Here is a 57,671-nt window from a genome sequence, read left to right as displayed (position 1 = left end):
TGAACGACGCCTTTAAGCAAGTTCGTCAGCTCATCTTTATTACTAGCAAAATAAAATGCGAGCCGTTCGCTCAGACTTTCATCAATGCCTAATTCAGATTTTTGAATGAAGGGGATCAGGTTATCAGCGATATCGAGCATCTTATCGTAGGCATCGGCCTCCTTTTTCGATGTGAATGTCATCTTTTCAACCCCTTCTCTTACCACGACAAACTGTGTAATAACTGCCATGACTGCCTCGCACTGTTTTTATATACAGTAACCAGAATGACATAGATCGAACTTGTGATGCAAGTGTTCTGATTAATCTGGTATTATCAGGCGGCTTTCATTAGTGAGATAAGCGAGTTTTTCTGACGTTTCAATGTCCAACTGCATATCATTGATGGGTGGACACTTAATTTCTTAGTCATTTTGGGGCTAATTAAATATTTTTATATGCATGAAAACACAGTAGAAAACTCTGTAATCCTCTGTCGTTCCTGCGACTTGGCTATCCGCAAACGCGCCTTACCCTCAGGTGTTAGAGCCCTATGTCCGCGTTGCAGCACTGCACTCTATGATACGCCATATTGCTCAGTAAATGGCATGTTAGCCTTGTGTATTACTGCGCTAGTATTTTATTTTCCAGCTAATTTTTTGCCTGTGCTTGAGATCCATTTCCTCGGCAGCGTGCGTACTACTACCGTGTTTCAAGGTGCATTTGCCGTATTTGAGCAAGGCTACTGGGTGGTAGGTTTAGCGGTATTAGCGGCTGCGGTAATAGGTCCAGGATTATTGATTTTATCCATTCTTACACAGATATTAATTGTCAAATGGGGGCTTTCTATCCCCTTTTGGCGTAACAGTTTAAAACAGTTATTGAAACTTCAAGGCGTGCTTTCTCAACTGACCATGTTAGAAATTTACGTGATTAGCTTTTTAGTTTCATCATTTCAATTATCTGATTTTTCAGATATTTATTTTGGAATGGGTACATTTTGCTTCACAATGTTGTTTCTCGTGACCTTATTTTTACAACGGGAATACGATCTAGAGCATATGTGGACCCTATTGGATGGGCATCGCTAGTATGAAACAGCAAGGTAAGGATATTGGCCTTTGTCTATGCCGTGTGTGCCAACAACTCAACACCACAGGTAGCACTCACTGCCTGCGCTGTGAGGCAGAGTTAAAGGTTCGAGATTACAGTAGCTTGCAAAAAAGTTGGGCGCTACTCATCACGGCGGCAATTTTATTGGTGCCCGCCAATCTATACCCAATCACTATACTGACTAATCAGGGACAAGTGCGCCACGATACGATTTTTTCAGGGATCATCCATTTAGTGCACTCAGATATGATCCCTATCGCCATTATTGTGTTTATCGCGAGTATCTTAGTGCCTTGGATTAAAATCATAGGACTGTCCATTTACCTATGCGCGATCAGTTTTGAGCTTCCGATTTCAAAAAAGAAGTTAATGGTGGGATTTCATGTTATCGAGTGGATTGGCCGTTGGTCTATGCTTGATTTATTCGTAATTTCGCTCACTGTTGCGCTCGTTAATATGGGGCAACTGCTAGACGCTAAGCCCGCACCTGCAGCCACTGCATTTGCATTGGTTATTTTGTTAACTCAGCTCGCTGCAAAAGTTTTAGACACTCGTTTACTCTGGGATCGATTGGACACTCAAGATGACACAAATTGAATCGCCAAAAGTTGTGAAGAAAAAACTCTTTTCGCCCATTTGGCTGCTGCCGATTGTCGCACTCGCGCTCGGTGCTTGGCTTGGCATAAAAAGCATTAAAGAATCGGGGATTGAAATTCAAATTCACTTTCCCAGCGCCACAGGGATTGATGTGGGTAAAACCTTAGTGAAATATCAAGGCCTGACCGTCGGTAAAGTCAAAGACATTGGTATAGATGACGATCTCAAAGGTGTGAATGTCAAAGTGGTAATGGATTATCGCGCTAAGCCATTCTTAAATAAAGAAACCTTATTTTGGTTAGTGACACCTAAAGCCAGTATTACTGGTGTTGAAGGTTTAGATGCGCTGTTTTCTGGCAATTATATTGCGATTCAGCCAGGAAAAGGTAATGCGTCTACGTTCTTTGAGGCAGAACGACAAGCGCCGCCGATGCAAATAGGCTCTGAAGGCGTAATGATTGAATTAACTTCGGATAAACTCGGCTCTCTGGATGTGGGCTCACCTATTTTCTTTCGTCAAATCCCCGTCGGTAGTGTAGTTAGCTATCGATTAGCAGGTAATACTAATGTTGTTATCAGCGCCTTTATTCAAGAGCAATATGCGAGATTAGTGAAGAAAAACTCCTTATTTTGGAATGTATCAGGCGTTAAAGTTGATGCCTCACTCTCGGGCATTAAGGTCAGCTCAGAAAGCTTAGCGTCAATCCTTGCAGGTGGGGTTACTTTTAGTTCAGATGATACTGCGCCAGTCGCACAAAACGGCGACAGTTTTTCACTCTATGATTCAGAGGCTAACGCTATTGGTGGTGTCGATATCAATCTCACCATGGATGATGGTAATGGTGTAGAGAAAGGCACACACATTGTTTATCGGGGAATTCATGTTGGTACGATTGTAAGCAAGCAATTAACCACAAACGGCGTGACTGCAATTGCAAAGTTTGAAAATCAATACACCCATTTATTAACTAATGATGGCGTATTTTGGTTAGAAGGGGCTGAAATCTCACTTTCTGGCATAAAAAACCCTGGACGCTTACTCACTGGTAGCGTGATCAACTTCTTACCCGGTACTGGGTACCAAAACGTCCTACCGAGTAATTTCGTCCTGCAATCTAAAGCGCCCGATATGTTGAAGTCGAAAAAACGTTTTTTAACGATAACTTCTACCGAAAATATGGGTATTGCCGCAGGTGCAGAGGTTCGTTACAAGCAGCTCCCTATCGGCACTGTATTGAGTGTTAAATTGACCCAAGATTTATCTGCTGTCGAATATCAACTCGAATTACAGCCCGAGTTTGCCAGCCTAGTGCGGAGTGATAGCTACTTTGTGCCAGAATCGGCTCTCGCAATTGAAGCATCACTTGACGGTGTATCCGTCAAATCGAGGGATTTTACCACGCTCACTAAAGGAGCTGTCAGCCTTATCCTAGGTAAGAGTGAAACGCCTCTTGCGGCCAATACCAGTCTTCCCTTATTCAGCTCAATCGATGCGGCAACCGCCTTTTTTGATCGTCAACATAAAGTTCATTTGACCTTAATCAGTCAAGATGGTGCAGATGTTAGCCAAGGTTCACCGGTTTATTATAAAAAAATGCAGATTGGTATAGTCAAATCCATTAATTGGCAAAGCAAAACAGAAGATTTTGTCATTAAACTCGCCATCGACAAAGAGTTTCAACCGCTGTTGCAAAAACCTAAGGTCTTTTGGCGTAATAGTGCAATAGAAGTAAACGCCAGTCTTGCAGGTATCGATGTCGCGGTTGCGCCGCTGCAAGGCGCATTAAAAGGCAGTATCAGTTTAGGCTTACTCGATAGTGATAATGTTAAGCCCACTAAAACATCTACAAGTTTAAAACTCTATGAGAATAAGCAACTTGCGTTAACACAGGCACAACCTATCAGGCTCACGTTACCCGCTTCAGCCAAACTTGATGCAAAAGCCGCCATTCGTTACCAAGGCCATCAAGTAGGCGAAGTGTCACAAGTGAAACTCAATGCTGACCTAAATACATTAACGGCTACAGCTTACCTTTATGGGGAATATGCCGATCATTTCAGCCGCAGTGATTGTGAATATCATTTAGTGGATGCACAAATTTCACTCGCGGGGATCAAAGCGCCAGAAACCCTCATAACAGGTCCATATATTGGTGTACTACCGGGTAAAAGTAGTCAAACAGCGACTCAGTTTATTGCAAATGTGGTCGCTAGCAGTTACGCCAATGTACCCGAAGATGCGCTAAAGTTCACCTTAGAAGATGCGAGCTTAGGGTCAATGAAAGTAGGTACGCCGCTCTTCTTCCGTGGGATTAAAATCGGCCAGATCGACGGTTATGGCTTATCAAAACAGGGCAACAGTGTGCTGATGCAAGCTCATATTGAACCTCAGTATAGCCATCTTGTTAATCAAACTAGCCAGTTCTGGGATGCTTCAGGCATCAAAGTGGATGTGGGAATATTCTCAGGCGCTAAGATTGAAGCGGGTTCACTGGAGACCTTGCTTGCCGGTGGGATTAATGTGGCCACAAAAGCAACAACCCAAGACAATAATCGACTCGCCAATGGCTCAATTATCAAATTGCAACATAAAGTTCAAAATGAATGGCAGGAATGGGCTCCAATTCAATAGCATGATTGCCCGTTTATTTTCACAGCTTGAAGCTTACTAACACAAAATCAGGCGCAGATGCGCCTGATTATTTATCCCTTTATATCCCCGATAACACTAACCGTAAAACCAATAGCACACAGCAATAGCTGCGCTAATACCTGCAAAATCAGCACTTAAACCACAGGCTAAGGCATGGCGGCCATGACGAATACCCACTGAGCCAAAATACACGGCTAGAACATAAAATGTCGTTTCGGTACTACCTTGAAAAATTGCCGATAATCGGCCTGCAAAGGAATCAACCCCGTGGTGATCCATTGTCTCAAGCATCATCGCTCTGGCGCCTGAACCACTAAAAGGTTTCATCAATGCCGTCGGCATCGCATCCACAAAGCGAGTATCAAAACCTAATATCCGTACACAACTTGCAATCAAGTGTAGTAAATAGTCCAAAGCCCCTGATGCGCGTAATAGACCTATCGCTAACAACATGGCTAGTAGATAGGGAATAAGCTGGATAGATTGGGTAAATCCAGCCTTGGCACCTTCGATAAACTCATCATAAACAGCCACTTTACGGATCCCTGCGACAATCACAAAGGTAAAAACGAGTAACAGCAGTACACCATTACCCATTGCGGTCGATACTGAACCTATCGCTTCAGCACTTAAGGTCATCAGATAAAAACCACTCGCCACTAAACCCGAAAGTAGTAATGCCCCATAACCAAGTACCACAGCGTTAAACAAGGAAATCCGCTGCACTAATGCCACGATAAGTAATCCTGCGAGTGTCGATGCCGATGTTGCCAATAAAATCGGCAAGAAAATATCCGCAGGTGCCGTCGCCCCCTGTTGGGCACGATAGAGAAATACCGTCACAGGCACTAAGGTCACAGAGGAAGTATTGAGCACTAAAAATAAAATTTGCGCATTGGTCGCCACGCTTTTTTGCGGATTTAAACTTTGCAAATCATGCATCGCTTTTAACCCAAGTGGTGTGGCGGCATTATCTAATCCAAAAACATTCGCTGTTAAATTCATCGTGATACTGCCAAAGGCAGGATGCCCCTTAGGCACTTCTGGCATCAAACGGCGCAACAATGGCTCAAATACAAAGGCGATCGCGCCTACCACTCCCGCTTTTTCGCCAACTCGCATCAATCCCATCCATAAAGAAAGCACTCCAATCAAACCGAGGGATATTTCTGCGGCAAGTTTCGCACTCGCAAATAATGCTTCGACCGATGTAGAAAGCACATCGATATGACCATTGAATATCTGCACAGCAATCGCTAACAGTGCCGTGATAAAGAAAGCTAACCACACCCTATTAAGCACACTAATTCCCTCATTTTTATTGTTTTTATTCTATTAGTTTACAGCCATTGAGTGCTAACCCTACGCAACTCAATGCAATATCAATGAAATACTCAGAGTATAAACATCAAACCATAATAGCGGCTTAGGCACTTGGGAGAAAATCTCAGACCCAATAAGGGATTATGATATACTCACGCCAATTGATACACAGTCTATTTCCCTATGGTTCAATGAAATCAATGGCTCAATTAAATCAAAATTTTATCGATACAATCACCCAAGAACTGCCCGCCCATTTGTCTATGGATGATTTTATTGCCGCCTGCGACAGGCCGCTTAGACGTTCAATTCGGGTCAATACCTTAAAAATCAGCGCAGACGACTTTAAGACCTTGATGCAACCTAAGGGCTGGACATTTGATCCTATACCTTGGTGTAAAGATGGATTTTGGATCAGTTACGACGAAGAAGAACAACTCGGCAACGCCTTAGAACACATTCAGGGCTTATTCTACATCCAAGAAGCCAGTTCTATGTTGCCGCCGACCGCACTTTTTACACCTAGTGCATTTACGCCTAGTGCAAAGTGGCAATGCGTATTGGATCTCGCCTCCGCACCCGGTTCAAAAACCACCCAAATAGCCGCACTCATGCACAATTCAGGGTTACTGATCGCCAATGAGTATTCAGCGAGCCGCGTGAAAGTGCTACACGCGAATGTACTGCGCATGGGTGCGAGTCACTGTGCGCTCACCCACTTCGATGGCCGTGTGTTTGGTGAATACTTGTATGAAAGTTTTGATGCCGTGCTTATTGACGCCCCCTGTGGCGGTGAAGGCACTGTGCGTAAAGATGCCGATGCCCTAAAACACTGGAGCCTAAACGATGTACTGGCGATAAGTGAAACCCAAAAAGCCCTAATCGAATCGGCATTTTTAGCCCTAAAACCCGGTGGTAGCTTAGTCTATTCCACTTGCACCTTAAATCGCCTTGAAAACCAAGGCGTGTGCGAATATTTGAAGCAAACCTACGGTGATGCGGTGCAATTTGAATCCTTAAGCGATTTATTTGAGGGCGCTGAACGCGCTACCACTCCCGAAGGCTTCTTACATGTCTGGCCACAGATTTACGATAGTGAAGGTTTTTTTGTCGCTAAATTGACAAAAACTGCCTCTGTGCCGCGTTTACAACCCGAGCCTACACTGCAAAAAAACTTCCCCTTTACTCCAGCAACAACTAAGCAAGCCCAAGGAATAAAAGACTATTTTCAACAAGACTTAGGGATAAGCTTGCCAGATGACCTTATTATGGTGCGTGATGATGAATTCTGGTTATTTCCGCATGAATTTAGGGATTTTATCGGCCGTATGCGGTTTCAGCGTATTGGTATTAAACTCGCCGATAGCACTAAGCATGGTTTTAAAGTCCGCCATGAGGCAATTATTGCATTAGCGGGAAAACAGCTCAGCCCAACCGCAAAAACGGTTGATCTGAGCGATGTCGAAGCGAAAGAGTACCTAATGGGAAGAGATATCAGCCTAAACACCGCAGTAAAAGCCCAAGGTGAAGTCATCGTCTGTTATGGCGGAGCCCCCTTAGGTATGGCAAAGCACTTAGGTAATAGATTAAAAAACAATCTCCCTCGGGATTTAGTGAAAGATAAAGTATTACTGCTATCAGAACAGATAAAATCGTTATAGTTTTACTATTTTTTAGCAAAAAATAACCTAAAAAAGGGGAATAAGCACACTACTCTAAGACCAAAGCTCTACTACACTGAGTCTAATGTAAAGTGCTTTGTATCGCTCTTTCACCTGTAGCGCACGGCTCTTTAACGAGCCATTCCCCTAGGCCCAAACAGCTATAATCGTTTTGGGCCTTTTTTTATACTTTCACACCGAAAATTCCGCGATACCATTGAACCGAATAGCAACGCTTATACCCATCATCACAGTAGCTAACTAAGTTCACTGACGGTCTATACTGATCACCCAATACGATTGAGGCTAGATTTCACGGCCAACTAAACGTGCCGCATCTTTGAATAAATTAAAGAAGTTATTGCTAGTGTACTCAGCTAGATCTTCGTAACGCTCGCCTCTAAGCTCTGCTACAAATTCAGCCACATCGCGCACATAGGCGGGCTGATTCTCTTGCCCACGATGTGGGATCGGCGCTAAATAAGGCGAATCTGTTTCAACTAGCAGACGATCCTTGGGCACCTTACGGATTACCGTTCGCAGATCTCCCGCATTTTTAAAAGTCACTATGCCTGAGACCGAAATATAAAACCCAAGATCAATGGCCGCCTTCGCCATCTCCCAGTTTTCGGTAAAGCAATGTAAAACGCCGCCAACTTTATCGGCACCGCCCTGCTTAAGCATATTAATCGTGTCTTCACGTGCATCACGGGTATGCACAATCAAAGGTTTATCCACTTCCACCGCAAGGGCTATCTGCTGCTCAAAACATTGCTGTTGAAGCCGTTTTGTTTCATCGGCATAAAAATAATCTAAACCCGTTTCACCAATGGCAACCACTTTAGGATCGGTTGCAAAACGGCGTATTTGCTCAACATCTAATCCTTCTTTTACATCCAAGGGATGCACCCCCGAGGATAAAAATACCTGATTAAAGGCTGCCATCTTGTCACGCATCGATTCAAATCCTTGCTGACGTACATTCACGCACAACATATAGTCAACACCACGGGCTTTAGCACCAGCAAGGATATGTTCTAGGGATAATTGATCTGGTGCCGCTTTTAGGCGATCAAGATGACAATGTGAATCGATAAGCACAGGGATTTCCAAGCAGATAAATAAAGGACGACAAGGATACCCATCCAAGGGATCGAGGTCAAATACCTATCTCGCCCCAAAGCAATCGAGTGATTACATGGTGCAGGTTAAATCGCCGGAAGCAAGTTCACGGGAAAGTAATTTTTCAATATGGTGTTTATGACTGTCAGGTTCTGAGAGGATCTTTATACCAATACCCGCTGGGCGACCACCGGAGGCGCCTAAAGGATTGATCCATACAACCACCCCACGAAACTCGTTGGTTGTCGTTGCACCGGGCAAACGATAGGCAATAGTTAAAGGCTGGCCTAGATAATGGCTTTCACTGGTGGTAACAAACAATCCCGCAGGCTTGATAAAAGGCATATAAGCCCGATAGAGCTGATGTAAGGTGTCAAAATTAACAATAAGATCGACCATGGCATGTTACTTTTTTGTTATTTCTCTATATTCTAAGACATAACTTTGACATAAGCCCAAATAATTGACAGTCGGCATTGTGCTTAAGCTATGACACATTCCCATGATCTTTGCCGCCAAGTTCCCTACTTGCGCCTGAATAAACGCATCTTGGTGACTGTTCTTCAATAAAATTTGTCGCAGTAGTAGATATAAAACCTTAAGTGCATCAATTATTTGCTGTTCGTTCACTGTTAATAAACTAGCACACAGATGACCAGACGACAAACTTTGCGCCCAATCTTTGCGAAACTGAAGCAGGGATTGATAGCGGCTCGATTGTGTACCATCTGTTAGCAAACTCTCGGCCAATTTTAATGGTCCACCCACCACACTTAGGCACCAAGTCACATCCTCTTGAATATGACAATGCTGAGCTAACCAGGTTTTGATCATCGCCTTATTCGGCGCCACAAAAGGAATGCGCTGACAGCGACTACTGATGGTAGCCATTAAACGTGCCGGTGTATCCGACTGTAATATTAACAGCGTGTCCTTACCCGGCTCTTCAAGGGTTTTAAGCAGAGCATTAGCCGATGCAGAATTAAGGCGCTCACTGTGATGAATAATCGCTACACGGCGACCACTTTGCTGCGCGGTTGCCGTAAGGCGCACGCAAAGTTCACGAATTTGATCGACCTTAATTTGATTACCATCGGCTTCTATTTGGTAAAAATCGGGATGATTGCCCGCAGCGAATAACTGGCACGACTTACAAAAACCACATGCGCCTGCCGAATTAGGCGCTAAACACAGGGCAGCACGCGCCATAAACACACTAAACAGCTCACCACCGAACGCAGCATCGATACCAACGAGTTGGGCATGGGGGATTTTCTGGCATTGTAATTGTGCTAAAAATGCTTGCCTTGGCCCTTCGAGCCAAGGCAATTGCTCAGCCGTAAATCCGGACTCGGCTACCATGCCATCGCCTGTAGCACGGCTAAAATATCTTTATGAACTTCAGCCATGGTTTGACTCGCATCGATAACCACAATACTGTCATCTTCGCTGGCAAGCTTTAGATAAGTTGCGCGGGCGCGCTCAAAGAAATCAATGGTCTGCTGCTCGATTCTATCGAGTTCACCACGTTTAGCCGCGCGGGTGAGTCCAAGCTTAGGATCTAAATCTAAATATAAGGTGAGATCGGGTTTAAATCCCTTTAGTGTTGCAGCACTCACCGCCTCCACTAAGGGCATTAACCCTCGTCCACCACCTTGATATGCCAGTGATGATAGATTGTGTCTGTCTCCAAGTACCCATTGCCCTTGCGCAAGTGCAGGTTTAATTACATTAGCAACCAACTGCGCTCTAGCGGCATATATAAGCAAACATTCAGACTCGTCGCAGAGGGGATCGCTCGGATCGGCAATTTTGACTAAATCACGGATCCGTTCAGCGAGCGGTGTACCTCCGGGCTCTCGGGTACAAATAGGTGCTCGCCCAGTGTGCTTCTCAATAAAATCCCGAATAAGGGTAATTGCACTCGACTTACCAGCGCCTTCTAAACCTTCAATAACGATAAATTTTGCAAGAACTGACATTAGATTTTCTTTCTCTGCATTTTTACTTTGGTGATTTTTCTGGGGGCGCCGGTTTTATCTTACGCTGATATATGTCTACAGCATGGTTGTGTTCTTCTAGTGTGGTTGAGAACACATGGGTGCCATCGTTGCGCGATACAAAATAAAGGTAACTCACACTCGCAGGCTTTGACACTGCCATCAAGGATGCTTTACTCGGTGCAGCTATCGGTGTTGGCGGTAAGCCAAAGATACGATAGGTATTAAAAGGTGTCTCTTCGACTAAATCCTTGCGGGTAATATTGCCCTTATAGCGATCGCCCATACCGTAAATCACCGTCGGATCGGTTTGCAGACGCATACCTAGATTCAGACGATTAACAAATACACCGGCGATTTGCTCACGCTCATGGGCTTGGCCTGTTTCCTTTTCGACTATCGATGCCAAAATCAGCATTTCATAGGGCGATTTTAACGGCAAATTCGGCGCCCGTTCCGCCCACGCTTTAGCAAGCTCCTGCTCCATCATTTTATAACTTTGAGTCAGCATGACTTTAGCATCCGCCTCGGCAGTATAATGGTAGGTATCGGGGAAGAATTTACCTTCTGGCAAAGTGGAATCGTCCCCCTGCTCTGTTAATACTGCAGTAAATACTTTTGGAGTCACTTGTAAATGTGGTGCGCTTGCTAGCTGTTGTTCCCACTCAGCAATGGTTTTACCTTCAACTAAAGTAATGCTGAAGATTTTGACTTTACCTGCCACTAAGTCGTTGAGTAAGTCCATCACGGTTTGTGAGGACGACATTTCATAAAGGCCTGTACGAATCTTGGCAAGCTCTGGGCGAAACTTAAGTAACCATTTAAGTTTCCATGTGTCTTGAATAACGCCGTCATCGGCTAACTGCTGAGCAAGTTGGTTAACACTGGTGCCTCGTGCAATGGTGAGCTCTTTAGGCTCAACAAGGTTCAGTGGTGTATTACTATAATCAACAATAGTTTGATAACCCCAGTAACCCACTAAACAAACTAATGTCAGTAAGGTAAGTAGAGTTGAACTGGCAATCAGGATCAGTTTTTTCATAGTGTGAGTGAAAGTGTCTGTCTAAGGTTGGCGGTTATAGGGGATCGAGTGAACTTAAGCGAATCTATCGCCAGTACATCCACAACACCTAAAACACTGTTAGTGATAAATGCCGAGTCAAACTCCCCTAAACGCTCGGCGCCAAATGGCAAACATTGAATATTGAACTGTTGTTCGAGCAAGGCATTAATCACCTGCTCACGCATCACGCCAGACACACCACATTGGGCTAAAGATGGCGTAATAACCTCATTGTCTTTGATAAAAAAGATATTTGCCATCGAAGATTCAATCACCTTCGCCTCAGTATCTAAGACTAACCAATCATCGACGTTACTCGGTAAAAGCTGAGCTTTAATCAGTACTTGTTCAAGACGATTAAGGTGTTTAATCCCTGCCAATAATGGCTGTATACCTAGGCGAACAGGGGATGTTTTAAGGTTGATACCGTTTTTTTGCCAATGTGCATAATGGCTAGGAATCGGATGCACAGAGACGACTTCAGTAACATTAACAGCTTGTGGTGGTGTATAACCTCTCCCACCAACACCTCTTGAAACCAAAAGTTTAATACAATGATGGGGATACTGTCTGGCCAAATCCTCAAGTTGCTGATAAAGCGCACTGCCCATGCGCCATTCAAAACCGAGTCTTGCGGCACCATCGGTTAAGCGTGATTGATGTGCATTTAAAAACAAAATACCGTCATGGCTCGTTCGCATGGTTGCAAACAGACCATCACCGTAAGTAAGTCCCCGATCGGAAGGATCAATACTCCCCTGCAACACACCATTCACCCAAATCACGGATGTTAGTCCTGACTTATGCGGCTAGCGACCGCTTCTTGTTGATCTTTATACTTGGCATTTTTACGGGTGTTATAGGGACGTGCCACTGGGCCACTTAAACGCTCAAAATTTAACGCACCTATGGTCATCCGGGGGCGCAAAGCCAAGGGTAATTTACCGCTATTGTAAAACTCGAGCACAATTTTACCCTGCCAGCCCGGATCGATACGGTGCGCAGTCACATGTACCATCAGGCCTAAACGCGCCAGTGATGAACGACCATCAAGCCAACCGACAATGTCCGCAGGCAGCGTTACACTCTCGTAAGTCACCGCGAGGGCTAATTCACCAGGATGAAGAAAAAAGGCTTCGCCATCAGGGATTTCGATAATCTCACTCATCACCCGGTCAAGCGCTGCCTGCATTTCTCCACTCGGACCACTTAAGTCGATAAAAGGTGCGGTATGATCTTTAAAGACGCGAAATTGTCCACCTAAACGTACATCCACACTCACACCAGAAATGGCATCAATACTAGGACGAGGTTCTATTACGATTGTGCCGTTATCAAGAGCCTGTTCAATTTCGATATCAGTTAAGCGCATCTTACCTATTACTCCCTAAGTTTTTATGTCGTTATTTTGCCAATAAGTGCTGAATACGAGTTTTTAAAATATCGGTCGCAATACGATTCTTACCGCCACGAGGCACGATAATATCGGCGTATTGTTTCGAAGGTTCAATAAACTGTAAGAACATCGGACGCACGGTTTTTTTGTACTGCGAAATAACAGATTCCATCGTACGACCACGTTCTGCCACATCACGAGTTAAGCGACGTAAAAAACAAATATCCAGCGGCGTGTCCATAAACACGCTGGCATCCATCAGTTCACGTAATTTAGGATCGGTTAATAGCAGAATGCCTTCTAAAATAATCACCTTTTTAGGTGTCATTGTTACCGTATCAGCCGTGCGAGTATGCTCTGTATAGCTATAACAAGGGATATCTACAGCTTCACCAGACTTTAACAACTGTAAATGCGTGCATAGCAGTTGATGGTCTAGTGCTTTTGGATGGTCGTAGTTGGTTAATACCCGTTCATCCATGGATAAATGACTCTGATCGCGGTAATACGCATCTTCATTAATTACCCCTATTTGATCTGTGCCTAAATCACGACGCAACTCGTCAAAAATCGTTTTGGCAATCAAACTTTTGCCCGATGCTGACGCGCCAGCAATTGCAATAATGACACACTGCTGAGAATTCATACCCTTAAACCTTACTCATCATCTGATACGCTAATAGAAACTGTTTTTTGACTCTGTTTAAGGGCCAACTCTGCACCCACTTTACGGGCAATTTCCCGATAAAGACCTGCCACTTCACTGTCGGGAGCGGCTACAACCGTTGGTGCTCCCACATCCATTGCTTCACGGATATTAATATGCAGTGGCAAAGCGCCTAATAAAGGAACCTGATAACGCTCGGCCATTTTACTGCCGCCGTGCGTACCAAAAGGATGTTCTTTGTGACCGCACTCGGGGCATAAATGGAAACTCATATTCTCCACAATGCCTAACACTGGAATATTCACTTTCTGGAACATTGTGATGCCTTTCTTGGCATCGGCCAGCGCGATATCTTGAGGTGTAGTCACAATAACGGCACCACTGACTGGCACTTTTTGCGATAGCGTGAGTTGAATATCCCCTGTACCTGGCGGCATATCGATCACTAAGTAATCTAATTCAGGCCATTGGGTTTCATTGAGTAGTTGTGCTAACGCGCCCGCGGCCATTGGGCCTCGCCACACGGCAGCTTCATCACCACTTAACATAAAACCAATTGATTGCGCGGCAATCCCATGGGCACTGGCCGCAGTCATATGCTTGCCATCCGGTGAAACGGGTCTGAAATTCGGAATGCCTAGCATTAACGGTACTGACGGGCCATAAATATCGGCATCGAGGATACCGACCTGCGCGCCTTCTGCCGCAAGTGCTAAAGCCAAGTTCACCGCCGTGGTTGATTTACCCACACCGCCTTTGCCTGAAGCGACAGCAATCACTTGCTTCACATTTGCGATAGGCGCAATAGACGATAACGCAGAATAGACCTTAGGTTGAAAATCGATTTCACATTCGACTTCATCAATGGCATCAAGCACAGCAAGTTTGTTGGTCAGTGCCATCACAGTATCGCGGTACTGCGTCATACAAGGATATGGATAGACTAAGCCAAGCTGCAAACGCTTACCTTCTATCGCCAATTTATTCACGCATCCAGCGCTCACTAACCCTTTAGCTAAATACGGGTCGATATATGCATCGAGAATGGCCAGAACAGGCCCGAGAAGATCGTCATTTAAACGATAATCAGTCTGAGTTGAAGACAAAAGCATTACCCCCACCAATAAATTTGCCCAAGTGTACCAGATAATGACAAAAACATTAGTGCAGATTTAGCTCAATTGGCTCACGTTTTGATGAAAATCATCCTGTAATCGGTTAGTATCTCTACCATTATTTTTGGCCCACCACGATATTTGAGACAAGATGGCAACTTCACAACGTAAAATTCTCGTGACCAGCGCACTTCCCTACGCGAACGGACCGATTCATTTAGGTCATATGCTGGAATACATCCAGACGGATATCTGGTCACGTTACCAAAAGCTTCGTGGACATGAGTGCCACTATATTTGCGCCGATGACGCCCACGGCACGCCAATTATGCTCAAAGCGCAACAATTAGGCCTAGCGCCTGAAGAGATGATTGCTCAAGTGAACAAAGAGCATCAGCAGGATTTCGCCGATTTTAATATCGCCTTCGATAATTATCACAGCACCCACAGTGACGAAAACCGCGTACTGGCGAGTGATATTTACTTAAAACTGCGTACTAATGGCTATATCAAGAGCAAGAGCATTTCTCAGTTGTTCGATCCTGAAAAATCGATGTTCCTGCCAGACCGCTTCGTTAAAGGCACCTGCCCTAAGTGTAAATCACCCGATCAATACGGCGATAACTGTGATGCCTGCGGTGCAACATATAGCCCAACTGAGCTGATTAACCCGAAATCGGCCGTCTCTGGCGCTACGCCTGTGATGAAAGACACTGAGCACTTCTTCTTCGACTTACCCGCCTTTGAAGGCATGCTAAAAGAGTGGACTCGCTCTGGCGCTCTGCAAACAGAAATGGCCAACAAACTCGACGAATGGTTCGAGCAAGGCTTACAACAATGGGATATCACCCGTGATGCCCCCTATTTTGGTTTTGAAATTCCCGATGCACCTGGCAAATATTTCTACGTTTGGCTAGATGCACCTATCGGTTACATGGGCTCATTCAAAAACCTCTGTGACAAACGTCCTGAACTCAGCTTCGATGAATTTTGGGCGAAGGATTCTAAGGCCGAGGTTTACCACTTTATCGGTAAAGACATCGTTTACTTCCACAGTCTGTTTTGGCCTGCCATGTTACACGGCTCAGGTTACCGCCAACCTAACAGCGTCTATGCCCACGGCTATGTGACAGTCAATGGCGCAAAAATGTCGAAATCCAAAGGCACTTTCATCAAGGCGCGTACTTATTTAGATCATTTAGATCCTGAATATCTACGTTACTACTACGCCGCAAAACTCAGCAGCCGTATCGACGATTTAGACCTCAATCTAGAAGACTTCGCCCAGCGCGTAAACTCAGATCTGGTTGGTAAGTTAGTCAACCTCGCATCTCGCACTGCGGGTTTTATCACTAAGCGTTTCGATGGCAAGCTCGCGAAAATTGCTGATACTACACTGACCGAGGCGTTTTTAGCCAAGCAAGAACAAATCGCCGAGTTTTATGAGACCCGTGAATACGGTAAAGCGATGCGTGAAATCATGGCATTAGCGGACATCGCCAACGGTTTTGTGGCCGATGCGGCGCCTTGGCAAATGGTGAAACAGGACGATCAACAGGAAGCGGCGCACCAAGTGTGTTCAAACGCCTTGAATCTGTTCCGTATTCTCGTGACGTATCTCAAACCTGTATTGCCACGTTTAGCCCAAGACGTTGAAGCCTTCTTCCAACAGACCTTAACATGGGATGGCTTAGCCCAAGATATGGCGGGTCATGAAATCTCGCCATTCAAAGCCATGATGCAACGTGTTGAGTTAGACAAAGTCAACGCTATGGTGGCCGACTCTAAGGAAAACCTGCAAGTCACGGCCGATGTACCAAAGACGGCGAAACCTGAAAAAACCGTTGAATCATCTAATGTCAGCAGTGAGCCGCTGGTTGACGATCCTATCAGTGAAACCATCAACTTTGATGATTTTGCTAAAATCGACCTACGTATCGCTCGCATCGTCAAAGCCGAGCATGTGGCCGAAGCCGACAAACTGCTAAAATTACAGCTCGATATCGGCGGCGAAACGCGCCAAGTGTTTGCAGGGATCAAATCGGCCTATTCGCCAGAAGATCTTGAAGGCAAGCTGACGGTAATGGTTGCAAACCTTGCACCGCGTAAGATGCGTTTTGGCATGTCAGAAGGTATGGTTTTGGCCGCAGGCCCAGGTGGTAGTGACCTGTGGATTTTAGAGCCCCATGAAGGCGCACAGCCGGGTATGCGAGTTAAATAATCCGCACAAGATGACGCCCAAAAAGTAAGGCCGCATTCAGTGCGGCCTTATTTATTGAGACTACGAGTGAAATTATTCGGGGAGAAGTTATGGGCAATATCATTGAGCAGTTGTTGTTTTCTGCCTCAATAACGGGTCCGATCTGTTTGATGTTAGCCCTCGGGGTGATCCTAAAACGCACCCAAGTCATCAATGAAAACTTTATCGATGTCGCATCAAAACTCGTCTTTAATGTCACGCTGCCCGCGCTATTGTTTTTAAGCATTATTAGCTCACATCACGATCTTGCCGCCAGTGCCCCCTTAATTGGCTACGGCCTATTGGCCAATCTGTTGTTTTTTATCCTTTCGACCTACGCGACGAAACGATTTTTCCCTGAGCCAAAGGATCAAGGCGTTATTATTCAAGGAGGATTTAGGGCCAATACTGCGATTATCGGCTTAGCCTATGTCTCTAACGCCTATGGAGAGTCTGGGGTTGCCTTAGCCGCAGTTTACGTGGCGTCGATGACGCTACTCTATAATATTCAAGCCGTGATTTGCTTAAGCCCGAGGGGTGAGGAATCCAGCCGCCGCGCTTTTGCGGTGATCATAAAAACCATCACCAAAAATCCACTAATTATCGCCATTATCCTTGGCATGTTGTTTTACCTGCTCGCGATTCCTGTACCGAAAATGGTCCTCGATGCGGGACAATACTTTGCCGATATGACCCTGCCATTAGCGCTACTTTGCACTGGTGGTTCGCTGGATATTGGCTCACTCAGACATGAAAAGTATTCCACTTGGTTCTCGACCGCCTTAAAACTTATCTTTGCCCCACTGTTTATCACCCTAGGGGCCTTGATACTTGGCTATCGCGGAGTGGAACTTGCCTTAGTGTTTTTGATGAGCGCAGCGCCCACGGCGGCCGCAAGTTATGTGATGGCGCGGGCCATGGGCGGAAATGCCACGCTTGCGGCTAATATAATCGCACTCACCACCGTTTGCTCGCTGCTTACCTGCACCTTAGGCATTTTTATCCTGTCTACTTTAGGGCTGATTTAATAATACAAAGGCGAGCTATGCTCGCCTTTAAACTTAATGAATTCTAATGGCTGCGATGCCGTTAAACAGGGTTAGTGATATCCACAAAATGGTGCACTAAATTAAACTCACGGGCGAGATGACGCCCTAGGGCTTCAATGCCGAAACGCTCAGTCGCATGGTGACCCGCCGCATAATAATGTATGCCCTGCTCTACTGCGCTATGGAAAGTACGTTCGGATACTTCACCACTGATAAACGCATCCACGCCCAGACTTGCCGCCACATCGATATAATCCTGCGCACCGCCCGTGCACCAAGCTAAATATTGGATCTTGGCATCGCTATCACCGATATGCAGTGGCGCTCGACCTAAGGCATTCTCAAGGGTATTTGCAAATTCGCTAGCACTGACAGGTAAATCGAGTTTGCCACGCCACAGGAGGCCCTGAGCCACCTCTTCGATGGCTTCGGCGTCGACTATCCCAAGTTGTCTACCCAAAGTGGCATTATTGCCGAGCATTGGGTGAGCATCTAAAGGTAGATGATAACCAAACAAGCTAATATCGTGCTGGAGCAGTGCCTTAATACGACGCTGTTTCATCCCCGTAATAACCTCGGGTTCATTCTTCCAAAAAAAACCGTGATGAACCAAAATCGCATCGGCCTTTAATCGAATAGCTTCATCGATCAAGGCTTGGCAAGCCGTCACACCCGTCACTATGGTGTGGATCTCGTTCTTACCTTCTACTTGTAATCCGTTAGGTGCGTAATCCTTAAATGCGGCTACCCGTAAAAAGTCTGCTAAATATTGACCCAATTCTGTCCGTGTCATGTCATCACCACATGCATTAATTGTTAAAGATGATTGTCTCAACCTACATGGCTAAGTCAATGCGAACACCACCTTGAAGGTATACGACTCGCACTCGGTCACCCGCATTAAATACCATTCCGGGATCATAATCTTGGATAACCATAACTTGGGTGCCATCTTCTTGATTGATCATCAATTCCACCAGCTTAAACGATTGCACACTCGTACCACTGCCATAACGATTACCAATACCGCCGCCGATAAGAGCGCCTAAAATTGTTGCTACATCGCGGCCTGAACCGCCACCAAACTGATGGCCAATCACCCCACCAACTAATGCACCACCAAAGGTTTTCCAACCTTGGTTTCTGTCTTCGATAAGCTGAGTTTCTGTGATATTGCGCACAGAGGTGACATCACCATAGAGGACTTTCTCTACAGGGACGGCTTGATTGCGGTCGTAGGCTGCATTGGCAGGAGTTAATAGAAAGGCAAAAATAAACATAAAGCTTGCTAGAGTAGGTTTCCACATATCCGAATTTCCGCTAACTTAGTAGAAGGGTTTATTACTGAATCATACGCAATTGTGAAGTCACTGTCTTTTCTGAATCACGAATTTGAAGCTTTTCCTTCACCCGAACTCGCCTTAACGGATCCCAATGGATTACTGGCGATTGGCGGTGACTTACGTCCAGAACGCTTACTGACCGCTTATTATAACGGAATTTTCCCTTGGTTTAATGCCGATGATCCTATTCTTTGGTGGTCACCCGATCCCCGCGCAATATTTATGCTCGGTAAAATCCGTATCAGTACAAGTTTATGCAAGTATCTAAAAAAACAGCCATGGCATTTCACCATCAATCATGCCTTTACTTCTGTGATGGCAGGATGTGCCGAGCCACGTCCAAAGCAAAATGGCACTTGGATAACCGATGAGATTCAAATGGCTTACCGTGAATTACATCAAAATGGCCATGCACATTCTATTGAGGTATGGGAAGGTGAGCAATTAATTGGCGGCCTTTATGGTTTAGCCATAGGGCAAGTGTTTTGTGGTGAATCGATGTTTCACCGCCAAACCAATGCCTCAAAAGCGGCAATAGTGGTATTACAACAACATTTAATCAAAAGGGGATTTAAACTGATTGATGCTCAGGTAATGAACCCACATCTAGAAAGCTTGGGAGCAAAGGCGATTAAACGAACTCATTTTATTGAATTACTGACCCAATTTAGGGACAAAAAAGTGCATCCAGATGCTTGGATACCCAGTGAGGTGTTCCTTGAACTCTAACGCCAATAAAACACCGATAGCTATCGGTATCAGCCAAATTTTCCCCTGTAGCTACCTCGAGGATCAGCAGGAGCAATTGCTCGTTATCCAAGAGGAGACTCTCGATCCCATTTTATTTGAGCGTTTATTAGCTATTGGTTTTCGCCGCAGTGGTAGCGCTATCTATAAACCCCGCTGTCCTCGATGTAGCGCATGTCAACCAATCCGATTACCCGTTCGGGAGTTTATACCGTCCAAACGACAAAAGCGTACATTGGCTAATAATCGCGATTTAACGTGGCGCATCACATCTAGCCAGACCGATGAGCAATACACACTTTATGAGCGCTATATCCGTCAACGGCACTTTGACGGCCCGATGTTTCCTCCGAGTAAGGAACAATATGAGCAGTTCTTATTTTGCCATTGGTTACCCCCTACTTTCATCGAAGTCTATGCCAATAATAAACTGATCGCGGTTGCTGTGACTGATACGTTACCGAACAGCCTCTCAGCCATTTACAGCTATTTTGATCCTGATGAAGCCCATCGTTCACTCGGCGTGCTGCTGATTTTAATTCAATGCCGACTTGCAAAATTACAAAGAAAAGAATTCCTTTATCTCGGATATCAAATAGATGCAAACCGCAAAATGTCCTATAAGCGTTTATATCGCCCTTATCAAATTCTAACCCCCCAAGGGTGGGAGTATTCCTAAGTTTGCTAAGTACTTCCCCTTTACAGCAAGGTGAATTTGGGGCATGATACGCCCGTTTTTTATATTCGAAGGCTAATGGGATAATTAATTAATGGCGAAAGAAGACAACATTGAAATGCAAGGCACTATCCTTGAAACCTTGCCAAACACAATGTTTCGTGTAGAGCTTGAAAATGGTCATGTGGTGATAGCCCACATTTCAGGCAAAATGCGCAAAAACTACATCCGGATCCTCACTGGCGATAAAGTTACCGTCCAGTTGACTCCTTATGATCTGACCAAAGGTCGTATTGTCTTCCGCGCACGCTGATATAGCCTCATAAATTTAAAAACCCGGCAAGGCCGGGTTTTTTTGTTGGCGAAAGATAAGAAAAATGGCTGCAATTGCAGCCATTTTTATGGACAAAACTCACCTTTAGGCCGAGTTAAGCCTTAGAAGCCACTTTTTCATGACGCTCTGTGCGAATAGCAATTTCACCCTCTTTGACATCCACGTAAGCCACACCACCCGACTCTAAGGCACCAAATAAAATCTCATCCGCTAATGGACGTTTGATCAATTCGGTCACGACCCGAGCCATTGGACGCGCGCCCATGTTCTTATCGTAGCCTTTCTCGGCGAGTAAGGTTCTGGCTTCGTCGCTGACGTCCAAGATGACGTGTTTTGCATCCAACTGAGCCTGTAATTCCACCAAGAATTTATCGACCACTTTGGCAATAATCGTCATATCCAAATGGTTGAACCAAATGATGGAATCGAGACGATTTCGAAATTCTGGCGAAAATACTCGATTAATTTCAGATAACGCATCTTGGGTATGATCTTGCTGGGTAAAGCCAATCGACTTACGAATAGTCTCCTGTACCCCCGCGTTAGTGGTCATCACCAAAGTCACGTGTCTGAAGTCAGCCTTACGACCATTATTATCGGTCAAAGTGCCGTGGTCCATCACCTGCAACAGCAAGTTATAGACATCACGGTGGGCCTTCTCAATTTCATCCAATAGCACGACACAGTGCGGATTTTTAATCACAGCATCTGTCAGCAATCCACCTTGGTCATAACCCACATAACCTGGAGGTGCCCCAATTAAGCGTGACACTGTGTGGCTTTCCATGTACTCCGACATATCAAAGCGCACCAGTTTCATCCCTAAACAGGTAGCCAGTTGATTGGTAACCTCGGTTTTACCCACACCAGTGGGACCGGCGAATAAGAAACTGCCGACAGGTTTTTTATCTGTGCCCAAACCACTTCGCGATAAACGAATGGCTGAGCTTAAGGTCTCAATGGCTTTATCTTGACCAAAGACCACCATCTTAAGGTTACGCTCAAGATTACGCAGTAAGTCCTTATCTGTGGCAGATACTGACTTCTCAGGGATGCGCGCCATTTTAGCTACAATGGACTCAATTTCGGCTTGGCCTATGGTCTTTTTACGCTTGCTCATAGGCAACATCACCATACGAGCCCCCGCTTCATCGATCACATCGATAGCTTTATCGGGTAAATGCCTGTCATTAATGTGCTTGGCCGATAATACTGCAGCGCTGCTAATCGCGGCCTGAGTATAACGAACGCCATGATATTCTTCGTATTTAGACTTAAGCCCCATCAAAATCTTCGTGGTTTCTTCCACTGAAGGCTCATTAATATCCACCTTTTGGAAACGACGTGCCAGCGCACGGTCTTTCTCAAAAATACTTTGATATTCTTGGAAAGTCGTCGAGCCCATGCAGCGCAAATTACCGCTAGATAGCAAAGGTTTCAGCAGATTAGAGGCATCCATTACGCCGCCAGAGGCCGCGCCCGCACCGATAATGGTATGGATCTCATCGATGAATAGGATGGCATGCTTATCCGCCGCAAGTTCTTTTAACAAGTTCTTAAAGCGTTTTTCAAAGTCGCCGCGATACTTAGTGCCTGCAAGCAATGAACCTAAATCCAAGGAATACACCGTGGCTTCAAGCATTACATCGGGCACTTGTTTATTCACAATCCGATACGCCAGCCCTTCGGCAATCGCCGTTTTCCCCACACCCGCCTCACCCACTAACAGTGGATTATTTTTACGGCGACGGCACAGGGTTTGAATCGCGCGCTCAATTTCCTGATCGCGGCCAATCAGTGGATCAATAATCCCTTGCTTTGCAAGTTGGTTTAAGTTGGCCGCAAATTGCGACAACATGCTGCGTTCTTCACTGCCTTCACTTTGATCTTCTATGCGTTCTTGATCTTGATGTGACTCAGTATCATCATTTTTGGCGAAACCATGGGAAATAAAATTCACTACGTCTAGGCGACTAATATCGCAACGGCGCAGCAAGTACACGGCTTGGGATTCTTGTTCGCTGAAAATAGCGACTAAAACGTTAGCGCCGTTCACTTCATTGCGGCCCGATGACTGCACATGGAATACTGCCCGTTGCAGCACTCGCTGGAACCCAAGCGTCGGCTGAGTTTCTTTGTCATCATCAATATCGGCAATGATTGGGGTTGTTTGTTGGATAAAGCTTGCCACTTCATCTCTGAGTTTATCTAGATTCGCTCCACAGGCGATTAACGCTTCTTGAGCCGCTGGATTGTCGATGAGAGCTAATAACAGATGTTCCACTGTCATATACTCGTGACGCGCGTCTCTGGCTTGCTGAAACGCCAGATTTAAGGTGACTTCCAGATCTTTGTTCAGCATAAGCACCCCCAAAATTAACAACAGACTACAGAGTAAAGCGGTTTTATGCTTTCTCTAACGAACACAGTAACGGATGTTGGTTTTGTCTTGCAAATTGATTTACTTGTATCACCTTAGTTTCTGCAATCCCAAACGGGAAAATACCGCAAATTCCTTTTCCTTGGTGATGGATCGTCAACATGATATCGGTCGCTTCCTGCTCGTTCTTGCGAAAGAAAACCTGCAAAACTTCAATCACAAAATCCATTGGAGTGTAGTCATCATTATTGAGGATCACCTTATACATTGATGGTGGCATCAACTCTGACTCTACACGTTCTTCAACGTGTTCAATATTTCCTGTCTTACCCATTTTTTAATACTAGCCTCTCGTGTTGGCCTCTTCCAATTGATATGTTCAAATTAATCAGTTGTTGCCCCTTTGTTAATTTTAGCTTGACTTCCGCATTTACTCCTTACATTCTGTAGTTCAGACGGTGAGCGAAACCCGTCTATACAGGTTTTACTATCTTACTGGTAAGTAGACAACAGAAGGAAGTGGAAGTATGGCAAGCGGAACTGTTAAATGGTTCAACAACGCCAAAGGATTCGGGTTTATTTGCCCTGATCAAGGTGGTGAGGACGTTTTTGCACACTATTCTACCATTGAAATGGAAGGCTATAGAACTCTAAAAGCAGGCCAACCCGTTCAATTTGAAGTAGAGCAAGGTCCAAAAGGGATGCACGCTTCAGCCATTTCACCAACAAAATAACGTTTGGTGAGGCCAATGATCTAAAAGGCAGGGACTTGTCCCTGCCTTTTTATTGCTGTGTGTTTCATAAATTCTCACCACTTAATGCTGTATCGCTCATCATCATTTCGCATGAATTTAATTCAAGTTCAATCACCGCACATCACCCATTGCATCCCAGCAAAAAGATTTTATCATCGGTCTCGGCAGCAAATTTAGGGTATAAAAAAGGATCTGCAATGCAGATCCTTTTTTAAATCAGTCTAATGACTTACAAATTCACATCAGCTTAGATGGCCCACACTGACGCGCACACCATCTAAAAGTGATAACTAGCGAAATTAAGCAATCAACAGTTTGTTTAACGTCTCGCTTGGGCGCATGGCTTTTTCAGCCTTAGCCGCATCTAAACGGTAATAACCGCCTAAATCGACAGACGCACCTTGTGCATTTGCTAATTCAGCCACAATGACTTGCTCATTCGCAGCCAGCGCATGCGCCAAAGGAATAAAGTGTGCTTGTAGTTGCTCATCGCCCGTTTGCGCAGCTAAGGCTTGGGCCCAGTACATGGCTAAGTAGAAATGACTGCCACGGTTATCCAGCTCACCGACTCTTCTTGATGGCGATTTGTTGCTATCTAAGAATTGGCCAATGGCTTGATCTAAGGTATCTGCCAATACTTGGGCTTTTGGATTGCCTACGGTTTGACTTAAATGCTCAAGAGACGCCGCCAGAGCCAAGAATTCACCGAGCGAATCCCAACGTAAGTGACCTTCTTTCTCAAGCTGTTGCACGTGTTTAGGTGCACTACCGCCCGCACCTGTTTCAAATAGACCGCCGCCGTTCATTAATGGAACAATTGACAGCATTTTGGCACTGGTGCCTAGCTCGAGGATGGGGAACAAGTCAGTCAGGTAGTCACGTAAAACGTTACCCGTAACTGAAATCGTATCTTTACCTTCTTTGATACGAGCCAAAGAGAAACGCGTTGCCTCTTCAGGAGACATAATGCTGATCTCTAAGCCATCAGTATCATGCTCTGGCAGATACTGCTGCACTTTAGCAATGATTTGTGCATCGTGGGCACGTTTGCTATCTAACCAAAATACCGCTGGAGTATTGCTTAAACGGGCACGGCGCACGGCCAGTTTGACCCAATCACGGATAGGTGCGTCTTTAACTTGACACATTCTCCAGATATCGCCCGCTTCCACGTTATGGCTCATCAATACCTTACCGCTGGCATCAACAACGTTGACCACACCGTCAGCAGGAATTTCAAAGGTCTTATCGTGGCTGCCGTACTCTTCCGCTTTTTGCGCCATCAAGCCGACGTTGGGTACACTGCCCATGGTTTTAGGATCGAAAGCGCCGTGCTCTTTACAGAAAGCAATCGTTTCTTGGTAAATACCCGCATAGCAACGATCGGGGATCATGGCTTTAGTGTCATGCAGTTGACCGTCTGGTCCCCACATTTGGCCAGATGAACGAATCGCAGCGGGCATAGACGCATCGATAATGATGTCGCTTGGCACGTGTAAGTTGGTGATACCTTTGTCAGAATCAACCATGGCCAATGCGGGACGCGCAGCGTAAACGGCGGCGATATCGGCTTCGACTTCGGCGCGGCTGTCGGCAGGTAATGTCGCGATCTTGGCATAAACATCACCAAAACCGTTGTTAACATCTACGCCTAATTCAGCGAAAAGCGCCGCATGTTTGTCAAATACTGGCTTAAAGAATACCTTCACTGCGTGACCAAACATAATAGGATCAGACACTTTCATCATAGTGGCTTTGAGATGCAGCGATAACAGCACATCTTCAGCTTTGGCGTTTTCGATTTCACGCTCATAGAAGCTCACTAAGGCTTTTTTACTCAATACCGCAGCATCGATAATTTCGCCAGCCAGCAGCTTAAGACCCGACTTGAGCACCACTTCTTGACCATCTTTTTGCGTCAGCACGATATTCACACTGCCCGCATCAGATAAAGTGACAGACTGCTCGCTGCCGTAGAAATCACCGTCAGTCATGTGGGCAACGTGTGACTTAGAATCCTTAGCCCATTTCCCCATGGAATGCGGGTTTTTCTTGGCAAAGTTTTTCACCGATAATGGCGCGCGGCGATCTGAATTACCTTCACGCAGTACTGGGTTTACCGCACTGCCTTTGATCTTGTCGTAACGGGCTTTAATTGACTTTTCAGCGTCGGTTTTTGGCTCATCCGGATAATTAGGAATGTCGTAACCTTTTTGCTGCAGTTCAAGGATACAGGCTTTTAATTGTGGGATCGAAGCACTGATATTCGGTAACTTGATGATGTTCGCTTCTGGCTGATTAGCTAACTCGCCAAGCTCTGTCAGATGGTCGCCAATCTTTTGTGCTTCGGTCAGTTGCTCAGGGAAACTGGCAATAATACGGCCCGATAACGAGATATCACGGGTTTCAACCGCAACGCCCGCGGCGTCGGTAAACGTTCTGATAATAGGTAAGAGTGAGAGGGTGGCCAGTGCTGGCGCTTCGTCTGTTTCAGTGTAAATAATTGTTGATGAGTTATCTTTCATGTTACATCCTACATTATTGTAAAATTTAATATTTTTTATAATAATTTTATAGCATGGCGAACAAATCTGAGCACAGGGAAAATATCAATCAAGGCAATCGACCACGCCCTCATCTTTCAAATTCTCAATGCCCTTGTGTCTTTGCGCGCAAGCTAAAATTTGTTACAACGACTCATTAAAACCTAATAAACATTTAGGCACAGATCACATTTTCTGGCCGACATCATAGAGCATTCGCAATAATATTCAAATTCCACTAACGGCGAATGCCAAGTACACTATGACCACATTAACGACTCAATCAAGTCAGGTAAGCGTGTCTCAACCTCCTGTTAGCAAAAGTATGAACAAAAACAAGTTTCCACCTAAAGGTGCCAATTCCAGTACTAGTTCCCCAGCCAAGAGCACGATTAAACCCGCGAAGCACGCCAGCAGAGGCCCAGTCAACCGCGCTACCGCCGTAGATAGCAAAGTGGCGCCAGCACGTAATGCCAATGGCAGTTTAAAGAAAGAACCCTTTAAAAATCCTAATCGACGCGCAATTGCGGCAGCAAAACCGGTGCAGAGCCAAACGCTCGCACCGATTATTGTACTGTTTAATAAGCCTTTTGATGTACTTTGCCAGTTTACCGATGAACAAGGTCGCAAAACCCTAAAAGACTATATCCCGATTGCTGATGTGTATGCCGCTGGCCGCTTAGACAGAGACAGTGAGGGCTTATTGCTGCTAACTAATGACGGTCAATTACAGGCAAGGCTGACAGAGCCGAAAAAGAAAACCTTTAAAACCTATTGGGTGCAAGTAGAAGGCGTTCCGACAGAAGATGCCCTGACAAAACTGCGCCAAGGTGTTGAATTAAATGATGGTATAACGCTACCAGCTAAAGTCAAAATTATGGATTCACCCGATATTTGGCCACGTAATCCACCAGTAAGAGAGCGCAAAAATATCCCAACAACTTGGCTAGAAATCCAAATTCATGAAGGCCGTAACCGCCAAGTCAGACGCATGACAGCGCATATCGGTTTTCCGACCTTAAGATTAATCCGTTATAAAATAGGCCAATGGAGTCTAGATAATTTGCCATCGGGTGAGCACAAATGCATTCGTCTCGGTGATGAAGTCTAAATTTCAGCCAAGTTTCTGCGTTCAACGCCACTAAAAAGTGGCACCATGTCCACTCAAAGGAGGTACCATGAGTCAACGATATAAACCCAATGTGACCGTCGCTTGTATTATCCATGCGACTTCACAGGACAAATATCTGATGGTAGAAGAGTGGATTGAAGGCGAGCAACGCTTTAATCAACCCGCGGGTCACTTAGAAGCGAATGAAAGCTTGATCCAAGCCTGTGAGCGCGAAGTGTTTGAAGAAACGGGGTTATCACTCAAAGCCCAAGGGCTCGTCGGCATCTATCAATTTAGCGCCAGTGAAGACTTAGCCTTTGTGCGCTTTACTTTTTTCGTGCAGTTAGATGATATGCCCTCACCTGCGCCGCAGGATAAAGCGATCCACAGTGCGCACTGGCTGAGTTTTGCACAGATAGAAGCCAAGCTATCTTTACTGCGCAGTCCCTTAGTGCTCGATTGCCTCAAAGACTATCGACGCCACCTGCAGCAGGGCTCAGTTTATCCCCTAGACTTACTCAATAGCGTTCGTCTCACGATAGCCCCAAAGAGCAAGGCGTGATAGAATACGCCGCCGCGTAAATCCGCAATGAGTTAGCTTAGGATGTTCAGGAAATTAGGCTGCCATTCGAGCCATTTACACGCTCTCCTTGCGGGGAAAATCGTTTACGCAATATACAAATTTTAAGCTAGGTCATATTACTACTTGGGTGATGCGCAATTCCCTACCTCAAGTGCCTAGCCAACACACATACTCAATGGTTTTTAGGATTTATGACATCAATCGAACCCACTCATACAGGAAAAAAAGTCATTGTCGGCATGTCCGGCGGTGTAGATTCATCTGTTTCAGCCTATTTGCTTATGCAGCAAGGCTATCAGGTTGAAGGCCTTTTCATGAAGAACTGGGAAGAAGATGACAACAACGAGTACTGCGCGGCCGCAGAAGATTTAAAAGATGCCCAAGCCGTGTGCGACAAGCTCGGGATCAAGCTACATACAGTCAACTTTGCTGCCGAATATTGGGACAATGTATTTGAGTATTTCCTCGCCGAATACAAAGCGGGCCGCACGCCAAATCCCGATATCATGTGCAACAAAGAAATCAAATTTAAGGCATTTTTAGAATTTGCCGATGAAATCCTCGATGCCGATTACATCGCCATGGGCCACTATGTTCGCCGTCGCGACAATAGCGACGGCAGCACACAAATGCTCCGTGGCGTTGATGGCAATAAAGACCAAAGTTATTTCCTCTACACCTTAAGCCACGAGCAAGTTGCCCGAAGCCTGTTCCCTGTCGGTGAGCTCGAAAAACATCAAGTTCGTGAAATTGCGAAAGAAATGGGCTTAATCACCCATGATAAAAAAGACAGCACTGGTATCTGCTTTATCGGTGAGCGCAAATTTACTGAATTTCTAGGGACTTATTTACCGGCGCAGCCTGGCAATATCGAAACACCAGAAGGTGAAGTCATAGGCACGCACCAAGGACTCATGTACCACACCTTAGGCCAACGTAAAGGCTTAGGCATTGGCGGCATGAAAAACAGCAATGACGATCCTTGGTATGTGGTCGATAAAGATCTTGAGCGTAACGTATTGATCGTGGGGCAAGGCGGACACCATCCCCGTTTGATGTCGAATGGCATGACAGTTAACCAACTGCATTGGGTGGATAGAACTGGGCCTGTCGATGGTTGTCATATCACCGTCAAAACCCGTTATCGCCAACAAGATGTGCCTTGCACATTAACCTACACAGATGAACACACCTTGCGTGTGGTCTTCGATGAACCTGTAGCGGCAGTGACGCCTGGACAGTCTGTGGTATTTTATGATGGTGAAGTCTGCCTAGGTGGTGGCATCATAGATCAATTAATCCGAGGGTAAAGCGTGAACGAGCAACTCATTAATCGGACTATGGCGTTTGCAGGCATACTGCAAGCCATTGCCCAAGTTCAACATTTAGCGCGCCATGGCGAATTGGATAATGCCGAACTCGCGGCAAGCTTAAACACCATTCTCGTCACCAATCCTGACAATACGGCCGATGTTTACCCGGACAAAATCGTATTGCAAAAAGGCTATAAGCTGATCCTGAATCAGCTCGGTGACAGCAGCCAAAAAGATGTTGAAATTACCCGTTATTTAGTAGGCGTGCTTGCGCTTGAGCGTAAACTCGTGCGCTCTAACAGTGGCTTAGGCATGTTGGCTGAACGTATTAATCAAGTGAATCGCCAGCTACATCATTTTGCCATCACAGATGAGCAAGTCGTTGCCAATCTTGCCAGCATTTACAGTGACATCATCAGTAATTTAGGGCCCAAAATCCAAATATCGGGTAATCCCGTGTGTTTGCAGCGCCCTATCGTACAACATAAAATTCGTGCTCTGTTGCTTGCCGCTATACGCAGCGCAGTACTGTGGCGTCAGTTGGGCGGTAAACGTCGACACTTAGTCTTCGCCCGCAAAGCCATAGTCGATACAGCCAAGAAAAGTCTTACCCTATAATAAAATTAGCGTTCATCAAGGAGCTACACATGGATCTTTCCGCACTAACTGCTATCTCTCCGGTAGACGGCCGTTATGGTAGTAAAACCGCGTCATTGAGAGGGATTTTCAGCGAGTTCGGTCTTACCAAGTACCGTGTTCAGGTTGAAATCAATTGGTTAAAACTGTTAGCCGATTGCCCAGAAATCATCGAAGTACCACCGCTAAGCGAGTCAGCTATCGCCGTGCTCGATGGCATTAAAGACAATTTCAACGAACAAGATGCGCTGCGTGTTAAGGCTATCGAAAGCACCACTAACCACGATGTGAAAGCGGTTGAATACTTCATCAAAGAAAAAATCGCGGGCAATGCCGAATTAGCCGCTGTGGGTGAGTTTGTTCACTTTGCTTGTACTTCCGAAGATATCAACAACTTAAGCCATGGTTTAATGTTGACAGAAGCCCGTGAGCAAGTCTTACTGCCCTACTGCAACGAGTTGCTGACGGCAATTAAAAAGCTGGCGATTGAATATCGCTCTGTGCCATTAATGTCACGTACCCATGGCCAACCCGCGTCACCTTCGACGCTCGGTAAAGAAATGGCGAACGTCGCAGTGCGCCTTGAACGTCAAATCAAACAAATCGCCAATGTTGAAATCATGGGCAAACTGAACGGTGCCGTAGGTAACTACAATGCTCACCTGTCAGCCTATCCAGAAGTTAATTGGCATGAACTGTCTGAGCGTTTTGTAACAAGCCTTGGCCTTAACTGGAATGCCTACACGACGCAAATCGAGCCACACGATTACATTGCCGAATTGTTTGATGCGGTTGCCCGTTTCAACACTGTGCTGATTGACTTTGACCGTGATATTTGGGGTTACATCGCCCTAGGTCACTTCAAACAACGCACTATCGCCGGTGAAATCGGTTCATCGACTATGCCGCACAAAGTTAACCCCATCGATTTTGAAAATTCTGAAGGTAACTTAGGTATCGCTAACGCACTGATGCAACACTTAGCCTCTAAGCTACCAGTTTCAAGATGGCAACGTGACTTAACTGACTCGACTGTACTGCGTAACTTAGGTGTAGGTATTGCCCATGCATTGATCGCGTATCAAGCGACCTTAAAAGGCATCAGCAAGTTAGAAGTTAACGAAGCACATCTGCGTGATGAGTTAGATCACAACTGGGAAGTGTTAGCAGAACCCGTACAAACGGTAATGCGTCGTTATGGCATTGAAAAGCCATACGAAAAATTAAAAGAACTGACGCGCGGTAAACGTATCGACGCGCAGCAACTGTCAGTGTTTATTGACGGACTTGAATTACCAGACTCAGTGAAAGCTGAACTGAAGAAAATGACGCCAGCCAATTACATTGGTCGCGCCGAAACGTTTGTCGACGAACTGAAGTAAGTTATTAATTAAAATTGGCGATTAACTAATAGTAAGCTATTGACTGAAATTAGTTATTAACTGAAGTTGGCGACGGACAATACTCTTTCTTAAACAGAAATAAGGATTAAGGCGACCCACATCACCGCGATGTGGTCGCCTTTTTTAACACTATGTATACACTCAATCTCGATATAGCCCAGTTTCTTAATGAATACTGGCAAAAGAAACCCCTGTTGATCAAAAAAGCATTTCCGCAGTTTGAAGATCCAATCAGCGCCGACGAACTAGCAGGCCTTGCCTGTGAAGAAGAAATATCTTCACGCATCGTCGTCACCAAAGACAATGATTGGGAAGTAGTGCAAGGTCCGTTTGAAGATTACGACTGCTATGGCGAAACCCATTGGCAGTTATTAGTGCAAGCCGTCAACCATTGGTATCCTGATTCGCAGCCATTAGTTGAAGCGCTGCGCTTTTTACCTGACTGGCGCTTCGATGACTTGATGGCTTCATTTGCCACCCCAAGTGGCGGTGTCGGCCCGCACGTCGATAACTACGATGTGTTTATCATTCAAGGCGAAGGTGAACGCCGCTGGACTGTGGGTGACAATACCCCGCAACAGCGCCGCGGTGGCAATCCTAACTCGCCACTGGTTGAAGACTTCACACCCATTATCGATGTAGTGTTAGAAAAAGGCGACATGCTTTATATTCCACCTGGTTTCCCACATTGCGGCGAAACCCTAACTGTGGCAATGAGTTACTCGATTGGTTTCCGCGCTCCTAGCCAGCAAGAATTGGTCAGTGAAGTCGCCGATTATTTGCTCGACAATAACTTAGGTCAGCAGCGTTTCACCTCGCAAACTGAGCCGAGTTCAGCCGGTATCGTCAGCCAAGATCATCAAGTGGGCATAATGTCACTATTGAGTCAGTTGAGCCAAGATCCCAATAGCTACCAAATCGTGTTAGGTAAGTTGCTCAGTCAAAACCGTTTCGAGCTTGATTTGTGTGAAGGCGAAGAAGCTTACAACATAGAAGATTTGCAAGATGCCTTCGCCCAAGGTGCTGGCGTCAGCCGTATCGGCGGTTTGAAAGTATTGCGCCTTGAAAATGACGCCACGCCGCGATTATTCATCAATGGTGATGTACACGAACTGCCCCAAACACCAGCGGATGTTATCGCACAGTTGAGCGATAACGTCAGCTTAAACGCCGATGAAGCGACTGAAATATGTCAGCATGAAGAAGTCCAAGCCTTACTGTTGAAACTCATCAATCAAGGTTTCTATTACTTGAGCGACAGCGAAGAATAGGCCCTATCGACTTTGTTCGATAACCTTGTTCTTAATATAAAGCCTAAATAAAACATCAACATAAAAAAGGCACTCAATTGAGTGCCTTTTTATTATTTATACCGTTATTTTGAGCAATCAACATAATTGACTGTATTAACTCAATACTATCTGAATACAATCCTCAGCTCATTTGAGTTTAAGCATTCCACAGTTTATCGTCGTTGTGCATACGATATAAACTCTCGGCACGCGATACTAATAGTTGAGCAAATTTAGCCTGAGTGGCATCACGGGTTGCCCCCGAACGCACTAAGTTTTCCGCCTGCATTTGCCACATCATAGAGAAATGACGCACGGCATCACGGGCCGTCGCCGCCACTTTGACATCGACAAAATCCGACGGTAAATCCCCTGACATCACCCAATAGGTTTTGTTGCTTGGACGCTTTGATTCCATCTTCCAAATCGCCATATAAGGCGCAAGATAACGGCTTTCATCGGCGAGGACTTTGCTTGGTATCACGCCTTTTTCAGCGAGAAAACGATTGGCTTTTTGAAATTGAGTTCTGACCCACTCTTGACGTAGCTTTTCTATTTCTTCAGCTGATAAATTTTGTTGAGTCTGGTCGACAGCTTGTTCAGTCATACTTCCATCCTATCTTATTGTTATAACGCGAGCCTGATTCTTGGGATCAGTGCGCGATTCATTCTATTCGTTACGTTAAATTCAGTACAATCCATTTTTAATCGCAAAGCTTACGTTTACGTAAAGTGGAAAGCTAAATTGCCACAAATATTGTATTTATTCGGCCATTATCCATGGTTGAGAGTATCGCTAAATGCTATGGTTCTGCAATAAATATAACAAGCAGTCGATAGAGGCTCACCTCATCGGCTTTTTCATTGTGTATAGCGGAGAAATTCACGTGGCTGTATTTAATCATGTATCCTTTGACGAACATGAACAGGTTGTATTCTGTCATGATAAAGAAAGTGGCTTAAAGGCCATTGTCGCCATCCATAACACCAATCTAGGCCCTGCCGTAGGTGGATGTCGGATGTGGAACTACCAATCGGATGATGAAGCCCTGACGGACGTATTACGCCTTTCTCGTGGCATGACTTACAAAAACGCCCTCGCTGGTTTAACCATGGGCGGTGGGAAATCAGTGATCATTGCCGATCCTAAAAGACAGGATCGCGAAGCGCTGTTCCGCGCTTTTGGCCGTTTTATCAATAGTCTAGGTGGCCGCTACTATTCAGCAGAAGATGTTGGTACTACTACGGCTGATATTATGATCGCCCATGAAGAAACCCCTTATATGGCGGGCCTTGAAGGCAAAAGTGGCGATCCATCGCCCTTCACAGCCCTTGGCACTTATTTAGGCATTAAAGCCGCAGTAAAACATAAATTCGGTTTAGACAGCCTGAAAGGCCTTAAAATCGCCGTTCAAGGCGTAGGTCACGTAGGCTACTATCTATGTAAACATTTACATGGCGAAGGCGCAGAGCTGATTGTTACTGACATTCATCAAGCCTCGTTAGACAGAGTTGCCACCGATTTTGGCGCAATAGTTGTGGCGCCTCAAGAAATCTACTCACAAGATGTGGATGTGTACTCCCCTTGTGCCCTTGGCGCAACCTTAAACGATGCGACCTTACCGCAACTGAAGGCGAAAATTGTCGCAGGTTGTGCCAACAACCAATTAGCCGAAGTACGCCACGGTGAACAACTCAAAGAAATGGGCATACTGTACGCGCCAGACTATGTGATCAACGCAGGCGGTATTATTAACGTGTCATTCGAAAAAGATTACGACGCAGCAAAATCGACCGCTAAAGTAGAAGAAATTTACAACACGCTGCTGAAAATATTCAGCCAAGCCGATGCGCAGAACCGTACAACTGGCGCTGTAGCTGATGAAATGGCTAAAGCCATTATCGAAGCCGCTAAGCAGTAATTGTTCTGCACGTCTAACACTGAAAAAGCGACCATTGGTCGCTTTTTTGTTACCTAAAATTTAATCTACCCCTAAGCTCATGGTTTAGCCGCGCTTTTAATTTCGACACAGAATATTCATTAAATCATGCTGGAAAACGTCATATTTGTTTGCTTGAATTAGTCTATCAGGTCCCAGCACAGGATAGCGCTATGATCCGTTTCAAGTATGATCTCAACCAAGATGTGGTAGAACTGCAAGCCAGCAATTGGAGTGGTTTAGAGCGGGTCTTCGTTAATGGCCAAATGGTGTCGCACAAGCTTAACTTTAAGCCTCAAAGTGAGCATACCATTCAGCTTAAAGACGGCGCACCTTGCAAGTTTGAACTGCTTATCGATCCCCAAACCGACGAACTCATGTGCCGAATTTATAAGCAACATAGACTCGTCGCTAGCCTAAAACAAGGCAAAGAAAATTTATTAGCCAGCCGCCGTTATTTACAGCACTCAGTGATAGCCGTCAGCCTGCTTTGCGTCTTTGCACTTTACTTGAATTAATCAAACCAGTTTCATCCCGCAAAGTGAGGCATAGTGGGTGGGATTAAACTGGGAAAATGATTTAGATAACCACATACAGATAGAAGTAAAAACAGCTAAACCACAGTTTTCCTCCATACCCATTAGATTCAAAGCTTCAAGCCAAGCGGTTGATTTTATTCAATAGTAAAATGAATAGCTGTTGTTCATCTTCACTTAAATTTGACAGGAATTTTTCATTAACCCGCTCAGCTTCGCAGATAAGATCTTGCTCTAATGCTTTGGCTTCATCGGTCAAAAAGATTTGAAAAGCACGCCGATTATCGACTTCTTGATGGCGAGTAATAAGACCTTGCACCTGCAACTGATCGAGTAAGCGCGTCATAGTGTAATTTGCCACATCGCAACGCTTAGACAATTCAGTTTGGCTTATACCCTCTTCTTGCCATAAAGCAAACAGCACAGGCCACAGTTTTATATCGAGTTGATATCGCTTAAGATGCAGATCAAGCTCATTTTGCAGCTCGATATTTAAGTGGGATACAAGATAGCCTAAGCTTTCATGACGATTCAAACAGCACCTCCTACCACAAAGGTTTAACGCGTTTTCACTTTCTCTATGCGCCATCATAGGAACCCAGAGTTAGTTTTAATACTACCACTTAACCCATAATAAACTAGCTAAGACCACAGCAAATGATGCGATTAATCTACGAGTTCATTCCTCATCTAGATCAGATAAATTGAATTCATTCACAAAATTATAGTAACAGGCCCGACCTAATTTGCCCCATAAACCGCGCTCAAGCGGCAAATAAACACTGTCATCGGTGAGCTTCATCTGTTTTATATCGACTTTGTGATGCTGTGTTTCAATACTGGTTTTCACATTGAGCAGCGAATGGGGTTGCGCTCGCTCGAAATCGACAATCAGTAAGGGGGCATCTTCAACCCGCACTCGCACCTTCTCCACTGGGGTAATTAAGAAATACTCATCATCGATGCAATGCAAAATACTGGCGAACAACTTAGCAAACTTTGCTGGTAGCGATGTGCCTAGATAGGTCCAATCACCCAAGGCGTTAATGTCAAACAATGGGACTTCACTGCACAATGGCGCAACCGAGGTTAGCCTACTATCGGCGGCGAATTGTTTGAGCGTGTGTTGAATACTGTCAGTCATCTTGTCCATCTAAGCCTCCGTCATCCATAAAAAACCAGCCTTGCGGCCTGTCTCTTGATCACAAGTCCTGTTCAAGAGACAGAGCAAGTTCGTAACCCTCAAGGATTGCTTGCAATTTGAGCCATCCTTCCCAGAGCGTCTTTACTGATGCTCTTCCATTTCTTTTACTGTCTTTCCAACCACCAAGCCTTGCCAGGTGCTCATATGCCCATTTTGCAGTGGGTACTTCCTCTGGAGGTGGCGTCTTTATTCTTTTAAGCCAAAGTAACTTCCACGCTCTTGGTGACAAGATTTTCTCACTGCTAATGTCTTTGATTTGCTCATTGGCAAATTTCAATTGGAAGATCCTTACCGCTAAAAAGGCATAAATAGTCGCTAATCTATCTAAGTTATCTTTGCTCTGTACTCGAAGGTCTTCAACTCCGGTCCCTTCACTTTTCCAGACCTTATGATACTCCTCAATCAGCCAGCGCTTCTCGTAATAACCGATAATTTTTAAAGCATCTTCGGCACTGTTTACTGGCTCATTGGTCAGAATATGCCAATTGAGCGTCTTCTCTTCATCACCGACTTCGGAGCAACCCACATAGTTCAGAGAAATGGGGGAGCCTTTTTTGTTAGCCGGGGTTTTTAACGTTACTGCCGCATATTTAACATCCAGCGTGACTTCTCGAGCTTTACGACCGCCCCTTTGAGCTATCTGGATTTGGCGTTGTTTCACACTGTTAAGCTCTGATGCAAAATGATAAAGCTTATCTGAACCTTCTTCTATATGACGACTCATCATTGACCGCACAACAAAACGTTGTTGGTTCGCTATCTTGTAAAGGAGATAATCGTAGATGTCGGCTTCACGATCACAAACCGATATCACGTTAGCCATCGCGGTTCCTAGACGTGCAGCCATATTACGTGATGCACTTTCCCATTTATAACCTTCTTTTTCTTCGTAAGGTCGTTTTAAATTCTCACGGCGGATACCTCGAGTCTTGATGTCTCTGGTCCATCTGTGTTGTTCAATCAATCCAACAACGTCAAGAGTTTCAGGAGCAAACAACAAAATACTATGGGCAAGCAGACCTCGATAACGATTACCTTGGTTGACATGTCCTAAGTCCGCTCGAATAGAGCGATGCTTGTAGCTTAAGGTGGTTGTATCTTCAATAGCGAGAAGGAGGGGGTAACGGTGGGCTTGATTGACTGTCGCACGAAAACCGGCTTCAGCAATATCGTCTGCTGATACATTATCGTTTCGAATAAACCGGTAAGCGCCCTCCATACTTGCTGGTGAAGGTGACGATTTTACTACCGACTTACCGGGATGCTGAGCTAAGTCTGACGCCATTTTTACGAGCCTAGCCGTTCTTCTTGGGTCACCAAGTTTAGCATGACCAAATTGTTCTTCAGCCCAATCATTATTGCCTTTTATCATCTCAGGGAGCCTCAATTAAAGCCGTTAAAGATCTGATCGTGAGCCAAGAATTTAGTTCAAAAAAAATCCCTCATATCATATGAGGGACTTCTGTATAAAAGACAGGCCTTGCGGCTGGCTTTAGTGTGACATTCAACACTTGGATATACCAGTGAGGATAATTACGGCCTTGCTGGTCAATTTAAGTAATAAGGACCATTACGCGTTTACTAACTCAAGTAAGGCCTCAAGTGGATGCTTTGGCTTGTAACCGGCAAAACGTTTTACCTGGCTACGGCACGAATAGCCAGACACTAACACTTGCGGCTGTGCTATCTTAGCGAGGGTTTGCTGCCAAGACATATCGAACAAGGCCTTAGAGCGCTCGAGGTTTTCCGCCTCATGGCCATAGGTTCCCGCCATACCACAACAACCTAAATTGACTGTATTTAATTTCGCACCGAAATGGGCAAAGATTTTAGTCCACTCATTAGCGGTATTTGGCTTGGCCGTCGATTCGGTACAATGACTAAACCAAGTATATTGCTTATCTTGCACAGCTTTTGCAGGTAAATCTTTGATGACATTCAGTAGCCATTCGTTGGCTAACTTGACCTCAAAATTACCGCGATTAGCCCCTAAGACTTCACGGTATTCATCGCGATAACATAAGACTAAAGCAGGATCGATGCCTACCATGGGCATGCCAAGCTTATGGACTTGGTTCAGAAAGTCCGCACTCGACTGCGCCGTTTTAGCAAACTTATCTAAAAATCCCTTGATATGCGTTGGCTTACCATTGGGTTTAAAGGGTAATAACACAGGTTTTAAACCCAGTTTTTCAATTAACTGAATAAAGCGATAAACAAGACCGGAATCATAGAAACTGTTGAAGGGATCTTGCACCACTAACACAAACTGCGAACGCTTCTCTTCTGGAATCGCTTGCAACGCAGCTAAGTCGTAACCGCGGCTTAGATGCCCATCGAGCCTTTGCTTCAAGGTCGGCACAGATAACGCAGGCGCATCCACATAACCAATCGCCTTTTTAATCACCCATTGGCTCAATGGATTTTGCGCAGCAAAGTTAGTCAGACGCGGCGCAGAAGCCATTAATGGCAAGCTATCTTCAATCCCTGCGACAAGATAGTCTTTTACAGGCCTTAAATAGCGTTGATAGTAAATATTGAAGAACTGCGCCCTAAACTTGGGCACATCCACTTTGACCGGACATTGCCCTGAGCAGGCTTTACAGGCCAAACAGCCCTTGAGCGATTCCATCACCTCATGGGAATAATCATAATCACGTTTGGCATTAATGGTATTTTGTATGCGCTGCAATATACCAAAGGGTTTCGCTTTAGCGAGTGCATTCACATCCACTCCTTCAGCCTCTAATAATCTTAACCATTCACGCATAAGACCTGCGCGCCCCTTGGGCGACTGCACTCTGTCACCTGTGACCTTAAATGAGGGGCACATGGGTGAATAGCTACTGTAATTAAAACACAGGCCATTACCGTTACAGTTCATTACATCAGGAAATGCATCACGCACTTCAACGGGAATTTGTCGATCAAACTTACCGCGCTTAACACTGTCGACATCATAATAGAGGGCACCAGTATCTTTAGGTGCCACCAGCTTACCGGGGTTTAATCGGTTGTCAGGGTCGAACAAGCCTTTGATATCTTGCAGCACACCCAAAAGTTCATCGCCAAAGACTGCTGGACCGTATTCACCGCGCACGCCTTTACCGTGTTCACCCCACATTAGGCCGCCGTATTTAAGCGTCAGTGCCGCGACTTGATCAGAAATGACTCGCAGTAACTTTTCATCTTCAACATCACACATATCAAGTGCAGGTCGCACATGGAGCACACCCGCGTCCACATGGCCAAACATACCGTATTGCAAATTATGCCCGTCGAGTAACGCGCGAAACTCCATAATATAATCGGCAAGTTTTTCGGGCGGTACCGCGGTATCTTCTGCAAAGGCGATGGGCTTACGGCGTCCTTTAGTGGCGCCGAGTAAGCCAACGGCTTTTTTACGCATGCCGTAAATTTTTTCAATACTCGGCTTATCTTGCGTCACTTGGTAACCCAATACACCGCATTCGCCTTTGCTGATCTGCTCAGAGAGTACCGCTTCAAGACTGGCGAGCTTTTGCTCAACTTCGACCGTGTCACCTGCAAACTCGACCATATTGAGACCATCAATCACTTTACCTGGCACTTCTTGGATAAGATCAGCCACCGAATGCCAGACAATATCTTCACGGGCTAAGTTAAGCACTTTTGAATCGACAGTTTCAACCACAGTCGCGCGCGCAGCGACTAAGGACGGCGCATGACGCAGCGCCGATTGGAAAGAATCGTACTTAATATTTACCATAGCGCGCTCGGTCGGCAATGGCGTGATATTGAGTTTGGCTTCGGTTATCACCGCAAGTGTGCCCTCTGAGCCCGTCAGAATTCGTGATAAATCGAATTGCGTTAGGCCATCGTTCCACACATGTTTTAAGTCATAACCCGTGAGAAAACGGTTGAGCTTAGGAAATTGGTTTTCGATAAGTGTTCGCTTTTCTCGACAAACCTTTGCAATGGCCGAAATCAGCTTTTGCCCCAGCGGATTATCACTGACGTTATCGGGATTACACAAAAGCCCTGCATCCAATGGCTGGGTATCCAACACACTGCCATCAATCAACACACTTCGTAATGCCAGTACGTGATCTGATGTCTTACCATAGACGAGTGAACCAGCACCCGAGGCATCAGTGTTGATCATACCGCCAATCGTGGCACGATTTGAGGTGGATAAATCGGGACTAAAAAAATAACCGTGTGGGCGCAATGCATCATTAAGTGCATCTTTAATCACGCCAGCCTCAACTCGAACCCAACCTTGCTCAGCATTTACTTCGAGCACACGATTCATATAACGCGACACATCCAAAATCAGACCATGGGTCAATGACTGACCATTCGTACCTGTACCACCACCTCGAGCGCTAAAACTGACACCTCGGAATGCTTCTTTAGCCGCCAGCGTTAACGCAATTTGGATATCCTGCTGATTTTTAGGATAAAGAACTGCCTGGGGTAAAAATTGATAGACGGAGTTATCCGTAGCTTGCACTAAGCGCGCACTGTAGCGCTTATCGATATCACCGGCATAGGCACTTTGTTCTAAAGCATCAAGATATGCCAGATAGACAGGTTCTAAGGTTTGTTGATGTGATAGCAGGGGTAGCATGAGCGGCTCAGTCAATTATTGTTATGCCGTCATTATAAACAAAAAAAAGCCGCTAAAAAGCGGCTTTTTTTATATGTTTACAAAATTATAACGAAGATCACCCGTGAGCTTCAGCTAAATATAGCCATGTATCAATTACGGTGTCAGGATTAAGTGACACAGTATCAATGCCCTGCTCCACTAACCAACCAGCAAAATCAGCATGATCTGATGGGCCTTGACCGCATATACCAATATAAGCACCTTTCGCTTTAGCTGCTTTAATCGCCATCGATAATAATATCTTAACAGCTTGATCACGCTCATCGAACAGGTGGCTAATAATGCCTGAGTCACGATCTAAACCGAGCGTTAGCTGAGTTAAATCGTTTGAGCCGATAGAGAAGCCATCGAAGTGTTCAAGGAATTGATCTGCTAACAAGGCGTTTGAAGGTACTTCACACATCATAATGACGCGTAAACCGTCTTTACCACGCTCTAAACCTTGCTCAGCCAATAGACCTACAACTTGCTCAGCTTCTTTCACAGTGCGAACGAATGGGATCATAACTTCAACGTTTTTCAGTCCCATGTCATTACGGACACGTTTGATCGCTTCACACTCTAGGGCAAAACAATCACGGAAAGATTCAGAGATATAACGGCTTGCACCGCGGAAGCCCAACATTGGGTTTTCTTCTTCTGGCTCGTATCTGTCACCGCCAACTAAGTTTGCGTACTCGTTAGACTTAAAGTCTGACATACGCACGATCACCTTCTTCGGATAGAAAGCTGAACCGATAGAGGCGATACCTTCAACCAAACGAGCAATGTAGAATTCAACAGGTGATTCATAACCTGCGATCATCTCGTTGATTTCTTCCTGAAGCGCTGCATCTTGTTGGTTAAACTCAAGCAGTGCTTTGGGGTGAATACCAATCATACGGTTGATAATGAACTCTAAACGCGCTAGACCCACACCTTCGTTTGGCAAACGGGCAAAATCAAATGCACGATCAGGATTACCCACGTTCATCATAATCTTCATTGGTAAGGCTGGCAGTGAGTCAACGCGGTTTGAAATCACTTCAAACTCTTGTTTACCTTCGTAAATAAAGCCAGTATCACCTTCTGCGCAAGACACTGTCACTAACTGGCCATTTTTGATACGGTCAGTCACGTCACCACAACCTACTACCGCTGGTACACCTAGTTCACGGGCAATAATCGCCGCATGACAGGTACGACCGCCACGGTTAGTGACGATGGCGCTGGCGCGCTTCATGATAGGTTCCCAATCAGGGTCGGTCATGTCAGTCACTAACACATCGCCAGGTTGGATTTGATCCATATCGGCGATAGAGGTTAATACCTTAGCCACACCTGAACCCACTTTATGACCAATAGCACGACCTTCAGAGATCACCGCGCCACGGCTCTTTAAGTGATAACGCTCAATCAGTTGCACATCTTCACGGCTACGAACCGTTTCAGGACGCGCTTGCACGATATACAGTTTGCCATCGTTACCGTCTTTCGCCCACTCGATGTCCATTGGACGACCGTAGTGTTTTTCGATAACCATGGCTTGTTTAGCCAGTTCCATCACTTCAGCATCATTGATGGAGAATTGACGACGTTTATCGGCAGCAACGTCCTCAATTTTGACTTGTTTGCCGTGAGCAGCATCATCGGAATACACCATCTGGATGAGCTTGCTACCGATATTACGGCGAACAACGGCTTTATGGCCTTGGGATAAAATCGGCTTGTGAACATAGAATTCGTCAGGGTTCACCGCACCTTGAACGACCATTTCACCCAGACCGAAAGAGGAAGTGATAAAGACGACATCGTTGTTGCCAGATTCAGTGTCCATAGTGAACATCACGCCTGACGCCGCTTTGTCTGAACGAACCATGCGTTGTACGCCGGCAGACAGAGCAACACCGTGGTGTTCGTAACCTTGGTGAACACGGTAAGAAATCGCACGGTCGTTAAAGAGTGACGCGAACACGTGCTTGATAGCCACGAGAACGGAGTCAAATCCTTTCACGTTTAAGAAGGTTTCTTGCTGACCAGCAAAAGAGGCATCTGGCATGTCTTCTGCGGTGGCAGAAGAACGTACTGCAAATGACGCATCGCTAGTTTCAGCGGCAAGTTTATCGTAAGCTTCACGAATGGCTTGCTCTAAAGCTGGTTGGAATGGGGTGTCAATCACCCATTGTCTGATCTGTGCACCTACTTTTGCCAGTGCATTGACATCATCTACATCCAATGTGGCTAGGATGTCATAAATCTTCTGGTTTACTCCACTTTGTTCAAGGAACTCATTGAACGCATAAGAAGTAGTCGCAAATCCGCCAGGTACTTGAACACCGGCATTAGCTAGATTGCTGATCATCTCGCCAAGAGAAGCATTTTTACCGCCAACTAAGTTGACGTCACCCATGCCTAATTCCTGATACCAGAGTACGTATTGCTGCACAGTTCTATCTCCGCAAGTTTATTTCAGTGGCCCCTTCACACGAGGGCAACGGCATTTTACACTCCTGCCGAAGAAGCGTAAATCTATAATTTTATTTGTAATTTTATTACTACAAGAGGTCAGTATGGCACCAAAAGTATTCTACATCTCCGACGGGACAGCGATCACAGCTGAAGTTTTTGGACATGCAGTTCTCTCGCAATTTCCATTAGAATTTGAGTCACTTACAATTCCATTCGTAGAAACTTTGGCAAAGGCAGAACAAGTTAAGCGACAAATAAATGATTGTTTTATTACAACAGGTGAACGGCCATTAGTCTTCCATTCCATCGTAAAAGCTGAAATTCGCGACATTATTTATTCGAGCGAGGGCGTTGATTATGATTTTTTAAATACCTTTGTGGCCCCACTCGAACAACATTTAGGTGTTTCAGCTTCACCTGTTGTACACAGAACCCATGGCAAAGCAAATCACGGCTATGAAGCACGTATCGATGCGATCAATTTCGCCATGGATAATGACGATGGCCAAACCATGAAACATATGGATCAAGCGGATTTAATTTTGCTGGGGGTTTCTCGCTGCGGTAAAACCCCGTCTAGCTTATATTTATCGATGCAATTTGGTATTAAAGCGGCAAACTACCCTTTCACTGAAGATGATATGGATAATCTCAAATTACCTGAAGCCCTTAAACGTAATAAGAAAAAACTCTTTGGTTTAACCATTGATCCTGTACGTTTGCATGAAATTCGCCAGAGTCGAATGGAAAATAGCCGTTATTCATCACTCAAGCAGTGCCGCTTAGAAGTTAAAGAAGTGGAAATGATGTTTAAACGCGAACGTATTCCTTATATAGACACGACTAATCATTCTGTGGAAGAAATAGCCACAAAAATATTAGATGTCACAGGCCTTGAACGGCATATGTTCTAGGGCTGTAAAGCCAAATACCGTGAGATAAACCGAGTGAATTTAGTTTAAATGAATCTAGCTTAAATCAAATTCATTGCACAGTTGCCGAGAATTAACGCAATTGCCACTGTGCAACTCGGTTCGATTCGTTATAATCCGAGGCAATCTGGCGAAAAGCGCCGCCTGCAAGCTCGGTATTTTGAATGACCATTAAAACTGACGAATTACGTACAACCTTATTAGCTAAAGTCATCTCACCTGCACAACTGGCATCTGAGTATCCCTTAACTCAAGATGCAGCCGATTACCTTATCCAACAACGTCGTGAAGTTGAAGCGATTATCACAGGCGAGGATCAACGTCTGCTCGTGATCATTGGCCCATGTTCAATCCATGATACAAAAGCAGCGCTTGAATACGCCCACCGTTTAGCCGCTTTGCATCAAGAGTTGAAAGACGATTTGTGTATTCTAATGCGCGTGTATTTTGAAAAACCCCGCACAATTGTAGGCTGGAAAGGACTCATTTCAGATCCTGATCTTGATGGCACTTTTGAGCCCAACAAAGGGTTGCGTATTGCACGCCAATTATTACAACAAATCACAGAACTGAAATTACCCATAGCCACCGAGTTTTTAGATATGGTGAACGGCCAATATATAGCCGATTTAATCACTTGGGGCGCCATTGGCGCACGCACCACCGAAAGCCAAGTCCACCGTGAAATGGCTTCTGCCCTATCTTGCCCAGTAGGATTTAAAAATGGTACCGACGGCAATATCAATATTGCCGTTGATGCTGTGCGCGCTGCTAAAGTGCCCCATATCTTCTATTCACCAGACAAAGATGGCGCCATGTCTGTATACCGTACCCACGGTAATCCGTTTGGACATATCATTCTTCGCGGCGGTAAAAAACCTAATTATCACGCTCAAGATATTGAAGAAGCACGTTTAAAGCTAGAGTCAGTAGATGTCACTCCGCGTATGGTCGTGGATTTTAGCCACGGAAACAGTGAAAAAAATCATCTCAAGCAGTTAATTGTAGCGGAGTCGATCATGGCACAAATGCGCGCGGGCAGTACCGCTATCGCGGGTATCATGGCCGAAAGTTTCTTACAAGAAGGCAATCAAAAAGTGGTTGACGGCCAAGCCCTATGTTACGGCAAAAGTATCACTGACGCCTGCTTACACTGGGATGACTCTGAAAAGCTATTACGGGATCTCGCCAATGCTTCTCGGGAAAGACGTGAATTGCTAATGCGAGATGGACAATAAATCACTAAACAGTTTCAACACAAAGCTTCCTTCGGGGAGCTTTTTTATTAAATAGCAGAATCTCTATTATTATAACCTCAGTGGTTTCTATGATTCAGGGATAAAACTCTCTATAATTTTGCCTCTTTAAAAACGCATAACCTCAGGTTGCCGTATGCCCAATTCTCCCGATGCTGCTAGTCCAAGTTTCCCCGATGATATCGCACACAGAATTAATCAATCCGAAGCCCGTGTCATTAAGGCCGTTTTTCCTTCCATCACCAACCATCACAATACCTTATTTGGTGGTGAAGCATTAGCATGGATGGATGAAACTGCCTTTATTGCGGCCACCCGCTTCTGCCGAAAAGCACTCGTCACAGTAAGCTCAGACAGAATTGATTTTAAAAAGCCGATCCCCGCTGGCACGCTAGCGGAACTTATCGCCCGAGTGATCCATGTGGGGAATACCTCGTTAAAAGTCGAGGTAAACATCTTCGTTGAAGATATGTACCATGATCATCGAGAGCATGCTATTCGAGGAGTATTCACCTTTGTTGCGGTAGACGAACAACGAAATCCCACACAAGTTTGGACCAAAGAATAATATTTAAGCAGTAACCTAGCGTACTTGAGCCGCGAAAATAAGCACTGTTTCACACTCAAGTACGCGACATTTTTCGCGCCAGAATCTCTAGACTCCATTATAACAACCAGAAACATATAAAAATTTTGTCGCAGTTCTTGCATAAAGCAATAGGATCCCTGATTACTTTTCTGTTACATTGGATTTAATCTTCACGCGCCACATAGATAATCAAAAAAGCCATGAAGCAAGAAAACTTAAATATTATTATCGCAGACGATCATCCATTGTTCAGAAATGCACTACGTCAAGCATTGACCAGTGCCTTTGAGCAAGCCAAATGGTATGAAGCCGACAGTGCCGAAGCCTTACAAACGGTTTTGGATACACATGATGTAAGCTACGACTTGGTTTTACTCGACTTACAAATGCCCGGCTCACACGGCTATTCGACATTGATCCATTTACGTTCTCACTATCCTGAGCTTCCCGTTGTGGTGATTTCTGCCCATGAGGATATCAATACAATTAGCCGAGCAATCCATTACGGCAGCAGTGGGTTTATTCCTAAATCTGCATCGATGGAAACGCTAAAAGAAGCGCTGAGTGCCGTATTGTTTGGGGATATTTGGTTACCTGCTGGTGCTGAAATCATTCCCATTGAAGATGATGATATCGATAAAATGGCAAGTAAACTGTCGGATCTGACTCCACAGCAATATAAAGTGCTGCAAATGTTTGCCGAAGGTTTACTCAATAAACAAATCGCCTATGACTTAGGTGTATCTGAAGCGACCATTAAGGCCCATGCCACCGCTATCTTCAGAAAATTAGGCGTTCGTAACCGCACTCAAGCGGTTATTGCTCTAGCCCAGTTAGAAATGGATAAAGTCGATTTATCTTAATGTTTAAATCCATTTAAGAATCGTATCCATAAAAATGCCGCTGATATCAGCGGCATTTTTTACATCTCCAAAAGAGAAAATATCAACGCATTGGTAGATTTTTATCAGCAAACATTTCATCGATAAGCTGCTGATCGCGCAGAGCAACCGCTTTCTCAACCACATCGCGAGTCAAATGTGGCGCAAAGTGCTGAATAAAGTCATACATATAACTACGTAAGAAGCTCCCCTTTCTAAAACCTATTTTCGTTGTACTATGAGCAAATAAATGGCCCGCATCAATGGCAACTAAGTCTTTATCAATATTAGGATCAATAGCCATAGACGCTATCACTCCAACGCCTAACCCTAATCGCACATAAGTTTTCAGCACATCAGCACTGGTGGCGCTAAAAACCACTCGCGGCTCTAAATTGGCACGGTTAAATGCCTTTTCTATTTCTGAAGCACGGTCAAAACCAAATACATAGGTGACTAAAGGATACCGTGCTAGGTCTTCAATCGTCATTTTTTGAGTACGCGTAGCCAAAGGATGCTCTTTTGGCACGACTACTGAACGATTCCAATGGTAACAAGGCAACATAATCAGATCGGAATACAAGTGCATCGCTTCTGTTGCTATCGCAAAATCCGCATCGCCTCGTGCAGCTTGCTCACTTATTTGTGATGGTGTCCCTTGATGCATATGCAAGTTCACTTTGGGGTAACGATCAATAAACTGGCGAATAATCGTTGGCAATGCATAACGGGCCTGAGTATCTGTCGTCGCAATATTTAACTCACCTTGATCCGGCTTAGTATATTCTTCAGACACTTTTTTAATGCTTTCTACTTTGCCTAAAATGTCGTTAGCGATATTAATTACCTGCTGCCCTGCGGGGGTAACATGGGTTAAATGCTTACCACTACGACCAAAAATTTGGATCCCTAACTCATCCTCCAGCATCCGAACTTGTTTACTGATCCCAGGTTGAGATGTGTACAAATTTTCAGCGGTTGCCGACACGTTGAGATTGTGTTTTACGACCTCAGCAATATACCTGAGCTGTTGCAGTTTCATTTTATATCCTTGTCTCAAATACGCTGAATATTGTTGAACACTGAGCACCTAAATCACACTCAGCTATAATGAATTGTTATAGTATATAGTAAAAATTAAAGCAAATAGGAATATAGAACATAACCCTGAAGATTCATACGACAGAAATGATAACCTAGGCTAAGATAACTATGCTAGTTTATTGATTTATTGTAGCATTAGCTCAATTGGATAAATAATGGAACATCTATGACATTCACCTTTGTTCTGATCCTCATCGGTGCACTTTTACTGCTTGTTATCGGAATTAACGTTATACAACAACAAAAAGAGCGCGCTGAGGCGGAGCGCCGCATTGAATTTGCCCGTCAAAGGGCCATTATTGATGAAACAGAAACGGTACTATCCAATACAGGGATGATACCTTGCAGTACACACATCATTCTGGTGCTGTACCGCCGAGTGCAAGATGCATTAGAGATCGCAACTACCCTAAGCGCAAACCAGCAACAGGGGGATTATCAACGCCGCCTTGCCGATCTCAAAAACCAAATTGCAACATTGCAATCTAACACACCTCAAGTCCCTCCCATTGAGAATTTTAGATTGCCCGATAATGACAAACAAATTTTAGCGCTAGTGCAAACCTTAAAGAAATTAAAAGCCATTTTACGCGCGGAACACAATAAGGGAAGAGTCGATCCGAGTGTATTTGCCCAAGAAGAAAATCGCATTGATAGCTTACAACTTAGGATCAATGTTGACTCTATGTTGTCCCGCGCTCGGGCAGCAAGCTTTATGAAGCAATATGGGTCTTCCAAACAAATGGTCACTAAAGCCTTAGCAACATTACACGCTATTAAAGCTCAAACCCCTAATGATCCATTTATTGGTCGTAAAGTTGATGAAGCAAAGCTCTTGCTAGATGAGATTATGGGCGCACAAAAACAATCAGAGCCAAGCTCACCAAAACCTAAAAACGAAGAAGACGATATTGATATGTTATTTCAGCCGAAAAAGAAGTGGTAACATTGCCTTCAGCGTTTATGTTCAACACATCACTTACGACAAATTAATAAAAACAAAAAGGCCAAGCTTCAATAGCTTGGCCTTTTTTACAACTCGATAAGCTCACGCAACCATTAAATTTTAGCTAATCAAGCATACTCACACGACACAACTTGCAAATATGCTTTATCTAAAAAATTAATCAATTACGCTTTTTTACTTTTTTTAGCCGTTGACTCACTCACCCACTTACCATTGATGTAATGCGCAGACCAGCCTGTCGCTTTACCGTCAACTTCAGTAGCAACGTATTGCTCTTTTGTTTTACGGCTAAATTTCACAGCAGCCTTATTGCCCTCGTCATCACAGATTGGCGCATCTGCAAGGTACTGGTACTTAGGCCACAGCAATTCACGGTATTTCACCAATTCTTCCACTAATGGCGCTCTCGTTTCCCGTGATTTAGGGAAAGTACTGGCCGCTAAGAAGATACCTGCGGCACCATCACGTAAGACAAAATGCGCGTCAGATTTGCTGCATTTGAGCTCTGGTAAGTAAATGGGATCTTCTTTTGGCGGCGCTGCCTCACCATTTTTCAGTAATTTACGAGTATTTTTACATTCTTCGTTAGTACAGCCAAAATATTTACCAAAACGACCATTCTTTAATTCCATATCATGGCCACAGCGATCACACTCAATCAATGGGCCTTCATAACCTTTGATCTTAAATTGGCCTTCTTCAACCTCATAACCTTCACAAATCGGATTGTTACCGCAAACGTGTAACTTACGCTTCTCATCGATCAGGTAACTGTCCATTGCCGTGCCGCAAATACCACAGCGGTGCTTCGCACGCAATGCATCTGTTTCAGCATCTTCACTGTTTTCGCTAATCGCCTCAACACCAGGCGTTAAGTTCATCGTCGTCTTACAGCGTTCTTTGGGGGGCAACTCATAACCAGAGCAACCAAGGAAAACACCAGTTGTACCAGTACGGATCCCCATAGGACGACCACAAGTTGGGCACTTGATATCCGTCATCACCATTTGGTTAAGACGCATGCCACCTTCTTCAGGATCACGCTCCGCTTTTTCTAATTGCTTAGTAAAGTCAGCATAGAAACCATCAAGCACTTTTTTCCAATCTAATTCGCCGCGAGCCACATCATCTAATGTTTGCTCCATGCTGGCGGTAAAGTCATAACTCATTAAATCAGCAAAACTACTGACTAATCGTTCACTGACAATTTCACCCATTTTTTCGGCATAGAAACGACGATTCTCGACTTTTACATAACCACGATCTTGAATCGTTGAAATGATGGTTGCATAGGTTGATGGGCGGCCAATGCCACGTTTTTCTAATTCTTTAACTAAAGAAGCTTCACTGTATCGTGCTGGCGGCTTAGTAAAATGTTGTTTAGGCTGTAACTCTTTCAACGCTAATACATCGCCCTGTGACACAAATGGCAATGTATTATCTTCTTCATTTTTCTTCTTGAGCACGGTTTGTACCCGTGTCCAACCATCAAAACGCAGCGTTCGTCCCGTGGCTTTTAATTCGTAATCGCCCGCTTTCACCGTTAATTTGGTTGCATCATATTGTGCTGGTGTCATCTGACAAGAAACAAACTGACGCCAAATAAGCTCATACAAACGCTGAGCGTCACGCTCCATATCGGTTAGATCTGTGGCCTCTACGTGGACATTTGATGGACGAATCGCCTCATGAGCCTCTTGTGCCCCTTCCTTTGAACCATAACGAATAGGTTCTGCAGGTAGATATTTGGCACCAAATGCTTTACCAATCATATCACGCACACTTTCGAGTGCTTCTTGGCTCAAATTGGTTGAGTCAGTACGCATATAAGTGATATGGCCTGCTTCATAAAGTCGCTGAGCCATCATCATGGTTTTCTTAACACCAAACCCTAAACGGGTACTCGCAGCCTGCTGCAAAGTTGAGGTGATAAAAGGGGCTGAAGGTTTACTTTGTGTCGCTTTATCTTCGCGGGAAATGACTTTAAAGCTCGCTGAAGATAAAGCCTGCACGGCAGCTAATGCTTGTTGCTCATTGATGGGTTCAAAAGCTGAATCTAAATGCTTAACCACTTCCATCCGCAGCGATTCTTCTGCGGGTGTAGTTAACTGGGCATGTACATCCCAAAATTCTTCTGGCACAAAGGCTTTGATTTCACTTTCTCGCTCAACCACTAAGCGAACTGCGACGGATTGGACTCTACCCGCTGACAAGCCTCGCGCCACCTTTTTCCATAAGAGTGGTGACACCATAAAGCCCACCACACGGTCTAAAAAGCGACGGGCTTGTTGGGCATTAACCATGTTAGTGTCGAGTGTCGACGGTTTGCTAAAAGCATCTTGAATCGCAGACTTAGTAATTTCGTTAAAAACAACACGTTGATACCGTGAAGGATCACCACCAATCACCTCTTGCAAATGCCAAGCGATAGCTTCTCCCTCACGGTCTAAGTCGGTTGCGAGATAGATTTGGTCAGCAGAATCGGCAAGTGCCTGTAACTCTTTAACGACCTTTTCTTTACCTGGCAAAATTTGGTACTTAGCCGCCCAGCCCTTTTCAGGGTTAACGCCCATGCGAGACACCAGCGCTTGCTGATCCTTCACCTTTTTATATTGAGCTTTTTCTTCTGGCGACATCTTCTTAACTTCGGCAGCGGATTTAACCTTTTCATTGCCTTCTGAAGTCGATGATGTCGGCAGATCTCGGATGTGACCTACGCTCGATTTAACGATGAATTCTTTGCCAAGATATTTATTAATAGTCTTAGCTTTGGCCGGCGATTCGACAATAACTAGCGATTTACCCATAGTTTAATTTGCGCCAAAAATCTCAAGAAGGTGGAAATTGGCACCATATATAGAGGGTTGTACTCTTAGTTTCAAGTTAATCCCTCTTTTATATGTACCAGCGAGTCACTTTTTAATCAAAGTTGAAAAAATGTAAAAATATAATATGCGTAATTAAAAACTAATATTTCATTATTTGCCAGCAAGCAAGAAATAGTTATGCATTTATCGTCAAAAAGTCGCTTTGAGCACAAAACCGTCCGCTTGTGTGCTCGAAAAGCTTCAGTATACTGGGTTCCCTCAGGGACCAGATGAACAAATAATAACTTCCCTATCACAAGGATAAGCAATGAAGCACTTTGAAGCGAATTTTGATGGACTCGTTGGACCAACACACAATTACGCAGGGTTATCATTTGGCAATGTCGCCTCACTCAGCAACGCTGCTTTAGTTTCTAACCCCAAAGCTGCAGCTAAACAAGGACTTCAAAAAGCCAAAGCACTGGCCGATATGGGCATAGTTCAAGGCATGTTAGCCCCTCAAGAGCGCCCAGACCTTTACACATTGCGCCGAATTGGATTTTCTGGCTCTGATGCTAATGTATTAAAACAAGCAGCAAAAGAAGCACCAATATTGCTTAATGCCTGTTGCAGCGCCTCCAGCATGTGGACGGCGAATGCGGCAACGGTTTCACCCAGTGCAGATACACGTGACGGCAAACTGCATTTCACCCCAGCAAATTTAGTCGATAAACTGCATCGCAGTATAGAGCCTTTGACAACGGGGCGCATATTAACAGCAACTTTCAGTGATCCCCACTATTTTCATCACCATAGTCACTTACCTGAGCATAATAGCTTCGGAGATGAGGGCGCCGCAAACCACACTCGCCTCTGCAAAGAGTATGGTCATGCAGGTGTTGAACTGTTTGTTTATGGACAAGAAGCCACTAATCCCAACGCGCCTAAACCGCAAAAATATCCAGCTAGACAGACTTTAGAAGCATCGATGGCTGTGGCTCGTTTACATCAGCTTGAAGACGATAATTGTGTCTTCATTCAACAAAATCCTGATGTGATTGATCAAGGCGTATTCCATAACGATGTTATCGCTGTCGGTAACCAAAATGTCCTGTTCTACCACGAGCAAGCATTTTTAAATACCCAACAGAAAATTGATGAAATTAAACGCAAGCTCGACACTGAACTGTATTTTATTGAAGTGCCAACAGCAAAAGTGACAATTCAAGATGCGGTGAAAAGTTATTTATTCAATACGCAAATTATCACTCTTGCCTCAGGCGAAATGGCCATTATTGCCCCAACAGATTGCCAAGAAAACCCTGCGGTATTTGCTTATTTAAATGAATTACTGACACTAAACACGCCGATTAAACAAGTGCTTTATTTCGATGTAAAACAAAGCATGCAAAATGGAGGGGGACCAGCATGCCTTCGTTTACGGGTTGCGATGAATGAAAAAGAAATAACGGCAGTCAATCAACATACTCTGCTCAATGATGCCTTATTCAACCGCTTAAACACTTGGATAGAAAAACATTATAGAGACAGATTAACGACCCAAGATTTAGCTGACCCACAGTTAATTATTGAATCACGCACTGCACTAGATGAACTTTCGCAAATCATGAAACTTGGCAGCGTCTACCAATTCCAGAAATAGCGTTGTGCTTTAAAACAATCCAAACAAGGTGCCAATAGCACCTTGTTTTTAGCACATCGAGCTATCTCACAAGAATAGGAATATTTAATACCTCCGTTGTTGTTCCAGCAATATCCCCTCCCTGCGCATCTTTTACACCCGGAGTGGTAACTGTGACAATTAGATTTCCTGAATCAGCTTGATCGCCACCTTTTAAGCTAACCACAAACTGACGGCCACCGTTATAATTTGTACTCGGCCATGTGTAACTCGTTGAACTTGTCACCGTCGCGCCCGTTGCTTTAAAGTTCACCACAGTTCCAGCTGGCATTTGTTGATTATTGATATCAGCGATAGTAAACATCACGGAGGCAGTGCCTTTAATCGCAATATCAATCTGCCCATTATTGGGAATAGCATCGGCAATTAAGGTATTTTCAGCACGAGTGGCAATCGCATCACTTCCTGACATCACTAATACAAGTGAGCGGCGTACGGAGATGGATGCTTGCGGACTGCATTTGACTGATGCCGCTGCGGAATTGTCACATAACACACCACTGTACTCTCCGTCGGCTAAATCAAAGACACCTTGTCCTGTCGGGTTAACTGGGTCAATAAAATCGGTAAAAGTCTCACGATCACCAGAAGTATCCGTTGAACCATTCTTTGGATATTTAGGTGTATAAATACCATCTTCATTATGATCAACAAATGCCTCAGTAAGATCATAACAATCCCCACTATTATCACGACCACAATTCGTAGGAGTTCCCACAAATAAACTAAACTCACTATCAGTATCGAGAATGTTGTTACTGTTTAAATCAGGAAATGACTCCTCACCAATGGCTGTGGCAGTAATAGTCACCCTACCGCCATAGGGCTGACCAAAATAATTTCCCAGATATGTTTTACTGGCAAAATTGGTCTCGGCTCTAAGCATTGCATTAGGATCTTGGTTCTGATTGCCATTTGCATCAAAAAGTGGTCCATTACCATCAACACCCACAGGACGAGGTTGCTGGCTTGTCCAGACCACGGAACAAACCCCTTTTTGTGTTTGGCAAGAACTCTCTATCGAACCACCCTCAGCAGTAAATACTACAGCGGTTCCATCAGGTACAGGGTTATTAAAGGCATCGGCTAGACGGGCTGTAATAGTGACCTTAGCGCCGTCATAATTCCAACCTTCAACATTAAAAACGGAAGCTGAGAGTGAAAAACTGTCTTGATCTGGTTTACCTGTGGAAACAACAAGTACATTGGATTGACTGGAAATTAATGGGTTAGTCCCATCAATACTTGCCGTAACCCTTACCGTTGTCGCAACGGTGCCGGAATTAACCACTGTTTGTACATACCCTTGATTGTTTGATGTTGCGGTGTCGGGGGTTAACGTCAATCCAGCTGAATTATTATTCAATTTAAAACTGACCGCTTTATTTGCGACTGGATTATTGTTGGTATCTAATACCCTAAAACGTAAAGTAGAAGACTCATTGATTCCAGTCCCTTTAATACCAATATGTTCGGGCGTGGCATCAACAAAAACGACACTCCCTGCACTTGCTGACAACACTGTAATGCTACCCGTCGCTGACAAGTTTTTGCCACCCACATTCGCGGTCACCGTAATATTGTCAACATCCACACATCCTTTGGCAAGATATGTACTTGTAGCCTGCCCACCCACCGCGGTCACGGGGCTACTAATTATAGCTTCAGGGCTGGCTTTATTTGAACAGGTTGAAGCAAAACGAACATCCACTGGCTCAGTAAACGCTTTCCCCTGATCATCTTGTAATGAGATTGAAATAGTTGCAGTCCCTCCTGCTGATAAGGTTAATGCACTCACATCAGCCTTACCCGAAACAAAAGGCGAGCCACTTCCCATTAACACATTGGTAGCACCCACAACAAAAACTTGCTCCCCTACCTCACCCGTACTTAATGACGCAGTTGCAGTCCCCGCACCCGGTGTACTACCTGCATATAAATTAACGCTTGCTTTACCATTGAGATCAGTAATGGCCGTCTTGACGGGCAAATCACCAATTGTGGAATCAAAAGTCACTATCGCGGTTTTAGTGAGTCCGGTCACCGTTGCCGACAATATGCCAGACGTTGTCGATGTAATGCTATTAATTGAATTTCCTGCAGCGTCGGTTAGCTTTAATGTTACTTGAGGGCCACCTCCAGCGTCACCACCATCACCTTTAGTGTTGAAAGAAATTGGAACTGAAGTGACAACACTTCCACTGATTGGTGCATATGTAGCCGTAATACTTCCAGAGCCAAGTTTATTACCTGGTAAAACATCAATAGACACTTTACCTTCAGTATTAGTAACACCACTATCAGGTGTTAAGCCTCCCTGTCCTTCTAAGTTAAATACAATTCGAGCACCTACCAGTGGACTCGCATTTTTAGTCACAGTAGTAATAAGCTTGCCAAGAGTTGCATTTGAAATAGTTGATATGGCCTGCCCATCAACATTAACCAGTTCTAATTTAATAACATACTTGTCAGCAGGCGGCGTTGTACCACCATCATCGGAAATACTGCCCCCACCACCACAGGCAACGAAGAAAAGTGAACATAATCCTACAAGAAAAACCTTATACACTGACTTCATTGTCAGGCTCCCTGTTGCTTAGATGATAATACTAACTAGATGCCTATAATCTATAGAGTAAAAACACACAAATTTCACCAAAATTATACATTTTTACATCTATTTATTTTTATAAAAAACATATTTAACATTTGGCATCATTTCATCTTCTGCATTTTCTTGTTAGGCTTGTGAACGCCAAAAAATAGAAAGTACAAAAAACATACAGGAACCCCCATGGCAACCTCGCTTAAAAATAAACTCGGTCTCACAAGCAAAATTCTGTTAGGTATGGCAAGTGGTATTCTCTTTGGACTTTTGCTTCGTAGCGCTTTCCCTGAAAGTGTGTTTGTGAAAGATTATATAACCGAAGGTTTTTTGCATGTTATCGGCACTATTTTTATCTCTAGTTTAAAAATGTTAGTGGTACCTTTAGTGTTTATCTCTCTCGTTTGTGGGACATGCTCACTCAGTGAACCATCAAAACTCGGCCGTTTAGGTGGCAAAACATTAGCCTTTTACTTATTTACAACTGCAATTGCTTTAACTATCGCAATTATCAGTGCAGTGATTGTTCATCCAGGTAACGCATCGTTAGCTACAGAAAAAATGCACTATGTCGCTAAGGATGCACCTGGATTAGCTGATGTATTAATTAGCATAGTGCCAACCAATCCGATGCAAGCAATGAGTGAAGGGAATATGCTGCAAATTATTATATTTGCAGTGATTTTCGGATTTGCTATTGCGCATATTGGTGAGCGAGGTAAGCGAGTTGCCGTATTATTTGAAGATTTAAATGAAGTGATAATGCGCGTCGTTACCTTAATTATGCAGTTAGCACCTTACGGTGTATTTGCGCTGATGGGAAAACTCGCATTAACCTTAGGTCTTGAGACTTTTGGAAGTGTCGTAAAATACTTCTTTGTAGTACTCGTTGTATTATTAGTCCATGCCTTTGTTGTCTACCCAATGTTACTCAAGCTTCTCTCGGGGCTAAA

General features: G+C 44.7%; 50 protein-coding genes (2 of these 50 running past the window's edge). 25 read left to right on the top strand and 25 right to left on the bottom strand.

Annotated elements, in window-relative coordinates:
* Window positions 1-230, bottom strand: the 5' portion of a protein-coding gene (locus tag SPUTW3181_RS09405; RefSeq protein WP_011789136.1) for a YebG family protein. 70 nt of this gene lie to the left of the window's left edge; 230 of the gene's 300 nt are visible here — the first part of the coding sequence; the start codon lies at window positions 228-230; the stop codon falls past the left edge of the window.
* 207 nt (window positions 231-437) lie between these two features.
* Here SPUTW3181_RS09405 and SPUTW3181_RS09400 point away from each other — a divergent pair, with 207 nt between their 5' ends.
* From SPUTW3181_RS09400 to SPUTW3181_RS09390, 3 genes are read left to right on the top strand one after another with little or no spacing between them, the layout of a single operon-like run.
* A complete protein-coding gene (locus tag SPUTW3181_RS09400; RefSeq protein WP_011789135.1) occupies window positions 438-1,070 on the top strand; it encodes a paraquat-inducible protein A in 633 nt (210 codons plus the stop codon).
* Window position 1,071: 1 nt separating this feature from the next.
* The gene (locus SPUTW3181_RS09395; RefSeq protein ID WP_041408168.1) at window positions 1,072-1,689 is read left to right on the top strand and encodes a paraquat-inducible protein A; all 618 of its coding nucleotides are present in this window, start codon (window positions 1,072-1,074) and stop codon (window positions 1,687-1,689) included.
* The gene (locus SPUTW3181_RS09390; protein WP_011789133.1) at window positions 1,676-4,321 is read left to right on the top strand and encodes an MlaD family protein; all 2,646 of its coding nucleotides are present in this window, start codon (window positions 1,676-1,678) and stop codon (window positions 4,319-4,321) included. Before SPUTW3181_RS09395 ends, SPUTW3181_RS09390 begins: the two co-directional genes overlap by 14 nt.
* A gap of 96 nt (window positions 4,322-4,417) precedes the next feature.
* Here SPUTW3181_RS09390 and SPUTW3181_RS09385 read toward each other — a convergent pair whose 3' ends face one another.
* Window positions 4,418-5,644 (bottom strand): nucleoside recognition domain-containing protein, encoded by a 1,227-nt coding sequence (locus tag SPUTW3181_RS09385; RefSeq protein ID WP_011789132.1) that lies wholly within the window; start codon window positions 5,642-5,644, stop codon window positions 4,418-4,420.
* A gap of 221 nt (window positions 5,645-5,865) precedes the next feature.
* On the opposite strand from SPUTW3181_RS09385, the gene rsmF reads away from it, so the two are divergent.
* Window positions 5,866-7,326, top strand: a complete 1,461-nt coding sequence (gene rsmF / locus SPUTW3181_RS09380; protein ID WP_081429794.1) for a 16S rRNA (cytosine(1407)-C(5))-methyltransferase RsmF — start codon at window positions 5,866-5,868, stop codon at window positions 7,324-7,326.
* Between the two features lie 306 nt (window positions 7,327-7,632).
* Here the strand turns inward: rsmF and SPUTW3181_RS09375 are convergent, their stop codons facing one another.
* The 9 genes from SPUTW3181_RS09375 to apbC form a co-directional block, all read right to left on the bottom strand.
* Complete coding sequence (locus SPUTW3181_RS09375; RefSeq protein WP_014610703.1) at window positions 7,633-8,427, bottom strand: TatD family hydrolase; 795 nt, start codon at window positions 8,425-8,427, stop codon at window positions 7,633-7,635.
* 93 nt (window positions 8,428-8,520) lie between these two features.
* A complete protein-coding gene (locus SPUTW3181_RS09370; RefSeq protein ID WP_011789129.1) occupies window positions 8,521-8,847 on the bottom strand; it encodes a PilZ domain-containing protein in 327 nt (108 codons plus the stop codon).
* Between the two features lie 6 nt (window positions 8,848-8,853).
* Window positions 8,854-9,810, bottom strand: coding sequence for a DNA polymerase III subunit delta' (gene holB, locus SPUTW3181_RS09365; RefSeq protein WP_011789128.1), 957 nt, complete (start codon window positions 9,808-9,810; stop codon window positions 8,854-8,856).
* Window positions 9,804-10,430 (bottom strand): dTMP kinase, encoded by a 627-nt coding sequence (gene tmk / locus SPUTW3181_RS09360; protein ID WP_011789127.1) that lies wholly within the window; start codon window positions 10,428-10,430, stop codon window positions 9,804-9,806. Before tmk ends, holB begins: the two co-directional genes overlap by 7 nt.
* A 22-nt stretch (window positions 10,431-10,452) precedes the next feature.
* Window positions 10,453-11,490 carry an endolytic transglycosylase MltG gene (mltG, locus tag SPUTW3181_RS09355; RefSeq protein ID WP_011789126.1) on the bottom strand — a complete coding sequence of 346 codons (1,038 nt, stop codon included), beginning with the start codon at window positions 11,488-11,490 and terminating at the stop codon, window positions 10,453-10,455.
* Window positions 11,487-12,296 carry an aminodeoxychorismate lyase gene (gene pabC / locus SPUTW3181_RS09350; protein ID WP_011789125.1) on the bottom strand — a complete coding sequence of 270 codons (810 nt, stop codon included), beginning with the start codon at window positions 12,294-12,296 and terminating at the stop codon, window positions 11,487-11,489. The genes mltG and pabC overlap by 4 nt, the downstream gene beginning before the upstream one ends.
* Before the next feature lie 5 nt (window positions 12,297-12,301).
* The gene (dcd, locus tag SPUTW3181_RS09345; protein ID WP_011789124.1) at window positions 12,302-12,883 is read right to left on the bottom strand and encodes a dCTP deaminase; all 582 of its coding nucleotides are present in this window, start codon (window positions 12,881-12,883) and stop codon (window positions 12,302-12,304) included.
* A gap of 31 nt (window positions 12,884-12,914) precedes the next feature.
* On the bottom strand, window positions 12,915-13,553 hold the full coding sequence (gene udk, locus SPUTW3181_RS09340) for a uridine kinase (RefSeq protein WP_011789123.1): 639 nt from the start codon (window positions 13,551-13,553) through the stop codon (window positions 12,915-12,917).
* An 11-nt stretch (window positions 13,554-13,564) separates the two neighbouring features.
* Complete coding sequence (gene apbC, locus SPUTW3181_RS09335) at window positions 13,565-14,680, bottom strand: iron-sulfur cluster carrier protein ApbC (RefSeq protein ID WP_041408372.1); 1,116 nt, start codon at window positions 14,678-14,680, stop codon at window positions 13,565-13,567.
* A gap of 160 nt (window positions 14,681-14,840) precedes the next feature.
* Here apbC and metG point away from each other — a divergent pair, with 160 nt between their 5' ends.
* On the top strand, window positions 14,841-16,910 hold the full coding sequence (gene metG / locus SPUTW3181_RS09330; RefSeq protein ID WP_011789121.1) for a methionine--tRNA ligase: 2,070 nt from the start codon (window positions 14,841-14,843) through the stop codon (window positions 16,908-16,910).
* Window positions 16,911-16,999: 89 nt separating this feature from the next.
* Window positions 17,000-17,956 carry an AEC family transporter gene (locus tag SPUTW3181_RS09325; protein ID WP_011789120.1) on the top strand — a complete coding sequence of 319 codons (957 nt, stop codon included), beginning with the start codon at window positions 17,000-17,002 and terminating at the stop codon, window positions 17,954-17,956.
* A gap of 61 nt (window positions 17,957-18,017) precedes the next feature.
* Here the strand turns inward: SPUTW3181_RS09325 and SPUTW3181_RS09320 are convergent, their stop codons facing one another.
* Together SPUTW3181_RS09320 and SPUTW3181_RS09315 are read right to left on the bottom strand one after the other, a co-directional pair.
* On the bottom strand, window positions 18,018-18,770 hold the full coding sequence (locus tag SPUTW3181_RS09320) for a Nif3-like dinuclear metal center hexameric protein (protein WP_011789119.1): 753 nt from the start codon (window positions 18,768-18,770) through the stop codon (window positions 18,018-18,020).
* A 43-nt stretch (window positions 18,771-18,813) separates the two neighbouring features.
* Window positions 18,814-19,284, bottom strand: a complete 471-nt coding sequence (locus SPUTW3181_RS09315; protein ID WP_011789118.1) for a glycine zipper 2TM domain-containing protein — start codon at window positions 19,282-19,284, stop codon at window positions 18,814-18,816.
* 54 nt (window positions 19,285-19,338) lie between these two features.
* Here SPUTW3181_RS09315 and aat point away from each other — a divergent pair, with 54 nt between their 5' ends.
* From aat to infA, 3 genes are all read left to right on the top strand, one after another.
* Window positions 19,339-20,049 (top strand): leucyl/phenylalanyl-tRNA--protein transferase, encoded by a 711-nt coding sequence (gene aat, locus SPUTW3181_RS09310; protein ID WP_011789117.1) that lies wholly within the window; start codon window positions 19,339-19,341, stop codon window positions 20,047-20,049.
* Window positions 20,039-20,746, top strand: coding sequence for an arginyltransferase (locus SPUTW3181_RS09305; RefSeq protein WP_011919430.1), 708 nt, complete (start codon window positions 20,039-20,041; stop codon window positions 20,744-20,746). Before aat ends, SPUTW3181_RS09305 begins: the two co-directional genes overlap by 11 nt.
* Window positions 20,747-20,837: 91 nt before the next feature.
* Window positions 20,838-21,056 (top strand): translation initiation factor IF-1, encoded by a 219-nt coding sequence (gene infA / locus SPUTW3181_RS09300; protein WP_006081934.1) that lies wholly within the window; start codon window positions 20,838-20,840, stop codon window positions 21,054-21,056.
* A 115-nt stretch (window positions 21,057-21,171) separates the two neighbouring features.
* Here infA and clpA read toward each other — a convergent pair whose 3' ends face one another.
* A complete protein-coding gene (gene clpA / locus SPUTW3181_RS09295; RefSeq protein ID WP_011789115.1) occupies window positions 21,172-23,439 on the bottom strand; it encodes an ATP-dependent Clp protease ATP-binding subunit ClpA in 2,268 nt (755 codons plus the stop codon).
* 43 nt (window positions 23,440-23,482) lie between these two features.
* Complete coding sequence (gene clpS / locus SPUTW3181_RS09290; RefSeq protein WP_011789114.1) at window positions 23,483-23,791, bottom strand: ATP-dependent Clp protease adapter ClpS; 309 nt, start codon at window positions 23,789-23,791, stop codon at window positions 23,483-23,485.
* Window positions 23,792-23,984: 193 nt separating this feature from the next.
* Here clpS and cspD point away from each other — a divergent pair, with 193 nt between their 5' ends.
* Window positions 23,985-24,191, top strand: coding sequence for a cold shock domain-containing protein CspD (gene cspD, locus SPUTW3181_RS09285; protein WP_011072576.1), 207 nt, complete (start codon window positions 23,985-23,987; stop codon window positions 24,189-24,191).
* A 320-nt stretch (window positions 24,192-24,511) separates the two neighbouring features.
* Here the strand turns inward: cspD and SPUTW3181_RS09280 are convergent, their stop codons facing one another.
* Window positions 24,512-26,737, bottom strand: coding sequence for an NADP-dependent isocitrate dehydrogenase (locus SPUTW3181_RS09280; protein ID WP_011789113.1), 2,226 nt, complete (start codon window positions 26,735-26,737; stop codon window positions 24,512-24,514).
* A 343-nt stretch (window positions 26,738-27,080) separates the two neighbouring features.
* Here SPUTW3181_RS09280 and rluE point away from each other — a divergent pair, with 343 nt between their 5' ends.
* The 6 genes from rluE (at window position 27,081) to SPUTW3181_RS09250 (ending at window position 33,072) form a co-directional block, all read left to right on the top strand.
* On the top strand, window positions 27,081-27,866 hold the full coding sequence (rluE, locus tag SPUTW3181_RS21980; RefSeq protein ID WP_227498150.1) for a 23S rRNA pseudouridine(2457) synthase RluE: 786 nt from the start codon (window positions 27,081-27,083) through the stop codon (window positions 27,864-27,866).
* Window positions 27,867-27,933: 67 nt separating this feature from the next.
* Window positions 27,934-28,428, top strand: coding sequence for an NUDIX hydrolase (locus tag SPUTW3181_RS09270; protein WP_011789111.1), 495 nt, complete (start codon window positions 27,934-27,936; stop codon window positions 28,426-28,428).
* A gap of 212 nt (window positions 28,429-28,640) precedes the next feature.
* Window positions 28,641-29,759 (top strand): tRNA 2-thiouridine(34) synthase MnmA, encoded by a 1,119-nt coding sequence (mnmA, locus tag SPUTW3181_RS09265; protein WP_011789110.1) that lies wholly within the window; start codon window positions 28,641-28,643, stop codon window positions 29,757-29,759.
* A 3-nt stretch (window positions 29,760-29,762) separates the two neighbouring features.
* The gene (hflD, locus tag SPUTW3181_RS09260) at window positions 29,763-30,380 is read left to right on the top strand and encodes a high frequency lysogenization protein HflD (protein WP_011789109.1); all 618 of its coding nucleotides are present in this window, start codon (window positions 29,763-29,765) and stop codon (window positions 30,378-30,380) included.
* A 29-nt stretch (window positions 30,381-30,409) separates the two neighbouring features.
* Window positions 30,410-31,780, top strand: a complete 1,371-nt coding sequence (gene purB / locus SPUTW3181_RS09255; protein ID WP_011789108.1) for an adenylosuccinate lyase — start codon at window positions 30,410-30,412, stop codon at window positions 31,778-31,780.
* A 152-nt stretch (window positions 31,781-31,932) separates the two neighbouring features.
* A complete protein-coding gene (locus SPUTW3181_RS09250; RefSeq protein ID WP_011789107.1) occupies window positions 31,933-33,072 on the top strand; it encodes a cupin domain-containing protein in 1,140 nt (379 codons plus the stop codon).
* 178 nt (window positions 33,073-33,250) lie between these two features.
* On the opposite strand, the gene SPUTW3181_RS09245 is transcribed toward SPUTW3181_RS09250, so the two are convergent.
* On the bottom strand, window positions 33,251-33,700 hold the full coding sequence (locus SPUTW3181_RS09245) for a DUF4826 family protein (RefSeq protein ID WP_011789106.1): 450 nt from the start codon (window positions 33,698-33,700) through the stop codon (window positions 33,251-33,253).
* 280 nt (window positions 33,701-33,980) lie between these two features.
* On the opposite strand from SPUTW3181_RS09245, the gene SPUTW3181_RS09240 reads away from it, so the two are divergent.
* Both SPUTW3181_RS09240 and SPUTW3181_RS09235 read left to right on the top strand, forming a co-directional pair.
* Complete coding sequence (locus SPUTW3181_RS09240) at window positions 33,981-35,015, top strand: Glu/Leu/Phe/Val dehydrogenase dimerization domain-containing protein (protein WP_011789105.1); 1,035 nt, start codon at window positions 33,981-33,983, stop codon at window positions 35,013-35,015.
* A gap of 191 nt (window positions 35,016-35,206) precedes the next feature.
* Window positions 35,207-35,551: a hypothetical protein gene (locus SPUTW3181_RS09235; protein ID WP_011789104.1), complete on the top strand. Its 345-nt coding sequence runs from the start codon at window positions 35,207-35,209 to the stop codon at window positions 35,549-35,551.
* 136 nt (window positions 35,552-35,687) lie between these two features.
* Here SPUTW3181_RS09235 and SPUTW3181_RS09230 read toward each other — a convergent pair whose 3' ends face one another.
* The 5 genes from SPUTW3181_RS09230 to ppsA form a co-directional block, all read right to left on the bottom strand.
* On the bottom strand, window positions 35,688-36,104 hold the full coding sequence (locus tag SPUTW3181_RS09230; protein ID WP_014610720.1) for a MarR family winged helix-turn-helix transcriptional regulator: 417 nt from the start codon (window positions 36,102-36,104) through the stop codon (window positions 35,688-35,690).
* A 144-nt stretch (window positions 36,105-36,248) separates the two neighbouring features.
* Window positions 36,249-36,722 carry a DUF1285 domain-containing protein gene (locus SPUTW3181_RS09225; RefSeq protein ID WP_011789102.1) on the bottom strand — a complete coding sequence of 158 codons (474 nt, stop codon included), beginning with the start codon at window positions 36,720-36,722 and terminating at the stop codon, window positions 36,249-36,251.
* 49 nt (window positions 36,723-36,771) lie between these two features.
* Window positions 36,772-38,145: an IS4-like element ISSpu9 family transposase gene (locus tag SPUTW3181_RS09220; RefSeq protein WP_011789101.1), complete on the bottom strand. Its 1,374-nt coding sequence runs from the start codon at window positions 38,143-38,145 to the stop codon at window positions 36,772-36,774.
* Between the two features lie 198 nt (window positions 38,146-38,343).
* Window positions 38,344-41,385, bottom strand: a complete 3,042-nt coding sequence (locus SPUTW3181_RS09215) for an FAD-binding and (Fe-S)-binding domain-containing protein (protein WP_011789100.1) — start codon at window positions 41,383-41,385, stop codon at window positions 38,344-38,346.
* A 97-nt stretch (window positions 41,386-41,482) separates the two neighbouring features.
* Window positions 41,483-43,852, bottom strand: coding sequence for a phosphoenolpyruvate synthase (gene ppsA / locus SPUTW3181_RS09210; RefSeq protein WP_011789099.1), 2,370 nt, complete (start codon window positions 43,850-43,852; stop codon window positions 41,483-41,485).
* A 124-nt stretch (window positions 43,853-43,976) separates the two neighbouring features.
* Here ppsA and SPUTW3181_RS09205 point away from each other — a divergent pair, with 124 nt between their 5' ends.
* From SPUTW3181_RS09205 to SPUTW3181_RS09190, 4 genes are all read left to right on the top strand, one after another.
* Window positions 43,977-44,789, top strand: a complete 813-nt coding sequence (locus tag SPUTW3181_RS09205) for a pyruvate, water dikinase regulatory protein (protein ID WP_011789098.1) — start codon at window positions 43,977-43,979, stop codon at window positions 44,787-44,789.
* A gap of 182 nt (window positions 44,790-44,971) precedes the next feature.
* Entirely contained in the window at window positions 44,972-46,045 is a 1,074-nt protein-coding gene (locus SPUTW3181_RS09200) for a 3-deoxy-7-phosphoheptulonate synthase (protein ID WP_011789097.1), read from the top strand.
* Between the two features lie 154 nt (window positions 46,046-46,199).
* Complete coding sequence (locus SPUTW3181_RS09195) at window positions 46,200-46,631, top strand: acyl-CoA thioesterase (protein WP_011789096.1); 432 nt, start codon at window positions 46,200-46,202, stop codon at window positions 46,629-46,631.
* A 221-nt stretch (window positions 46,632-46,852) separates the two neighbouring features.
* On the top strand, window positions 46,853-47,515 hold the full coding sequence (locus SPUTW3181_RS09190; RefSeq protein ID WP_011789095.1) for a response regulator transcription factor: 663 nt from the start codon (window positions 46,853-46,855) through the stop codon (window positions 47,513-47,515).
* Between the two features lie 82 nt (window positions 47,516-47,597).
* Here SPUTW3181_RS09190 and cysB read toward each other — a convergent pair whose 3' ends face one another.
* The gene (cysB, locus tag SPUTW3181_RS09185; RefSeq protein WP_011789094.1) at window positions 47,598-48,575 is read right to left on the bottom strand and encodes an HTH-type transcriptional regulator CysB; all 978 of its coding nucleotides are present in this window, start codon (window positions 48,573-48,575) and stop codon (window positions 47,598-47,600) included.
* Between the two features lie 228 nt (window positions 48,576-48,803).
* On the opposite strand from cysB, the gene zomB reads away from it, so the two are divergent.
* The gene (gene zomB / locus SPUTW3181_RS09180) at window positions 48,804-49,583 is read left to right on the top strand and encodes a flagellar motor control protein ZomB (protein WP_011789093.1); all 780 of its coding nucleotides are present in this window, start codon (window positions 48,804-48,806) and stop codon (window positions 49,581-49,583) included.
* A gap of 185 nt (window positions 49,584-49,768) precedes the next feature.
* On the opposite strand, the gene topA is transcribed toward zomB, so the two are convergent.
* Window positions 49,769-52,411 carry a type I DNA topoisomerase gene (gene topA / locus SPUTW3181_RS09175; protein WP_011789092.1) on the bottom strand — a complete coding sequence of 881 codons (2,643 nt, stop codon included), beginning with the start codon at window positions 52,409-52,411 and terminating at the stop codon, window positions 49,769-49,771.
* Window positions 52,412-52,739: 328 nt separating this feature from the next.
* On the opposite strand from topA, the gene astB reads away from it, so the two are divergent.
* Window positions 52,740-54,074: an N-succinylarginine dihydrolase gene (astB, locus tag SPUTW3181_RS09170; RefSeq protein ID WP_011789091.1), complete on the top strand. Its 1,335-nt coding sequence runs from the start codon at window positions 52,740-52,742 to the stop codon at window positions 54,072-54,074.
* 61 nt (window positions 54,075-54,135) lie between these two features.
* Here astB and SPUTW3181_RS09165 read toward each other — a convergent pair whose 3' ends face one another.
* A complete protein-coding gene (locus SPUTW3181_RS09165; protein ID WP_011789090.1) occupies window positions 54,136-56,691 on the bottom strand; it encodes an Ig-like domain-containing protein in 2,556 nt (851 codons plus the stop codon).
* A 216-nt stretch (window positions 56,692-56,907) separates the two neighbouring features.
* Here SPUTW3181_RS09165 and SPUTW3181_RS09160 point away from each other — a divergent pair, with 216 nt between their 5' ends.
* Window positions 56,908-57,671 carry the 5' portion of a dicarboxylate/amino acid:cation symporter gene (locus SPUTW3181_RS09160; protein ID WP_011789089.1) on the top strand. 562 nt of this gene lie beyond the right edge of the window, so only the first 764 of its 1,326 coding nucleotides appear in the window; the start codon lies at window positions 56,908-56,910; its stop codon lies off the right edge, out of view.

The sequence above is a fragment of the Shewanella sp. W3-18-1 genome, assembly GCF_000015185.1.
Classification (GTDB): domain Bacteria; phylum Pseudomonadota; class Gammaproteobacteria; order Enterobacterales; family Shewanellaceae; genus Shewanella; species Shewanella putrefaciens.
The sequence above is the reverse complement of the archived record's forward strand: the minus strand, read 5'-3'. Positions and strand labels throughout refer to the sequence as shown.

What these genes read in the sequence shown, in the direction of transcription:
- SPUTW3181_RS09400 (WP_011789135.1), top strand. Translation starts at nt 438, where the DNA reads ATGCATGAAAACACAGTAGAAAACTCTGTAATCCTCTGTCGTTCCTGC.
- SPUTW3181_RS09395 (WP_041408168.1), top strand. Translation starts at nt 1,072, where the DNA reads ATGAAACAGCAAGGTAAGGATATTGGCCTTTGTCTATGCCGTGTGTGC.
- SPUTW3181_RS09390 (WP_011789133.1), top strand. Translation starts at nt 1,676, where the DNA reads ATGACACAAATTGAATCGCCAAAAGTTGTGAAGAAAAAACTCTTTTCG.
- rsmF (WP_081429794.1), top strand. Translation starts at nt 5,866, where the DNA reads ATGGCTCAATTAAATCAAAATTTTATCGATACAATCACCCAAGAACTG.
- SPUTW3181_RS09370 (WP_011789129.1), bottom strand. Translation starts at nt 8,847, where the DNA reads ATGGTCGATCTTATTGTTAATTTTGACACCTTACATCAGCTCTATCGG.
- holB (WP_011789128.1), bottom strand. Translation starts at nt 9,810, where the DNA reads ATGGTAGCCGAGTCCGGATTTACGGCTGAGCAATTGCCTTGGCTCGAA.
- tmk (WP_011789127.1), bottom strand. Translation starts at nt 10,430, where the DNA reads ATGTCAGTTCTTGCAAAATTTATCGTTATTGAAGGTTTAGAAGGCGCT.
- mltG (WP_011789126.1), bottom strand. Translation starts at nt 11,490, where the DNA reads ATGAAAAAACTGATCCTGATTGCCAGTTCAACTCTACTTACCTTACTG.
- dcd (WP_011789124.1), bottom strand. Translation starts at nt 12,883, where the DNA reads ATGCGCTTAACTGATATCGAAATTGAACAGGCTCTTGATAACGGCACA.
- udk (WP_011789123.1), bottom strand. Translation starts at nt 13,553, where the DNA reads ATGAATTCTCAGCAGTGTGTCATTATTGCAATTGCTGGCGCGTCAGCA.
- metG (WP_011789121.1), top strand. Translation starts at nt 14,841, where the DNA reads ATGGCAACTTCACAACGTAAAATTCTCGTGACCAGCGCACTTCCCTAC.
- SPUTW3181_RS09325 (WP_011789120.1), top strand. Translation starts at nt 17,000, where the DNA reads ATGGGCAATATCATTGAGCAGTTGTTGTTTTCTGCCTCAATAACGGGT.
- SPUTW3181_RS09320 (WP_011789119.1), bottom strand. Translation starts at nt 18,770, where the DNA reads ATGACACGGACAGAATTGGGTCAATATTTAGCAGACTTTTTACGGGTA.
- SPUTW3181_RS09315 (WP_011789118.1), bottom strand. Translation starts at nt 19,284, where the DNA reads ATGTGGAAACCTACTCTAGCAAGCTTTATGTTTATTTTTGCCTTTCTA.
- infA (WP_006081934.1), top strand. Translation starts at nt 20,838, where the DNA reads ATGGCGAAAGAAGACAACATTGAAATGCAAGGCACTATCCTTGAAACC.
- clpA (WP_011789115.1), bottom strand. Translation starts at nt 23,439, where the DNA reads ATGCTGAACAAAGATCTGGAAGTCACCTTAAATCTGGCGTTTCAGCAA.
- clpS (WP_011789114.1), bottom strand. Translation starts at nt 23,791, where the DNA reads ATGGGTAAGACAGGAAATATTGAACACGTTGAAGAACGTGTAGAGTCA.
- cspD (WP_011072576.1), top strand. Translation starts at nt 23,985, where the DNA reads ATGGCAAGCGGAACTGTTAAATGGTTCAACAACGCCAAAGGATTCGGG.
- SPUTW3181_RS09280 (WP_011789113.1), bottom strand. Translation starts at nt 26,737, where the DNA reads ATGAAAGATAACTCATCAACAATTATTTACACTGAAACAGACGAAGCG.
- rluE (WP_227498150.1), top strand. Translation starts at nt 27,081, where the DNA reads ATGAACAAAAACAAGTTTCCACCTAAAGGTGCCAATTCCAGTACTAGT.
- SPUTW3181_RS09270 (WP_011789111.1), top strand. Translation starts at nt 27,934, where the DNA reads ATGAGTCAACGATATAAACCCAATGTGACCGTCGCTTGTATTATCCAT.
- mnmA (WP_011789110.1), top strand. Translation starts at nt 28,641, where the DNA reads ATGACATCAATCGAACCCACTCATACAGGAAAAAAAGTCATTGTCGGC.
- purB (WP_011789108.1), top strand. Translation starts at nt 30,410, where the DNA reads ATGGATCTTTCCGCACTAACTGCTATCTCTCCGGTAGACGGCCGTTAT.
- SPUTW3181_RS09250 (WP_011789107.1), top strand. Translation starts at nt 31,933, where the DNA reads ATGTATACACTCAATCTCGATATAGCCCAGTTTCTTAATGAATACTGG.
- SPUTW3181_RS09245 (WP_011789106.1), bottom strand. Translation starts at nt 33,700, where the DNA reads ATGACTGAACAAGCTGTCGACCAGACTCAACAAAATTTATCAGCTGAA.
- SPUTW3181_RS09235 (WP_011789104.1), top strand. Translation starts at nt 35,207, where the DNA reads ATGATCCGTTTCAAGTATGATCTCAACCAAGATGTGGTAGAACTGCAA.
- SPUTW3181_RS09225 (WP_011789102.1), bottom strand. Translation starts at nt 36,722, where the DNA reads ATGGACAAGATGACTGACAGTATTCAACACACGCTCAAACAATTCGCC.
- SPUTW3181_RS09220 (WP_011789101.1), bottom strand. Translation starts at nt 38,145, where the DNA reads ATGATAAAAGGCAATAATGATTGGGCTGAAGAACAATTTGGTCATGCT.
- SPUTW3181_RS09215 (WP_011789100.1), bottom strand. Translation starts at nt 41,385, where the DNA reads ATGCTACCCCTGCTATCACATCAACAAACCTTAGAACCTGTCTATCTG.
- SPUTW3181_RS09205 (WP_011789098.1), top strand. Translation starts at nt 43,977, where the DNA reads ATGGCACCAAAAGTATTCTACATCTCCGACGGGACAGCGATCACAGCT.
- SPUTW3181_RS09200 (WP_011789097.1), top strand. Translation starts at nt 44,972, where the DNA reads ATGACCATTAAAACTGACGAATTACGTACAACCTTATTAGCTAAAGTC.
- SPUTW3181_RS09195 (WP_011789096.1), top strand. Translation starts at nt 46,200, where the DNA reads ATGCCCAATTCTCCCGATGCTGCTAGTCCAAGTTTCCCCGATGATATC.
- SPUTW3181_RS09190 (WP_011789095.1), top strand. Translation starts at nt 46,853, where the DNA reads ATGAAGCAAGAAAACTTAAATATTATTATCGCAGACGATCATCCATTG.
- cysB (WP_011789094.1), bottom strand. Translation starts at nt 48,575, where the DNA reads ATGAAACTGCAACAGCTCAGGTATATTGCTGAGGTCGTAAAACACAAT.
- zomB (WP_011789093.1), top strand. Translation starts at nt 48,804, where the DNA reads ATGACATTCACCTTTGTTCTGATCCTCATCGGTGCACTTTTACTGCTT.
- topA (WP_011789092.1), bottom strand. Translation starts at nt 52,411, where the DNA reads ATGGGTAAATCGCTAGTTATTGTCGAATCGCCGGCCAAAGCTAAGACT.
- astB (WP_011789091.1), top strand. Translation starts at nt 52,740, where the DNA reads ATGAAGCACTTTGAAGCGAATTTTGATGGACTCGTTGGACCAACACAC.
- SPUTW3181_RS09165 (WP_011789090.1), bottom strand. Translation starts at nt 56,691, where the DNA reads ATGAAGTCAGTGTATAAGGTTTTTCTTGTAGGATTATGTTCACTTTTC.